The sequence below is a fragment of the Microbacterium rhizomatis genome, assembly GCF_008710745.1.
Taxonomy (GTDB): domain Bacteria; phylum Actinomycetota; class Actinomycetes; order Actinomycetales; family Microbacteriaceae; genus Microbacterium; species Microbacterium rhizomatis.
Genome location: NZ_VYSA01000001.1, coordinates 514,230 through 571,333, shown reverse-complemented (window position 1 = coordinate 571,333; position 57,104 = coordinate 514,230). Strand labels below are relative to the sequence as shown.

The window sequence follows — 57,104 nt, the reverse complement described above, 5'->3', positions numbered from 1 at the left end:
CGGCGAGCCGGTCCATTCCGGCCGGCGAGTAGTCGCCGTAGCGGTCATTGAATTCGGACCGGCCGATGTAGGTGGCGACGGTCGGCAGAAGCTCGGCGAGAGTGTCGACCCAGGCGTCGGCGATCGTGTCGACCTGCGTCGGGGTGCGGGGTGATTCGGTCATGCCCCGAGCCTAGGCATGCCTTGCGGCCGTGACAAACGTTCCCGCAGGCCTCCATCGTGTCGCAGTATTCAGACGTCGGATCACGGTGAATACCAATGTATTGTGTTGCCCCAGTCGGACGCGCAAAAACCTGGTCATTCCCGGCCGGGATCCTCTGTCGCTGACTTATCGGAGACCTCTCATGACCCAGAACACCAAGACCCTCTCAGGCTTCTACGTCGCGATCGGCGTCGTGCCCTGACCGTGATGCTCTTGTCACCCGCGGGAGTGCGTGTGGGCGAGACCCACACAGTTCAGCTGTCTGGGTCGGCGTTTCAGCCCTAGTGCCCGGCTTCGTTCCAGTCCGCGCCGCGCCCGATCTGCACGTCCAGCGGCACGGACAGGGTGGCGGCATCGGCCATCCGTGAGCGAACCACCTCTTCCGCCGCATCCCACTCCCCCGGGGCGACCTCGACGACGAGTTCGTCGTGGATCTGCAGCAGCACCCTCGACCGCATGTCGCGGGTGGTGAACTCGTCATGAATGTGGAACAGCGCGATCTTCATGATGTCGGCCGCGCTGCCCTGGATGGGTGCGTTCAGGGCAGCCCGCTCCGCGTTCTCGCGCAGCACCCGGTTCGGGCTGGTGAGATCGGGGAACGGACGCCGCCGACCGAAGATCGTCTCCGTGTAGCCGTCGATGCGGGCCTGCTCGACCGACGACCGGAGATAGTCGCGGACCGCGCCGAACCGCGCGAAGTACTCGGTCATCAGCAGCTTGGCCTCAGCCTGCTCGATGCGCAGCTGCTTGGACAAGCCGAACGCGGAGAGACCGTACACCAGGCCGTACGACATCGCCTTGACCTTCGTGCGCATGGCCGGCGTGACGTCCTGCGGGTCGACGCCGAACACGCGCGCCCCGACGAAGCGGTGCGTGTCTTCGCCGGAATTGAACGCCTCGACGAGCCCCGGGTCTTCGGACAGATGGGCCATGATGCGCATCTCGATCTGCGAGTAGTCGGCCGTGAGCAGCGTCTCGTACCCTGACCCGACCTCGAACGCCGCGCGGATGCGGCCGCTCTCGTCGGTGCGCACGGGGATGTTCTGCAGATTGGGGTCGGTGCTCGACAGCCGCCCCGTCTGGCTGCCGGTCTGCACGTACGTGGTGTGCACCCTGCCGTCGCCGCCGTTCGCCGTGCTCTGGATGGCACTGTCGAGCGACTCGATGATCTGCCGGAGCTTCGTCGCCTCTCGATGCTGCAGCAGCAGGTCGAGGAACGGATGCGGGTTGGTCTCTTGCAGATCGGCGAGCACCGCAGCATCCGTCGAATAGCCCGTCTTGGTCTTGCGGGTCTTCGGAAGGTTGAGCTCTTCGAAGAGCACCTCCTGCAGCTGCTTGGGCGACCCGAGATTGACCTCGCGACCGATCGCCGCATATGCCTCTTGTGCGAGCGCGTCGGCGCGGGCGCCGAGCACGCCGGAGAACTCGGTGAGCTTGTCGTGCGAGACGGCCACGCCGGCCAGCTCCATATCGGCGAGAGCGCGCAGAGTGGGCAGCTCGATAGCGGTGAGCACGGTGCCGACCCTGTCGGGGAGCTCGGCGCGCTGAGCCTCTGCGACGCGCAGCGAGAACCAGGAGAGCTGACCTGCCGTCGCCCCCTCGGTCTCCGGCACGAGCTGCGTCGGGTCGGCGACCGGCAGCTTCTCATCGAGGTAGCGATCGACGAGGTCGGCGAGGTTCTTGTCGGGGAAGCTCGGCCGGATCAGCCAGCCCGCCAGCACCGTGTCGAAGGCGAGCCCGCCGAGCGATACTCCGGCACGGCGCAGCGCCTTCACCTGCGACTTCGCATCGCTGAACACCTTCGGGGCGTCGGACGCCAGCCAGTCGGCGATGGCGGAGACGGCTTCGGGCGTCCACGACGACTCGACGACCGTATTCTTGGCTCCCTCGATCGCGAAGCCGATGCGTGACGGCAGTCCTCCTTCGACCTGGATCGTCACTCCGACCTCGCCCTCTGCGCCCGCGAGCCACTCCCTCAGCGCGTCGGGTGTGAGCTCGACGGGCGCGGGCATCGGAACGGCGGCCGCAGAAGAGACAGCGGCCATCTGCTGCTCGATGCCGGCGAGCTCGGCGACCCGCGGGATCAGGGTCTTGAACTCGAGCCGGGCGAAGATGTCGCGCACCGCCTGGGCATCCATCGGCTGCACTTCGAGATCTGCGACGGTGACGGGCAGCTCGACGTCGCGCAGCAGGCGGTTCAGCGAGCGGTTGCGCCGGACGCCGTCGATGTTGTCGCGCAGGTTGCCGCCGACGACCCCGGTCACCTTGTCGGCGTTCTCGAGAAGCGCGTCGAGCGACCCGAACTGGCCGAGCCACTTCACCGCCGTCTTCTCCCCCACCTTGGGTACGCCGGGGAGGTTGTCACTGGTCTCGCCGACGAGCGCGGCGATGTCGGGGTACTGCTCGGGGGGCACACCGTACCGATCGATCACGGCCTGCCTGTCGTAGCGCTTGAGCTGCGACACCCCCTGCACGTTCGGATAGAGCAGCGTGATGTCGTCGTCGACGAGCTGGATGGTGTCGCGGTCACCGGAACAGACCAGCACGGTGAAGCCGGCGGCGGCCCCCTGGGTGGCGAGAGTGGCGAGGATGTCGTCCGCTTCGACCTCTTCCTTCTGCAGCACCGTGATGCTCATGGCGGCGAGGCAGTCTTGCAGGATCGGGATCTGACCCTTGAATTCGGAGGGGCTCTCGGAGCGGTTCGCCTTGTACTCGGGGTACACGTCCGTTCGGAAGGACTTCCGTGAGGTGTCGAAGGCGACAGCCATATGCGTGGGCTTCTCGGCCTTGATGAGATTGATGAGCATCGCCAGGAATCCGTAGATGCCGTTGGTGTGCTGACCGTCCTTCGTGGAGAAGTTCTCGACCGGAAGGGCGAAGAACGCACGGTAGGCCAGCGAATGGCCGTCGACGACGAGGAGGGTAGGCTTTGCGGAGTCCGTCACCTTGTCAGCCTAGCCAGGGCATGGGACACCTCAGACGTATCCCTTGGAGTGCGATGACCCTCGTTCCCGACCCCGGCATGAATCCGATGGAATGGGCCGCCCAGCGCGGAGTGGGTGCACTCGCGGAGAAGATGGGCTTCGAGTACCAGGAATTCTCGATCGAGCGGTGCGTCGCCACGATGCCCGTCGAGGGCAACACCCAACCGGTCGGCCTCATGCACGGCGGAGCGTACGTGGTGCTGGGCGAGTCGCTCGGGTCGATGGCGGCGAACCTGCACGCCGGACCGGGCAGGCTCGCGGTCGGTGTCGACATCAACGCCACGCACACCCGCTCCGCGACGTCCGGCATCGTCACCGGCGTCTGCACCCCGATCCACCTGGGCCGCAGCATGACGGTGCACGAGATCGTCGTGACCGACGATCAAGGCAGGCGCTGCTCGACGATCCGGATCACGAACATGATCAAGGATCTGCCCGCGAGCTGAGCGGGCCGCCGGCATCCCCCGGATCAGGCCTTCTTCGGAGCCAGCTGCTCGATGATCGCCTTCGCGACATCCTGCATCGTGAGCCGGCGGTCCATCGAGGCCTTCTGGATCCAGCGGAACGCCTCGGGCTCGGTGAGCCCCATCTTCTCGTTGAGCAGGCCCTTTGCGCGGTCGACGAGCTTGCGGGTCTCGAAGCGCTCCACCATGTCGGCGACCTCGGCCTCGAGAGTGATGATCTGGTCGTAGCGCGCCAGGGCGATCTCGATCGCGGGGAGCAGGTCGTTCGGGGTGAACGGCTTGACGACATAGGCCAGGGCGCCGGCTTCGCTCGCGCGCTCGACGAGCTCTTTCTGGCTGAAGGCCGTCAACAGGACGACCGGAGCGATGTGGTTCTTGCTGAGCTTCTCTGCCGCGCTGATGCCGTCCAGCTGGGGCATCTTGACGTCCATGATCACGAGGTCGGGCCGCAGCTCGGTGGCCAGTTGCACCGCCGTCTCGCCGTCGCCCGCTTCGCCGACGACGTCGAACCCGTTGTCGCGGAGGATCTCGACGATGTCGAGGCGGATGAGCGACTCGTCCTCGGCGACGACGACGCGTCGAGGGGCGGAGGTTACGGGCTCGGCCGCGATTTCGGGATCAGTCACGATTGAATCCTACGGTATCGTCGTTCGCGAGCGTTCCTGGCCGGTGTGGCGGAATGGCAGACGCGACCGACTCAAAATCGGTTGCCCGTGAGGGCATGTGGGTTCGAGTCCCACCACCGGTACCACCGGGTGACGGGATGCCTCGGCCCGAGGCATCCCGTCACCTTCGCCGGCTCAGTCTCTGATCTGGGGTATCGCCGTCGTATTCGGGTCGGGCAGACTCTCGACCTGCTCGGGCGATCGCAGATCGATGGCGGCAGGCGCCTTCTTGTCGAGTTCGGGCGGCACCTCCAGCGGACGGCGCGAGTAGTACGTCTTGGCCTTGGGGTAGAAGACGAGCAGCGGCACGACCCCGAGAACGATCAGCCCGATCCCGAGCCAGTTCACGAGCGGATCGTTGCCGGGGATCGAGACGAAGAAGGCCCACCCCATGAAGACCGCACCCGAGGCCGGCCACAGGCCGATGAGGATGAAGTTCTTCACCGACTGGAACAGCACGCGGCGGTACGCGACCACGACCGCGACTCCGGCGAGCGTGTAGTAGAACGCGATCTGCAGGCCGATGGATGAGATCGCATTGCTCATGATGTCGCCCACGCTGCCGAGGAAGTTCGAGCCGACGAAGAGCACGAGCGAGATGCCGAGGATGACGAGTGTGGCGAACGTCGGGGTCTTCCACCGCGGGCTCACCCGTCCGAATGCCGACGGGATCGTGTGATCGCGACCCATGGCGAACAGCGTCCGGGTGACCTGGATGAGCGTCGTCTCGAGCGTCGCGATCGTCGACAGGGCGACGGCGATGATGAGGATCTTGCCACCGATACCCGGCCAGATGACATCGCCGAGCACCGAGAGGATGTTGGCGCTGTTGGCCTCGATGTCGTCGGCAGGGAGCATGATGAGCGTCGCGATCGTGAAGACCTCGAACAGCACGAACACGATGCCGACTCCGATGAGACCGGCCGCACCTGCGGACTTATGGCCGTCCGTCGTCTCTTCGTTGAGGTTCGAGCTGACATCCCACCCCCAGTAGTAGAACGCTGCGATCAGCGCGGCTGCCACGAAGATGCCCTGACCGGTGAGGTGGGAGAACCCGAGCCAGTCCCAGGAGAAGTCGGGGCCTGCATGGGTGGTGGTGGCGGCGCGGAACAGTGCGAGGCCCGCGAAGACGAAGAGGATGCCGACCTCGATGATCGACATGATCCACTGCGCCCGCGCGGTGACGTGCACGCCGAAGTAGACGCACGCGGCCATGATGACGAACCAGATGGCGCCGACTCCGGTGATGAGCGGAACGTTCTCGGCCTGAGTGGGGTCGAACAGCGACACCGTCATGGCCCCCGCGGGAAGCGCGCCTGCGACCATGAAGATCGTCGCCGAGATGACCAGCGCCCATCCCGACAGGAATCCGAGCGCGGGCGTGAGCGCGCGGGCGACCCACGAGTAGGCGGCTCCCGCATTGACGTCCGCTCGTCCGAGATACATGAACGCCCAGGCGATGCCGAGCATCGGGATGCCGCACCACAGGAGTGCGGCCGGTGCTCCCAGCCCTGCCACGGCGACGAGAGTAGCTGTCGTCGCGGCGATGGAGTAGGCAGGCGCGCTTCCCGCGACCGCCATGACGATGGAACCGGCGGCGCTCACGCCGTTGGACTGCAGAGCGTGCGGCGAGGTCTCTCCCCGGGCTTCGGGTGCCTGTGGAGAGTTGATGTGAGACATGATTCCTCCTGATCAGCGTCACCTCTGAGGATGGCGGCTGGCTGGAAACTACACCCGATGTGTATCGATCATGTGTCGCGACGCATCCTGCGTGCATTCACGTGGTTCAGGATGAAGAGCACGGTGATCAGGATCGCGGATGCGGGAACCGCATCCGCCTGGTCAGGCGCCGAAATACTTATTGCCCAGAGCCTTGCTCTTCAGAGCCTCGAATTCGCCGGAAGAGATGGCACCGGCATCCAGAAGCTCCTTCGCCTTGGCGATGTCACCGGTCGGGTCGCTGGAGGCCTTCGGCGTGTAGTCGTCGGACTCGGCGACCACGCCCCGATGCGCCCGTGAACGTTGCGCCATGCCTTTGCCCCGGGCGATCAGGTACACCAGGGCCGTGAGGAAGGGTACGAACACGAGGAACACGATCCACAGCGCCTTGAGTCCGCCGTTGAGCTTCTCGTCGCGGAACAGATCGATGATGATCAGGATCACCACGTAGATGTACGCGACGAAGTAGAAGCTCCAGAGCAGGAACCAGAAGAAATCCCAGAAGTTCATGGCTTGTCCCCTCAACGTCGAACGGTCGCGCTCAGCATAGCGAGCGCGACCGTTCGACGTATCGACAGCAGGACTATTCGCGATAGATCGGCGCCTTGCCGTGTACGGCGTCGCCGATCTTGTGAATGCGGATGTCGTTGGTGGAGCCGATGATTCCGGGAGGGGATCCGGAGATCACCACCACCTTGTCGCCGACCTTCGCGAGGTCGTTGGCGAGGAAATAGTCATCGACCTGGATGAACATGCGGTCGGTGTGCGCAACGTGCTCGACGAGGGTCGACTTCACTCCCCACGTCAGCGCCATCCGCCGCCGGATCGCCGGGTCGGGAGTGAACCCGACCATCGGGATCCTGGGACGCAGTCGCGACATGCGACGGGCGGTGTCGCCCGACTCGGTGAAGATGCAGAGGAACTTCGCCTCGACGAACTCGGCGACCTCGAGCGCGGCGAGGGTGATCGCACCGCCCTGCGTACGGGGCTTCGTGGTCAGCGGGGCGATGCGCTCGAGTCCGTGGTCTTCGGTGGAGGCGACGATGCGGGCCATGGTCTCGACGACGATGACGGGATAGTCGCCCACGCTCGTCTCGCCGGACAGCATGACCGCGTCGGCGCCGTCGAGCACGGCGTTCGCGACGTCGCTGGTCTCGGCACGGGTCGGCACGGGGCTGTTGATCATGGATTCGAGCATCTGCGTGGCCACGATGACGGGCTTGGCCATGCGGCGGCACAGCTCGACCGCGCGCTTCTGCACGATCGGGACCGCCTCCAGAGGCAGCTCGACGCCGAGATCACCGCGGGCGACCATGATGCCGTCGAACGCATCGATGATCTCTTCCAGGTTCTCCACCGCCTGCGGCTTCTCGATCTTGGCGATGACCGGGATGTGCCGGCCCTCCTCGGCCATGATCACGTGGACCCGCTGGACGTCCTTCGCGCTGCGCACGAACGACAGAGCGATCAGGTCGGCGCCGATCTGCAGGCCCCAGCGCAGGTCGGCCTCGTCCTTCTCGGACAGGGCGGGGACGTTGACGGCGACGCCCGGCAGGTTGATGCCCTTGTTGTTCGACACGGTGCCGGCGACGATGACCTTGGTCGTCACGACCGGCCCCTCGACCTCGACGACCTCGACGCGCACCTTGCCATCATCGATCAGGAGGAAGTCGCCGGGGTTGACGTCGGCGGGCAGACCCTTGAAGGTCGTGGAGACGATCTCTTTCGTGCCGGGGATGTCTTCGGTCGTGATCTTGAAGATGTCACCGATGGCGAGATCGTGCGGCCCGTCGGCGAACTTGCCGAGACGGATCTTCGGCCCCTGCAGGTCGACCAGGACCGCGACCGGACGGCCGGCGTCGTCCGCCGCCTTCCGGACGTTGGCGAAATTCGCCTCGTGCACGCTGTAGTCGCCGTGGCTGAGGTTCAGGCGGGCCACGTCGACGCCGGCGTCGATGATGGCGCGAACCATCTCGTACGACGACGTGGCGGGACCCAGGGTGGCGACGATCTTGGCGCGTCTCATCCGTTGTTACTCCGGGGGGTTGATGGTGATGGCTTCGTAGGCGAGGGGAAGACCCCGGCAAGCCTACGCGGGCTGCAGACCGATCGCGATGTCGGTCGGGTGAACAGGTACCGGCAGAGTGGTCTCGCCCATGAGGTATTCGTCGACGCGGGCCGCCGCTGCACGTCCCTCGGCGATGGCCCACACGATGAGCGACTGGCCGCGACCCGCGTCGCCCGCCACGAAGACCCCAGGCGCCGTGGCCTGGTAGGAGTCGTCGCGTGCGACATTGCCCCGTTCGGTGAACTGCGCACCGAGCTGGTCGTGCACGTGAGCTTGCTCGGGACCGGTGAAGCCCATGGCGATGAGCACGAGATCGGCGGGGATGTCGCGCTCCGTGCCGCTCTTGGGCACGCGACGGCCGCCCACGAACTCCGTCTCGGCCACTCGAAGCGCGCGGACTTCGCCCGCATCGTTGCCGAGGAACTCCACCGTGGAGGCGAGGTAGGCGCGCTCGCCGCCCTCTTCATGCGCGGAGGACACCTCGAACAGCGTCGGGGTCATGGGCCAGGGCTGACTCGCGGGGCGCTCGCCCGGAGGCTGCTTGCCGATGGCGAGGTTGGTCACGCTGAGGGCTCCCTGGCGGTGCGCGGTGCCGATGCAGTCCGCACCGGTGTCACCGCCACCGATCACGACGACGTGCTTGCCCTCGGCGCTGATCTGATGCGGCACACGGTCGCCCGCGGTCGCCTTGTTGGATTCGACGAGGTACTCCATCGCGAAATGCACGCCGGCGAGGTCACGACCGGGGATGGGCAGTTCGCGCGGCACGGTCGCACCGGTGGCGATCACGACAGCGTCGTAGCGCTTGCGCAGGTCGGCCCACGTGATGTCGACGCCGATCTCGACGCCCGCCCGGAAGCGGGTTCCCTCGTCGCGCATCTGACGCAACCGCGTCTCAAGGTGGCGCTTCTCCATCTTGAAGTCGGGGATGCCGTAGCGCAGGAGCCCGCCGATGCGGTCGTCGCGCTCGAACACCGCGACCGTATGGCCGGCCCGCGTCAGCTGCTGAGCGGCCGCGAGGCCCGCGGGGCCTGAACCGACGACAGCCACGGTCTTGCCGGTCAGGCGCCCGGGGGGCTCGGCCTCCACCCATCCGTTGGCGAACGCCTCGTCGATGATCGAGACCTCGACCTGCTTGATCGTCACGGCCGGCTGATTGATGCCGAGCACGCAGGCGCTCTCGCACGGGGCGGGGCAGAGGCGCCCGGTGAACTCCGGGAAGTTGTTGGTCGCGTGGAGCCGCTCGATCGCAGAGCGGCCCTCGCCGCGCCACGTGAGGTCGTTCCACTCCGGGATCAGGTTGCCCAGCGGGCAACCCTTGTGACAGAACGGGATGCCGCAGTCCATGCAGCGACCGGCCTGTCTGCGCAGGACCGCGGAGTCTCCGGGCTCATAGACCTCTTTCCAGTCCATGATGCGCACGGGCACGGGCCGCCGCGGGGGCAGCTCTCGCTCCGTGACCTTCATGAAGCCTTTGGGATCAGCCACCTGTCACCTCCAGGATGCGTGTCCAGACGACGTCTCCGTCCGGGTCGAGGCCTTCGGCGACAGCATCCTGTCTGGTCTGCAGCACCGCGGCGTAGTCCCTCGGGAGAACGCGGACGAAGTTGTCGATCTCGTTCTCGAAATCGGCCAGGAGGGCCGCAGCGAGTTCGGAGTCGGTCTCGGCGACGTGCAGCTTGAGCAGGTCGCGGAGGATCTCGGCGTCTCCGGAACCCAGTGGCCCGATCGACAGCTCGCCGGAGCTGAGGGCCTCCCGGTTCACGAGGGCGCGGTCGAGGCGATACACGTAAGCCGTACCGCCGGACATGCCCGCACCGAGGTTCCGGCCGGTTGCTCCGAGGATGACGGCGAGGCCTCCGGTCATGTACTCGAGGGCGTGATCTCCCACGCCCTCCACGACGGCAGTCGCGCCCGAGTTGCGTACGAAGAAGCGCTCGCCCACGACGCCCCGCAAGAACATGGTGCCCTGCGTCGCGCCGTAGCCGATGACGTTGCCCGCGATCACGTTCTGGGATGCGTCGAATGTTGCACCGCGCGGTGGCCGCACGACGATCTGCCCACCCGAGAGGCCCTTGCCGACATAGTCGTTGGAGTCGCCCTCGAGGCGGAGGGTGATCCCGGCGGGCATGAATGCACCGAAGGACTGCCCGGCCGAGCCGGTCAGGTTCACCACGATCGACCCGGACTCGAGCCCGTTCTCGCCGTGCGCCAGCGTCACCTTGTTGCCGAGCATGGTGCCGACCGCGCGCTCCGTGTTGCGGATCGGAAGGTCGATCGTGATGTGACCGCCGTGCGCGATCACGTCCTGCGCGCGTTCGATCAGCTGTACGTCGAAGTGCGTGTCGAGCTCGTGGAGCTGGCCGCGAAGATTCCGACGCGGCTCGTCCTCGGCGAACTCAGGACCCTCCAGGATCGGCGCGAGGTCGAGCCCCTGTGTCTTCCAGTGCTCCACGGCACCGTTCACGTCGAGCAGTTCATGATGCCCGATCGCCTCGTCGAGACTGCGGAACCCGAGCTCTGCGAGGTACTCGCGCACCTCTTGCGCGATGAACTCCATGAAGTTCACGACGAACTCGGGCTTGCCCGAGAACCGTGCGCGCAGCGCGGGGTTCTGCGTCGCGACGCCGACAGGGCAGGTGTCGAGGTGGCAGACCCGCATCATGATGCAGCCGGAGACGACCAGCGGCGCGGTGGCGAAGCCGAACTCCTCCGCGCCGAGCAGCGCGCCGATGATGACGTCACGCCCGGTCTTGAGCTGTCCGTCGACCTGCACGACCACCCGATCGCGCATGCCGTTGAGCATCAGGGTCTGCTGGGTTTCGGCCAGGCCCAGCTCCCACGGGGTACCGGCGTGCTTGAGCGAATTGAGCGGGCTGGCGCCCGTCCCGCCGTCATGTCCGGAGACGAGGATCACGTCGGACAGCGCCTTGGCGACACCGGCCGCGACCGCTCCGATGCCGGACTGGCTGACGAGCTTCGTGTGCACCCGTGCCTCGGGGTTGGCGCGCTTCAGGTCGAAGATGAGCTGCTTGAGGTCTTCGATCGAGTAGATGTCGTGGTGCGGCGGCGGCGAGATGAGCCCGACGCCAGCGGTCGCGTGACGCGTGCGCGCCACCCACGGATACACCTTCGTCGGCGGCAGCTGACCGCCCTCACCGGGTTTGGCGCCCTGAGCGAGCTTGATCTGGATGTCTTCGGACTTGGTGAGGTAGAGGCTCGTCACGCCGAACCGACCCGACGCGACCTGCTTGATCGCGCTCCGGCGCCGCGGGTCCAGGAGCCGGTCGACGTCTTCGCCGCCCTCCCCCGTGTTCGACTTCGCGCCGATCGAGTTCATCGCGATCGCGAGGGTCTCGTGTGCTTCCTTCGAGATGGAGCCGTAGCTCATCGCGCCGGTGGAGAAGCGCTTGACGATCGCCGACACCGGCTCGACGTCGTCGATCGGCACGGGCGGCCGAACGCCGCTCTTGAGGCCGAACAGCCCGCGCAGCGTCTTGAGCTCGTTCGCCTGATCGTCCACGAGCTTGGTGTACTCGCGGAAGATGTCGTACCGCCGCTCACGCGTGGCGTGCTGCAGCCGGAACACCGTGTCGGGATTGAACAGGTGCGGCGAGCCGTCGCGGCGCCACTGATACTCGCCACCGGTCCAGAGCCGCTCGTGGGCGCGGGCTGCGGCATCCTCCGGGTAGGCGAAGGAATGTCGCGCCGCGTTCTCGGCGGCGATGACGTCGATGCCGATGCCACCGAGCTTGCTCTCCGTGCCGGTGAAGTAGGCGGAGATGAACTCCTCGGAGAGTCCGACAGCCTCGAACACCTGAGCGCCGGCGTAGGACGACACCGTCGAGATGCCCATCTTCGACATGATCTTCAGCACACCCTTGCCGAGCGCGTAGATCAGGTTCTTGACCGCCTTCTCGGGGGTCACGCCGGTGATGTAGCCCGCGCGCACGAGGTATTCGACGGTCTCCATCGCGAGATACGGGTTGACGGCGGATGCTCCGTACCCGATGAGCGTCGCGACGTGGTGCACTTCGCGCACGTCCCCCGCCTCCACGACGAGTCCCACCTTCATGCGCGTCTCGTTGCGGATCAGGTGGTGGTGGACGGCGGCGAGCATCAGCAGCGAGGGAATCGGGGCGAGGTCCTTGTTGGAATCGCGGTCGGACAGCACGATGAGCTCTGCGCCGTCCTCGATCGCCTGGTCGACCTCCGTGCACATCTGCGCGATGCGCTTCTGCATGCCCTTGTGGCCGGCCTCGACCCGATACAGTCCCCGCACGGTCACCGAGCTGCGTCCGGGCACGGCGGTGTCGATGTGCTGGATCTTCGCGAGCTCGTCGTTGTTGATGACGGGGAAATCGAGCGTGATCGTGCGCGCGTGCTCGGGGCCCCAGGTGAGGAGGTTGCGCTCAGGCCCGAGCCCCAGCGACAGCGACGTGACCACCTCTTCGCGGATCGAGTCCAACGGCGGGTTGGTCACCTGCGCGAACTGCTGCGTGAAGTAGTCGAACAGCAGTCGCGGTCGCTCGCTCAGCACGGCGACGGGAGTGTCGCTGCCCATGGCACCGAGGGGCTCTGCTCCGTTCTGACCCATCGGGGTCAGGAGGATGCGGACCTCCTCTTCGGTGTAGCCGAATGTGCGCTGCCGCCGCGTGATCGACGCGATCGGGTGAACGATGTGCTCGCGCTCGGGCAGCTCCGACAGACGGACGCGCCCGCGGTCGAGCCATTCCTGCCACGGTTCGAGTTCGGCCAGCTGCTGCTTGATCTCATCCTCTTCGACGATCCGCTGCGCGGCGGTGTCGACGAGGAACATCCGTCCGGGGCGGAGGCGCCCGCGGCGCTTGATGCGCGAGGGCTCGAAGTCCAGCACGCCCGTCTCGCTGCCGATGACGACGAGTCCGTCGGTCGTCTCGGTCCAGCGGCCAGGACGCAGGCCGTTGCGGTCGAGCGTCGCACCGACGAGGGTGCCGTCGGTGAAGATGAGGGCCGCCGGACCGTCCCACGGCTCCATCTGCATCGAGTGGAAATCGTAGAACGCCCGCAGCTTCGGGTCGATGTCGGTCTGCTTCTCGTACGCCTCGGGAACCATCATCATGATGGCGTGCGGCAGGCTGCGGCCGGTGAGGGTCAGCAGCTCGAGAACCTCGTCGAACGAGGCGGAGTCGCTCGCGCCGTCTGTGCAGATCGGCAGCAGCGGACGGATGTCGCCGATCAGCTCCGATTCGAGCTGCGACTGCCGGGCGCGCATCCAGTTGCGGTTGCCGTTGACCGTGTTGATCTCACCGTTGTGAGCCAGCATGCGCAGCGGCTGGGCGAGAGGCCACGAAGGGAACGTGTTGGTGGAGTAGCGGGAGTGGACGACCGCGAGCTCGGACTCGAAGCGCTCGTCCTGGAGGTCCGGGTAGAAGGGCTCGAGCTGGAGCGTCGTGACCATGCCCTTGTACCCGAGCGTCCGCGACGACAGCGACACGAAATAGGCGCCCAGTTCCGTGCGGGAGCGCTTGCGCAGCCGGTAGGCGCGCCGATCCAGGGCGATGCCCGAGAGCGCGGGGGCATCCCCCACCGCGGGGCGCGACACGAACAGCTGCTCGAACGCCGGCCGCGCGTTGTACGCGAGCCTGCCGAGGTTGTCGGGCGCCGTGGGAACCGTGCGCCATCCGTGGACGATGAGGCCCTCGGATGCCGCGAGCTTCTCGATCCCGCTCTTCTGCGCGTCGCGCTCCTCCGCGTCCAGCGGAAGGAAGATCATCCCCGCTGCGTACTCGCCGACCGGAGGCAGCTCGAAGTCGACGACGGCGCGCAGGAATGCGTCGGGCATCTGCGTGAGGATTCCCGCGCCGTCGCCGGTTCCGGCATCCGACCCGATCGCCCCACGGTGCTCGAGGTTGCGCAGCGCGGTGAGCGCGAGCTCGATGATGTCGTGGCCGGGCTCGCCGCGGAGCGTGGCGACCATCGCCAGCCCACAGGCGTCCTTCTCGAACGCGGGGTTGTACATCCCCTGCCGTGCAGGGAACGCGCCGAAGCCGGGGCTGTCGGCGCTGTGACGGGGGCTCGAAGCCATACCTACCGTCCTCACATTGATGCTGAGATGGGACGACGTCGGCCCTGTATGAGTGCAACCGCCGTGCTGGCGGAGGAGCTGGGTGAGAATGTCTCGCTAGGAGAGGGTCTTCTCACCCGAGGGGCCGGTGCTTGTGGCGGTCGCCCCGCTGGTGGCGGAAGTGAGCTCTTCGGATGCGGGCGGTGGGCTCACGTCGACGAAGGCGATGCTGTCCTCGGAGTCTACCGCGCCTTTCGGATGCCACTCGCGGCCCGCCACATAGGGCGAGGCCTCGAAGCCGGGGTGCCGGCGCTTCTGGACGAAGAAGATCACGAAGCCGACGATGACGGCGGCGATCGCGGCCCACACGTTCGTGCGGAGGCCGAAGTAGATCTCACTCGGGTCGATGCGGATCGACTCCCATACGATGCGTCCCGCTCCATACCAGATGAGGTAGATCGCGAACGTGCGACCCCACTGCAAGCGGAATCTGCGGCCCGCCCAGATGATCACGGCGGCGCCGAGGAGGTTCCAGATGACCTCGTAGAGGAATGTCGGGTGAAAGAGCGTGCCCGGTGCAAGGCCCGCGGGGAAAGCGGGGTTGTTGCTGTCGATCTCGAGTCCCCACGGGAGGTCGGTCGGCAGGCCGAAAAGCTCTTGATTGAACCAGTTGCCGAAGCGTCCGAGCGCCTGGGCGATGATCAAACCTGGCGCCAAAGCGTCGGCGAATGTCCAGAATCGGATGCCCGTCCACCGGCAGCCGAGCCACGCGCCGACGGCACCGCCGATTAGGGCGCCGAAGATCGCGATTCCGCCCTCCCAGATGGCCCACACCGAGCCAGGCTGGAATGGATTCCAGGGGTTGGACCCCGCGCCGAAGTAGAAGCCAGGGTGGGTCACAACGTGAAAGATGCGCGCCCCGATGATCCCGAGAGGGACTGCGATGAGGGCGATGTCGATGACCACCCATGGCTCCGCGCCGCGGCGAGAGAGGCGCGAGTTCGTTAGCAGGACCGCCACGATGATGCCCGCAATGATGCACAGCGCGTAGAACCGAATCGGAATCCCCGCGATGAAGAACTCATTGACGGGCGGGCTGGGGATGCTGGCGACGACACCCAGGGCGGTGGAAAGCATGAGTGCGAGTCTAACCGTGGGGCCGGGCCGACTTCGTGCCCGCGGCGAGCGAACGCGCCTCGGCTGCGAGCCCGTCGAGCCCGCCGTCGCGGAGCGCTCGGACGAGGGCGGTCCCGACGATCGCGCCGTCGGCGTAGTCGAGTACACCCGTGACCTGTTCGGCGGTGGAGATGCCGATGCCGACGCACGCGTGCTCGGCACCGTGCGCGCGGAGGCGTGCGACGAGCGTGCGTGCCGCGGCATCCAGCTCGGCACGCTCACCGGTGATCCCCATGGTCGAAACGGTGTAGACGAAGCCGGTCGAGCTGTTCACCACGAGCTCGAGCCGCTCGTCGGTCGATGTCGGCGCCGCCAGGAAGATGCGGTCAAGTCCCGTCCGACGGCTCGCCGCAATCCACTCCCCCGCGGCCTCGGGCGTGATGTCGGGTGTGATCAGTCCCGCACCGCCCGCCGCGAGCAGATCGTCGGCGTAGCGGTCGACGCCGTACTGCACGACGGGGTTCCAGTAGGTCATGACGAGTACGGGGATGTCTATGCGACGCGTGATCTCGCGCACCGCCGGGAACAGGTCCCGCAAACGGAATCCGTTCGCCAGAGCAGCCTGCGTGGCCTCCTGGATCACCTTGCCGTCCATCACCGGATCCGAGTAGGGCGGCCCGAGCTCGAGGATGTCGGCGCCGCTCTCGGCGAGCAGCACCGCCGCGTCGATACTCGTCTGCAGGTCGGGGAAGCCGATCGGCAGGTAGCCGATGAACGCGCCGCGCCCCTCGGCGTGCGCGGCGTCGATCGCCGCCGCTACGCGAGAGGACGCCGCTCCCTGAGGCGTCACAGCTCGGTTCCTTCGCCCTTGGCGCCGTCAGCGGGCGCGGCACCGTCGGCCGGCACAGGTCCACCTTCGAGCGCGACGTTCGCGTCGTACAGCTCGAAGTACCGGGCTGCGGTGTCCATGTCTTTGTCGCCGCGACCCGAGAGGCAGATGGCGAGGATCGCGTCCGGCCCGAGCTCGCGCCCGATGCGCAGCGCCCCTGCCAGCGCGTGCGCCGACTCGATCGCCGGAATGATGCCCTCGGTCTGCGACAGGAGGCGCAGTGCCTGCATCGCCTCGTCGTCGGTCGCGGGGATGTACTGCGCGCGCCCGATCGACGCCAGCCAGGAATGCTCCGGTCCGACGCCCGGGTAGTCGAGCCCGGCCGAGATCGAGTGGGATTCGACGGTCTGACCGTCTTCGTCCTGCAGGACGAACGTTCGCGCGCCATGCAGGATGCCGGGGCGGCCGCGCTCGATCGACGCCGCGTGCTTCTCGGTGTCGACACCGTCTCCGGCGGCTTCGACCCCGTAGAGCTTGACGTCGGCGTCGTCGAGGAATGCGTCGAACATGCCGATCGCGTTCGACCCGCCGCCGACGCACGCGAGGACCGCGTCGGGCAGCCGCCCGATCTCGTCGAGAAGTTGCGCGCGCGCTTCTTCGCCGATGATCTTCTGGAAGTCGCGCACCATCGCGGGGAACGGGTGGGGCCCCGCAGCAGTCCCGAAGATGTAGTTGGTCGTGTCGACGCTGGCGACCCAGTCGCGGTACGCCTCGTTGATCGCGTCCTTGAGGGTGCGCGAGCCGGTCGTGACCGGGACGACCTCGGCGCCGAGCAGCCGCATGCGCGCCACGTTCAGCGCCTGACGTTCGGTGTCGACCTCACCCATGTAGATCGTGCAGTCGAAGCCGAACAGCGCTGCCGCTGTCGCTGTCGCGACGCCGTGCTGACCCGCGCCGGTCTCGGCGATGACTCTCGTCTTTCCCAGTCGCTGGGTGAGGAGGGCTTGGCCGAGGACGTTGTTGATCTTGTGCGAACCGGTGTGATTCAGGTCTTCGCGCTTGAGGAACACACGCGCACCACCGGCGTGCGCGGCGAACCGCGGCACCTCGGTGAGCGTGGAAGGTCGACCGGCGTAGGTGCGCAGCAGGCGGGCGAACTCGGCCTGGAACGCCGGATCGACGATCGCCGATTCGTACACCGCGGTGAGCTCGTCGATTGCGGCGATGAGCGATTCGGGCATGTAGCGGCCGCCGAAATCGCCGAAGAACGGCCCTGGAGCCTCGCGCAGGCTCATGATCCGGCCTCGAGGAACGCGTGAAGGGTGGAGACGGGGTCCCGGGTGACGAGCGCCTCGCCCACGAGCACGACGTCGGCGCCTGCTGCGCGGTAGTGCGCGACGTCGGCGGGAGCGAGCACGGCGGACTCGGCGATCTTGATCGCGCTCGACGGGATCCGCTCTGCGAGCGAGCCGAACAGATCGCGGTCGAGCTCGAACGTCGAGAGGTTGCGCGCATTCACTCCGATCAGCTCTGCGCCGATGTCGGTCGCGCGCTCGATCTCGTCAGCGGAGTGCGTCTCTACCAGCGCGGTCATGCCGAGCTCACGCGTGAGCGCATGCAGTTCGACGAGGTCGCGCTGTTCGAGAGCCGCGACGATGAGGAGAACGAGATCGGCACCCGCCGCGCGGGCTTCGAGCACCTGGTAGGGGGTGGCGATGAAGTCCTTGCGCAGCACCGGGAGCGAGACGGCTGCGTGGACGGCCTCGAGGTCGGCGAGGGTGCCCTTGAAGCGCCGGCCCTCGGTCAGCACCGAGATGGCGGATGCGCCCCCCTCCTCGTAGAGACGGGCTTGATGGGCGGGATCGGGAATCTCGGCGAGGTCACCGCGCGACGGACTCGCACGCTTGACCTCGGCGATGATCCGAACCCGGTCGGACGGGGCGAGGGCTGCCACAGCATCGCGCGCAGGCGGCTGCGCGAGAGCGATCCGCTCCACGACCTCGAGAGGTCGGGCGGACTCGCGGATCTCGGCATCCTCCACCGCGCCGGCCGTCAGGTCGGCGAGCACGATCAGTGCTCTTTCGCGATGTACTTGTCGCCGCCGACGCCGTAGCCCGACCGCTTCATGACCCAGCCGACGATCGCTCCGACCACCACGAGAGCGGCGGAGGCCCAGACGAGCCACGGCACGTCGAAGAAGAACGCCGTCGTGCCGATCGTGATCGCGACGAGCATGATGATCACGGCCGTCCAAGCGGCCGGGGAGTGTCCGTGGCCGGGGTCTCCGTCGGGGATGCTCATGGGTCTCCTTCGAGTGCGGGCGCGGCGTGCCGTGCGCCGATTCATTCTAGCGGGGTCGGCTCGCGCGATCGTGCTCAGGCGGTCGGGTCGCTTCCGCGCGACAGGTCGTCCCACGAGTCGATGGCATCGCGCGGACGGGATGCTGCGGCCCGGCCGCCACCTTCCGTGCGGTAGCGCCGTCCGCTCCCCCGCCATCGGGTCGCCGTGACGAGTGTCATGATGCCGGCGGCGAGGAGGACCACCCAGACGATCAGCGTCACGTACGGCCACGCGGTCGCCTGCGTCGAGGACACGAGGGCCGCCACGGCATCCGTCCCGGTGATGCCTGTCGTCGAGGTCACCGAGGTGGCGTACGCCGACACGGGTGTCGCCAAGACGGTGGTCGCAGTGAGGATGCCGAGCGCGACGGCGATCACCACGGTCAGGACGCCGAAAACCCAGCGCAGGACGAGACCGACGATCGACAGCGCGGCGCCGAGCGCGAGGGTGGCAAGGCTGAGCGGCGCGAGGACCGGGATCGCTGCGGCACCCGCGACATCGACGGTGTGGTCCGCCCCGTCGGCGAGGGTGACCACGAGCCATGTCTGCGTGGAGGAGATCACCCCGAGCGCGCCGGCGGCGATCGTTACCACCACGGCGAGAAGTCGTGCCCTGCTCAGCATGCGAGCATCACGGCCCTTCGGCCGGGCGACCGGGTCCGACGACGGCGTGCAGATCATCCGCGTCGAAGCATGTCCGGGTACCCGTGTGACAGGCGGGCCCGACCTGATCGACTTCGACGAGCACCGCGTCGCCGTCGCAGTCCAGTCGCACCTCGCGGACGAGCTGTACGTTGCCCGACGTGTCGCCCTTGCGCCAGTACTCCTGACGTGACCGCGACCAGAACGTGCCTCGACCCGTCGTCAGGGTGCGTCGCAGAGCCTCGGCATCCATCCACCCGAGCATGAGCACTTCTCGGGTGTCCCACTGCTGGACGATCGCGGCGACGAGCCCGTCGCCGTTGAACGCCACGCGGGCGATGCGCTCGTCGAGCGTCTCGGACGCTCCGAACTCTGTGCCGTCGCTCATGCCCGTACCTCGATCCCGTCCGCCATCATGGCGGCCTTGACGTCGCCCACCGTGAGCTGACCGGAGTGGAACACGCTCGCGGCGAGCACCGCGTCGGCGCCCGCGGTGATCGCCGGTCCGAAGTCCGAGGCCTTGCCCGCGCCGCCCGATGCGATCACCGGAACGCTCGAGATCTCACGCATCAGGGCGACCAGCTCGAGGTCGAAGCCCTGTTTCGTGCCGTCGGCGTCGATCGAGTTGACCAGCAGCTCACCCGCACCCCGCTCGATCGCCTCGCGCGCCCATGCCAGCGCGTCCAGAGTCGTCTCCGTGCGACCGCCGTGCGTCGTGACGACGAAGCCGGATGCCGTCGCATCGGAACGTTTGACGTCGAGCGAGAGCACGAGCACCTGCGCTCCGAAACGGTCGGCGATCTCGTCGAGCAGCGCCGGGCGTGCGATCGCGGCCGAGTTCACGCCCGTCTTGTCGGCCCCGACCGCGAGCAGTCGCGCGACGTCGTCGGCGGAACGCACCCCGCCTCCGACGGTGAGCGGGATGAAGACCTCCTCGGCGGTGCGCCGCACGACGTCGTACGTCGTGGAGCGCTCATCGACGGTGGCGGTCACGTCGAGGAAGGTCAGCTCATCGGCACCCTGCGTGAAGTACAGGTGCGCAAGCTCGACGGGGTCGCCCATGTCGCGCAGGTTCTGGAAGTTCACGCCCTTCACGACGCGGCCGGCGGCGACGTCGAGGCACGGGATGACGCGGCAGACAAGGCTCATCGCTCTACAGTCTCGCGTTGTGGATCGCGGTGACCAGGATCGCGCGGGCACCCAGCGCGTACAGCGCGTCCATCACCTGGTTCGCCGTCTTGCGCGGGCTCATGACACGGACCGCGACCCACTCGGGGTCGCGCAACGGCGAGATCGTGGGCGACTCGATGCCCGGTGCGATCGCGACCGCGGCGTCGATGAGGGCCGCCGGCAGGTCGTAGTCGATGAGCACGTAGCGGCGCGCGACCATCACTCCGCGAAGCCGCCGGAGCAGAGTCTCCGCTCCCTCCGCGTCGGACGGACCGGAGATGAGCACCGCCTCGGACTCGAGGATCACGGGTCCGAAGATGTCCAGGCCCGCCTGCCGCAGCGTCGTGCCCGTCGAGACGACGTCGGCGACGGCATCCGCCACGCCCAACCGCACGGCCGACTCGACGGCGCCGTCCAACGGCACGAGGTCGACGGCGATCCCCCGCTCGTCCAGGAATCCGTCGACGAGACCGGGGTAGGACGTCGCCACGCGCATCCCGTCGAGATCCTCGAGCGCCTGGAAGCGTCCCGGCGGACCCGCGAAGCGGAACGTCGAGCCGCCGAATCCGAGCGCTTCGATCTCGCGGGCCCCCGGCATCCGTGCGTCCAAGAGAAGGTCGCGTCCGGTGATGCCGACATCGAGCGCGCCGGAGCCCACGTACGTGGCGATGTCTTTCGGGCGCAGGTAGAAGAACTCGACCTCGTTGACGGGGTCGATGACGTGCAGGTCCTTCGGGTCGCGGCGGCCGATGTAACCGGCTTCGGCGAGCATCTCGGTGGCGGTCTCGGCGAGCGAGCCCTTGTTGGGCACGGCGATTCGCAGCATGTGAGGCTTTCGTTCGGTGGGGTGGCGGGCAGCGGGGGCGCGCTCACAGATGTCGGTAGACATCCTCGAGAGAAAGGCCCTTCGCCAGCATCAGCACCTGAAGGTGGTAGAGCAGCTGCGAGATCTCTTCCGCCGCGGCGTCCGTCGACTCGTATTCTGCAGCCATCCACACTTCGGCGGCTTCCTCGACGATCTTCTTGCCGATCGCGTGCACACCGGCGTCGAGTTCGGCGACCGTGCCCGAGCCGACTGGTCGGTCGGCCGCCTTCGCGGTCAACTCGGCGAAAAGGGCGTCGAACGTCTTCACCGTCCCAGCGTACCGGGCGGCGGCAGGGGCAGATCGACCTCGATCGCAGCTCCCGTTCAGTGCACCAGGATGCTCAGCCCGATCACGAGGGCTCCGAGGAGGGTCGTGACCGCGGCTCCGGCGATCCGCCACGGCCAGCTGCTGCCGTGCCTGGCCGCATTGGCGTAGCCGATCAGGGCCAGCAGCGCGATCCCGCTGCCGAGCGCGAGGTAGTACGCCGTCCACTCGTCCGTGACGCCGATGACGGCGGTGGCGAGGAGGGCAGCGGGGACGAGCATGGCCGCGAGCATGCCGGACGAGTGCCGGGCGCCGGCGGCGATGGCGCGAGGAAGCGACTCGCGTCGCCACGCGTCGCGACTGGCGACCACGCTCGCGTAGATGTGCGCCAGCCAGAAGACCAGCACCGTGCCGAGGACGAACAGCAGCACATCGAGATCGGATTCGTAGTCCCACCCGACCGCGATCACCGCCGTCACCAGGACGATGCCGTACACCCCGTGCTCGCCGCTGTAGGCGCTCAGGACCCAATGAGCGTGGCGGGAGCCGCCGAAGTGGCTTTCGCCATCGGCTGCCTCGTGCGGGTCGGACATCGTGTGCTCCCTCCGGTCAGCGGTGCCGGTGCCGGTCCGCCGTCGAGCGCAGCGCGCGGATCGCGGCATCCGGATCGTCGGCTCCGAACACGGCCGACCCTGCGACGAACGTGTCGGCACCGGCCGCGGCAGCCTGCTCGATCGTGGAGGGCGAGATTCCGCCATCGACCTGCAGCCACACGGCGGAGCCGCGGCGGCGGACCTCCGCTGCCAGAAGTGAGAGCTTCGGCATCATCTCCGGCATGAAGGACTGGCCGCCGAATCCCGGCTCGACGGTCATCACGAGGATCTGGTCGAACTCGTCCAGCACGTCGAAGAGCGATTCGACCGCGGTGGCGGGTTTGATCGCAACCCCCGCACGGGCGCCGATGCTCCGCAGACGCCTGGCGAGCGCGACAGGTTCGGTCGCCGCCTCGAGGTGGAAAGTCACCGACGCAGCCCCGAGCTCGGCGTATTCGGGAGCCCACCGGTCGGGGTCATCGATCATCAGGTGCACATCGAGCGGGACGGGACTCGTGTCTTGGACGCGACCGACCATCTGGGGACCGAACGTGAGGTTCGGCACGAAGTGGTTGTCCATCACGTCGACGTGCACGAAGTCGGCGCCGTCGATGCGGGCGAGCTCGGCCTGCATATTGGCGAAGTCGGCGGCGAGGATGCTGGGATTGATCCGGACGGTGTGGGTGACGTCGTGGTCGTCGCTGGGGGGCACGCGTCCATTATGGTCGAGCCGTGGACCCCATCCAGCTGCTCCTCGAGGGCGTACTCGATCACGTGCGTCCGCTCACCGACGGCGCGCCGGCCGCGTACATCCCCGAACTCGCGACGGCCGACCCCGATCATCTGGCGCTCGCCGTCGTGGGCCCGCGCGGTCGGATCTTCTCCGTGGGCGACGACCACATCGAGTTCAGCATCCAATCGATCTCGAAGCCGTTCGTGCTCGCGCTCGCCCTGCAGGAGCACGGGCTCGACGCCGTCCTGCAGCGGGTGGGGGCCGAACCCAGCGGCGAGCCCTTCAACGCCATCAGCCTCGAGGCCCGGACAGGCCGGCCCGCCAACCCCATGGTCAATGCCGGCGCGATCGCCACCTCTGCGCTCGTCTCGGGCGACGACATCGACGAGCGCACCGGCCGTATCGTCGACATGCTCTCGGCGTTCGCGGGCCGCTCACTGTGGATCGACGAGGGCGTCTATCGCTCGGAGTCGGAGACGGGCTTCCGCAACCGCGCCCTCGCGCACCTCATGCGCTCCTACGGAATCGTCGACGGATCCGTCGATACCGCGGTCGAGACCTACTTCCGTCAGTGCTCGATCCTCGTGACGGTCAAAGACCTGGCGATCATGGCCGGCACGCTGGCGTTCGGCGGCATCAATCCTGTGACGGGCAGACGCGTCGTGACCGAGGCCATCGCGCGCGACGTGCTGTCCATCATGGCGAGCTGCGGCATGTACGACTTCTCGGGTGAGTGGATGCTGCGCGTCGGCCTGCCCGCCAAGAGCGGCGTGAGCGGAGGTCTGCTCGCCGCCGCCCCGTCGCAGTTCGGCGTCGCATCCTTCAGCCCTCGCCTTGATGAGCACGGCAACAGCGTGCGCTCCACCGCGGTGATGGAGCGGCTCTCGACGAGCTTCGGCATGCACGTGTTCGAACAGCACGAGACGATCGCCGAGCCGGGCATCAGCGTCGACCGCGACGACCTCGGCGCGATCACGGTGCGTCTCGGCGGCGAGCTCGGCTTCGCGGGCGCCGAGCGGGTGCTGACGGTGCTCCGCGAAGTGTCGCGGGGCGCGTCGGACGACGTCGTCGTGACGATCGATGCGCGCGATCTCGCCCGCATGCATCCGGCTGCCCTCGCCGCCATCCGGCAGGAGATCGCGGCCGCGGGCGACGCGCTCCGACTTCTGGAGTAGCCTCCCGGTTCAGATGCGGCGCAGCAGCGAGATCGACATCGCATCCGTGCCGTGCCGGTGCGGCCAGAGCTGGGCGCGGCCGCTTGCGTCGCCGGGCTCGGGGAGATCAGGAACGGTACGAGAGATCGCCCGCACGGTCTCACGGGCGTCGAGCTCCTCGACCGATCCATCGAATTCGCGGAGGAGGTCTGCGACGATACCCGCCGTCTCGGCGAGGTGCGGCGAGCACGTCACGTAGGCGAGGACGCCGCCGGGCCGCAGGGCGCCGATCGCCGCCGCGGCCAGTTCGCGCTGCAGCTGCGTGAGGTCGGGGACGTCGGCCGGGACTTTGCGCCAGCGCGCCTCGGGACGCCGGCGGAGCGCGCCCAAGCCCGTGCAGGGCGCATCGACGAGGATGCGGTCGTACCGGCCGGCTGCTTCGCTCGCGCGCACACGGCCGTCCTCTTCCGACACGGTCACCTCGAGCGGGACACCGGCGATCGCACGCCGGACCAGCCCCGCCCGCGCGGGCGAGATCTCGTTGGCATCGAGCTGCGCACCGCCGCTGAGCGCCTCGGCGGCCAGGATCGCCGTCTTACCTCCGGGCCCTGCGCAGAGGTCGAGCCACCGCTCCCCCCGTTCGACCGGTCGCATCCTGGTGAGTGCGAGCGCGGCGAGCTGCGAGCCCTCGTCCTGCACCCGCAGGCGGCCGTTCGATCCGACGACGGTTCGCTCAGGGTCACCGCCGCCGAGCCGGAAGCCGAACGGGGAATAGGGCGTGCGCATCGCGTCGCCGGGCACGTCTGCGAGGCCCGGGAGGGCCGCCATCGTGACCGTGGGTGAGGCGTTGTCGGCGGCGAGGAGATCCTCGAGCTCCGCGGCCCTGCCCTCGGCCGCCAGGGCGCGGCGGAAGGCTCGGACGATCCAGACCGGGTGCGAGAAGACGAGGCTGAGCCGCTCGTCGTCCGAGCGCGCGGACTGCTCGACGCGCGACAGCCATTCGCCCGGCGTGTCACGCGACACTCGACGCAGCACGGCGTTGGCGAACCCGGCGGCGCCCCGGCCGCCCGCTTCGCGAGCCAATTCGACCGACTCGTTCACGGCGGCGTGCGACGCGACGCGAGTGGACAACAGCTGATGGACACCGAGCCGCAGCGCGTCCAGCACTCCGGGGTCGATGTCGGCCACCGGTCGGTCAGCCGCGATGGCGAGCACCGCGTCGTACGTGCCTTCGCGTCGAAGCGTGCCGTACGTGAGTTCGGTGGCGAGCCCCGCATCGGCGGTGCTCAGTCCCGCCCGCTCGATCGAGCGCGGGAGCAGCAGGTTGGCGTACGCGTCCGACTCGTGGACGGCGCGGATCGTGTCGTACGCGACACGGCGCGACGCCTGCGCGGCCGTCACGCTCCCGCCACCGGTGCGTCGAGCCGCAGGCCCCGGAACCAGTCGGCGGCGCGCATCAGCGCCTTGCCTGCGGGCTGCACGGTCACGAGCTCGATCGGTGTCGTGCCGGTGCCGATCAGCACGGCGCCACCGGCCGACGCGAGTTCTCCCGGCGCGAGCGCATCGCCGACAGCGGGTCGCGCCGCGATGATCTTCAGGCGGGCGCCCCCGACGGTGGTGTGAGCGCCGGGTTCCGGCGTCACGCCGGCGAAACGCGCGAGCACCCGCTCGGCCGGTTCGTGCCAGTCGAGTGCGCCGTCATCGATGGTCAGCTTGGGGGCGAGGGTGGGCTCGCCCTGCTGGGGGTGCGCCCGGGCTGTGCCGGCGGCGAGGGCATCGACGACGCCCAGAAGCAGTCTCGCGCCGGATTCGGACAACGCGGTGAGGACGTCTCCCGCGGTCGCCCCATCGGGCACGGTGAGTCGCTCCGTCTCGAAGATGTCGCCGGCGTCGAGTTCGGGCACGAGCTGGAAGACGCTCGCGCCGGTCACGCGGTCTCCGGCGATGAGCGCGCGCTGGACGGGAGCGGCACCGCGCCACCGCGGAAGGAGGGAGAAATGAAGGTTGATCCAGCCGAGTCGGGGCACCGACAGGAGAGGCTCGCGCACCAGGCCGCCGTAGGCGACGATGACGCCGAGATCGGGAGCCAGATCCACGATCGCGGACGTTGCGGCCGCGTCGAGCCGATCGGTCTTGATGGTCGGGATGCCGAGCTCGACGCCGACGATCGCTACCGGCGAAGGGGTCAGCACCCGCTTGCGACCGATGGGCGCGTCGCGACGAGTGACGATCGCGGCGAGATCGTGATCGGATGACGCCAGCCGCCGCAGTGAGGGGACGGCGGCGTCGGGCGTGCCGGCGAAGACGAGTCGCATTCGGTTCCTCACAGATCCAGGTCGGGCACGTCGACCCGGACTTTCAGTGTATTGCGGGGGCCTGCGGGTCTGCCCTTGACGGCCTTGCGTGAGCGGAGGGCCTCCGCGATGACCGACGCGCGAAGGCTCTCGGCGACGGCGCGGCCCTGGGAGTAGTCGAACCGGACGAGAGCACGTGCGAGCGCAGGGCCTCCCTCGGTCGGGACGGCGACCGGGCCGAGCACGCTGCCGCCGGTGGCGTCGGGGCCGTACGTAGGCGCCAGGCCGCCCGGCGCGGATTGCACCGCCGCCAGAGCAGCATCCACCGCGCGAGGGAGGCCCTCGACGGTCGCGACGCGGACGGTGGGCGGCATCCGCAGCGGTGCTCGTTCGGCGAGTTCGGCGCGCGCATACGCGGGCTGCGTCCACGTCGCGAGCGCTCTGGCCACGCCACCGGTCACCCCCACCAGATGAACGGGTGCTCCCGGTGCCGCCAGTGCCGCGGCGTTGGACCACCACCGCAGGCAGGACTCACCGATCCGCAGATCCTCGGCCAGCAGCATCCGATCGCCGTCCAGGAGGATGACCGCGCGATACCCGCCGATCGCGTGCGGCTCGGCGCCCCTGGTCGCCACGACCAAGGCCGGCCGCCCGTCGACCTGGGTCACGGGATGCTCGCCGTCGGCCACGATGATCCGAACGCCGGGAAACGCGCGCCCGAGCTCATCGGCGGTGCGCTCGCTGCCTGATGAGGCCATTCGCACCCGCTCGGACTCGCAATGGGGACAGCGCCACGCGGTGGCGGCCCGGCCGCACCACCCGCACTCGGGGGCAGCTCCCGCGCGGCGCGCGCGGAGGGGGCCGGCGCAGTGTCGGCACCGTGCCGGTCGCCGGCAGTCCGCGCACACCAGCACGGGCGCGTATCCCGGTCGGGAGACCTGTACGAGCACCGGACCGGAGGCGAGCGCTTCGCGTGCAGACGCGAACGCGGCCGACGGGAGACGCGCGGAGCGCGCTTCTCCTTCGCGGGTCGCGCTGAGCACCACTCGGGGCGTCTCTCTGCGGGTCGGCAGGATCTCGCGCACCCAGCCGACCGCGACGAGTCTTTCGACGTCGGTCGTGCGCGTATGGCCGGCGAACAGGAGCGCGCACCCGTCGAGCTCCTGTCGGACGAGTGCGGCGTCGCGGGCGTGCACGCCCGGGCTGAGCGGCTCGGACAGAAGCGGGTCACCGTCGTCCCAGAGGGCGATCAGCCCGAGGTCGTGCGCCGGCGCGTAGACGGACGAGCGGTTGCCGACGACGATGCACGCGACCGGGCTCAGCGTCCGCAGGAACGCGCTGTAGCGCTCGGGGCCGCTCTGACGCGCATCGACGCGCACGACGCTCGGAGACGCGCCGCGTGCGTCCAGCACGGCCTCCAGCTGCGCCTGATCCCGGTAGTCGGGGACGACGAGCACGGAGCTCCGGCCGGCGGCGAGTTCGCGCAGGGCCGCGGCCGCGAGAAGCTCGGCCCACGCGCCGACCTCGGTGTCGGGAGCGATGCGGGAGGGGCGAGGCGGCGCATCCACGGCGATCCGCTCTCGGCCATCGAGAGCCCCGGCGAGGCCGTTGAACCCGCCGAGAGAGCGATCGGCCCACTCGAGAGCGTGCGCTGTGACAGAAGGGGGCTCGGGCGGGGCCGCGCCCAGCCAAGCCTTCTCCGCCCGCACCATCCGCTTCGGAATGGCCAGACGCAGGATGTCGCCGGCAGACCCGGCCGCCCGGTCGGCGGCTCGCCTCGCGAGGGCGTACAGGCCAGGGGTGAGCACGACGACCGGCGAGACCACCGCGTCCAGCTCGGACAGGGGGCGGGGTGACTCCTGCGCCTCCGCGAGTTCTACGAGGTAGCCGTCGACCATGCGACCGGCAGAGCGCAACGGCACGCGCACCCGCACCCCGGGCCTGGCGTCGGGGAGGAGGTGGTCGGGGATGGCGTAGTCGAACAGGCGATCCAGCTGCGGCAGCGGCGAATCGATGAGCACGCGCGCGACGCGGAGCTCGGTCATCTCAATCCCCGGACGAGCACCGATGCGGGGAGACCCCCCGCGCCGGCGTCACAGCTTGGCGGCGGCGCGCAGATCGTCGACGCGGTCGGTGCGCTCCCACGTGAACTCGGGCAGCTCGCGGCCGAAGTGCCCGTACGCCGCCGTCTGGGCGTAGATCGGGCGGAGCAGGTCGAGCCCGTCGATGATCGCCTTCGGTCGAAGATCGAACACGTCGAGGATGGCTTTGGTGATCACATCATCCGCGACGTGCCCCGTGCCGAACGTCTCGACGTAGAGCCCGACGGGCTGAGCACGCCCGATGGCGTAGGCGATCTGGACCTCGAGACGGTCGGCGAGCCCCGCCGCCACGGCGTTCTTGGCCACCCAGCGCATCGCATACGCTGCGGAGCGGTCGACCTTCGACGGGTCTTTGCCGCTGAACGCGCCCCCGCCGTGCCGCGATGCGCCGCCGTAGGTGTCGATGATGATCTTGCGGCCCGTCAGCCCCGCATCGCCCTTCGGTCCCCCGGTCACGAACGGGCCGGCTGGGTTGATGATCGAGTGCGAATGACCGATGTCGAGCCCCGTCTCGGCCAGGATCGGCTTGATGACCTCGGCGTCCACCGCTGCGCGGAGGGCGGTCAGCGAGATGTCGGGATCGTGCTGGGTCGACAGCACCACGGTCTCTACCGTGCGCGGAATCGTTCCGTCGTAGCCGATCGTCACCTGCGTCTTTCCGTCCGGACGAAGGAACGGCAGTGCGCCGCTGCGACGAGCCTCGGTCAGACGCTCCGCGATGCGGTGCGCGGTCCAGATCGCGATCGGCATGAGCTGCGGGGTCTCGTTCGTCGCGTAGCCGAACATGATGCCCTGGTCGCCGGCCCCCTGCGAATCGAGAGGATCGACGGACCCGCCCTCGCGGTGCTCGAGCGCGGTGTCGACCCCGGTCGCGATATCGCCGGACTGCTCGCCGATCGACACGCTGACCCCGCAGGAGTCGCCGTCGAAGCCCGTGTCGCTCGAGGTGTACCCGATGCGGTTGACGACGCCCCGCACGATGCCCGGGATGTCGACGTAACCCGACGTGCGCACCTCACCGGCGACGTGCACGAGTCCGGTCGTGACGAGGGTCTCGACGGCGACGCGACTGTTGCGGTCTTCTGCCAGAAGTGCATCGAGGATGCTGTCGGAGATCTGGTCGCAGATCTTGTCGGGGTGTCCCTCGGTGACGGACTCGGACGTGAACAGGCGAAGATCGGCCATCGATTACTCCAGAGTGTGGGGGGTCAGACAAGTATCGCGGTGACATCCGACAGGATGCCACCGCGACGTAATTTCCAGTGACGTGGGCGCCTACGCCTGCTCGTTGTGGCGGAGACGCAGCTTGTCCTCGTGGATCTCGTGCATCGCGATCGTGAGCGGCTTGTCTTCGACGGTCGAATCGACCAGCGGACCCACATTGTCGAACAGGTTGCCCTCGTGCAGATCGGAGTAGTAGTCGTTGATCTGGCGTGCGCGCTTGGACGCGTAGATCACGAGCTGGTACTTCGAGTCGACCTTCTCGAGCAGGCTGTCGATGGGGGGCTCGATGATGCCCTGATTCTTTCCGGCCATGGCGGAACCTCCAGGTTGTGCGACGGTTGTCGCTGCGAATACGGCGGCCCGTACCAGCGCGCGACGATCGGCACGCGAGGGCCTGCATACATTGTACGCGTGTCCGTGCGATGACGCGGTCAGCGGCCGCGCAGCTGCCTGCGCGAGCTGATCACGCCGGTGTCGAACCCCGCGAGGTGCAGCCCGCCGTGGAAGCGGGCGTGCTCGATCTTGACGCACCGGTCCATGACCACGCGCAGACCCGCGCCCTCGGCGATCGCCGCTGCCTCTTCGTTCCATGAGCCCAGCTGCAGCCAGAGCGCCTTCGCCCCGACGTCGACGGCTTCCTGCGCGACGCCGGGGAGATCCTCGTGACGACGGAAGACGTCCACGATGTCGGGAACCACCGGAAGATCCGCGAGCGACGCGTACACCGGCCGGCCGAGGATCTCGCTCGCCCGCGGGTTGACGAAGTAGACGTCGTAGTCGGAGCTGCCGAGGAGGTAGGTCGCGACGAAGTAGCTCGCGCGCGCCCGGTTGTCCGATGCTCCGACGATCGCGATCGAACGAGCCCCGCGAAGGATGCCGAACCGCTCCTGCGGACCGGGCGCCTGCCAGGTCCGAGCCTCGGCCGTGGTCGCAGCAGCGGTCGCCGGGGTGGCCTGCGCTGCGGAAGGAAGGGCGCAGAAGGCAGCATCCACGGTGTTCTGCGTGTCGGTCATCGCTCCACTCCTGTCGCGCGGGTGAGCGCCTGATCGAGGTCCCAGAGGATGTCTTCCGGATCCTCGAGCCCCACCGAGATGCGGATCAGGTCCGCAGGCACCCGCGCAGCGTCGAGCTGGGCGGAGGTGAGTTGCTGGTGGGTGGTGGACGCGGGATGGATGACGAGGGTGCGCGCGTCGCCGATGTTCGCGAGGTGCGACGCGAGCTGCAACCCATCGATGACGGCCTCGCCGGTGCGGCGAGCGGCCTGAAGACGCTCCTCCTCGGTCGCGAACTCCCCCGTGGGGCGGACGCCGAACGCGAAGACCGCGCCAGGTCCGAGCGGAAGGTAGTGCTCGGCGCGTTCGCGGTGGGGATGACCGGGCAGGCCCGCCCACGTGACGAACGACACGCGAGGGTCGGCATCCAGCCATTCCGCCACGATGCGGGCGTTGGCGACGTGGGCGTCCATGCGCTGCGGCAGCGTCTCGACGCCCTGCAGGAGCAGGAACGCGGACTGGGGGCTGAGCGCCGGTCCGATGTCGCGAAGCTGCTCGGTGCGCAGCTTCGTGAGGAAGCCGTACTCACCGAAGTTGTCCCACCATCGGATGCCCCCGTACGAGGGAACCGGCTCCGTCATCGCCGGGAACTTGCCGTTGCCCCAGTCGAAGGTCCCCTTCTCGATGACGACGCCGCCCAGCGTGGTGCCGTGCCCGCCGAGGAACTTCGTGACCGAGTGGATGACGATGTCGGCGCCGTGCTCGAGCGGGCGGGCGAGATACGGCGTGGCGAGCGTCGAGTCGACGACGAGCGGGATAGAGGCCGCGTGCGCGACGTCCGCCAGCCCGGCGATGTCGGCGATCTCACCCGAAGGGTTGCCGATCGTCTCGACGTAGAGCACTTTCGTCTCCGGCCGGATGGCCGCCGCGTAGTCGGCCGGATCGCTGGAGGCCACGAACGTGGTGTCGACGCCGAAACGGCGGAGTGTGACATCGAGCTGTGTGACCGTTCCGCCGTAGAGCTGCGCCGACGCGACCACGTGGTCGCCTGCCCCCACGAGGGCGGCGAACGTGATGAACTCGGCGCTCATCCCCGACGCTGTCGCGACCGCGCCGATTCCGCCTTCCAGCGACGCCAGCCGCTCCTCGAGAGCGGCGACCGTCGGATTGCCGATGCGGGAGTAGATGTTGCCGTACTTCTGCAGGGCGAACAGGTTCGCGGCATCCATCGCGTTGTCGAAGACGAACGACGACGTCTGGTAGATCGGGACGGCGCGCGCCCCTGTGGCGGCGTCGGGGGTTCCTCCCGCGTGGAGGGCGCGGGTGCGGAAGCCGAAGCGGTGGTCCTGGGTCATCTCTGCCTTCGTTCGACGGTGTCCACGGCGGTCATGCGGATGCGAGGACGGAGGTGATGTCCGCGACGGACCACGGGTTCTGCAGCGAGGTCGTGTCTCCGAGCGCCTCGGGCTCGAGGCCCTCGCGGCGGGCTCGTTCAGCCTCCCACAGCTGGGCGAGCAGGCGGCGCAGGATCTTGCCCGAGCGCGTCTTCGGGAGCTCCGCGACGATGTAGACGTGCGCGGGTTTGGCGATCGGCCCGATTTCGCGGGCGACCTGCGCGCGCAGCTCATGGCGGGAGATCGAGGCACCCGGCGAGGCGACGACGAACGCCGCGACGCTCTGGCCGGTCACCGGATCGGGCACGCCCGTCGTCCCGGCCTCCGACACCGACGCGTGAGCGACGAGCGCGGATTCGATCTCGATCGTGGAGAGGCGGTGTCCCGACACGTTGACCACGTCATCGAGGCGCCCGAGGAGCCAGACGTACCCGTCGGCGTCGACGGTCGCGCCGTCGCCGGCGAGATAGAAGCCGCCGTGGTCGCCATGCCCCGCGTAGGCGGACCAGTACGCGTCGCGGTACCTTCGCGGATCTCCCCACACGGTGCGGGCCATGCCGGGCCACGGACGACGTACGACGAGACTGCCGGAGACGCCCGGTGCGACAGGTCGCCCGTCGGCGTCGACCACGGCGGCATCGATGCCCGGGAGAGGCAGGGTCGCCGAGCCCGGCTTCAGGGTGGTGACCCCCGGCAAGGGCGCGATCATCGCCGCACCCGTCTCGGACTGCCACCACGTGTCGACGACGGGCGTCTGACCCCGACCGAACGTGCGCCGGAACCAGACCCATGCCTCGGGGTTGATCGCTTCGCCGACCGTGCCCAACAGCCGGAGGGTCGACAGATCGTGCTCCTCGGGCAGATCCTCGCCGAACCAGGCCATGAACGAGCGGATCAACGTCGGTGCGGTGTAGTAGACGGTGACGCCGTAGCGCTCGATGATCTCGAGGTGACGCTCGCGGTGCGGAGTGTCGGGAGTGCCTTCGTAGAGCACCTGGGTCAGGCCGTTCGACAGAGGGCCGTACAGCTCGTACGTGTGCGCGGTGACCCAGGCGAGGTCGGCCGTGCACCAGTGCACGTCGTCTGGTTTTGCATCGAAGTGCGCCCAGTGCGCCCACGACGCGTGGGTCAGGTAGCCGCCGGAGGTGTGCACCAGGCCCTTGGGGCGGCCGGTGGTTCCGGACGTGTAGATGATGAACAGCGGATGCTCGCTGTCGAAGGCCTCCGGGACGTGCCGGTCGGACGCGGTGCCCACGAGATCGTGCCACCACACGTCGCGGCCGTCCGTCCATGGCACGCCCTGACCCGTGCGACGGATGACGAGCACGTGCTCGACGTGCCCGAGCCCGTCGACCGCCTCGTCGGCCGCCGACTTCACCTCGACCGCTGACCCGCGACGGAACTGGCCATCGGTCGTCACCAGGAGCCTCGCCCCCGTGTCCTGGAGGCGGAAGCGCAGAGCTTCGGCGGAGAAGCCGCCGAAGACGAGCGAGTGCACAGCGCCGATCCGCGCGCACGCCAGCGCGATCACGACCGTCTCCACCAGCACGGGGAGGTACACCACGACACGATCGCCGGCAGTGATTCCCAGCGCGATCAGTGCGTTCGCGGCCTGGGACACGCGCCGCTGGAGGTCTGCATACGTGACGGTCTCGCGGTCGCCCCGCTCCCCCTCGAAGTGCAGCGCGACCTTCGCGCCCGCGCCCGCCGCGACGTGGCGGTCGACGCAGTTGTACGAGACGTTCAGCCGCCCACCGTCGAACCAGCGCGCGGCCGGCACGGACAGTTCGCCGTCGACGCCACGGACGGGCGGCCGCCAGTCGAGGGCCGTCTCCCACGGGCGATCCCAGTCCAGTCGCCGGGCCGCCGCCTCCCAGAATCCGATCGGATCTCGCGCAGCATCCTCGCGAACGCTCGCTGACACGTTCGCATTCGCGGTGAACTCGGCCGAAGGCGGGTAGACCCGGGTCTCGGAGAGCCGGAGCTCGCCCGGCTGAGACGCGGCGACGGGGGTCGTCGCGGCGCTCATGCCCATCGCTTGAGCACGCGCCGCGTCGCCAGGCTCAGCAGGCCGTCGGTCAGCGTGCCGAGGAGCGCGAGCACGATGATCGCGAGGAGGATCTGGTCGACGCGTCCGGTGCTCTGCGCGAAGGTCAGCAGGTACCCCAGTCCCATGGAGGCGGCGATGAGCTCGGCGGCGACGAGGAAGAGCCACGACTGCGCCAGCGCGAGCCGGAGCCCGGCGATCACCGAAGGGACGACGGCCGGCAACTGAACGGTCCGCAGGAGTGCCCACCCGCGCAGCCCGAACGAGCGGGCCATCTCCACCAGGTGCGGATCGACGTGACGGAGCGCGGACGAGACCGTGGTGAACACCGGGAAGAACGCCCCGATCGCGATGAGCGTGATCTTCGACTCCTCGCCGATCTGCAGCCACAGGATCAGGAGCGGCACCAGTGCGAGCGAAGGGATGGCGCGGAACGCCGCGAGCGTCGGGGTCAGCAGCACGTCGCCCGCCCTGGTCAGCCCGACGATCGCGGCCACGGCAAGACCGATCGCCGAGCCGATGGCGAAGCCGATGAGCACGCGCTGCAGCGAGATCGCGATGTGCAGTCCCAGCTGCCCGCTCTCGGTGAGGGCGACGGCTGCATCGAGCACCGAAGCGGGTGACGGCAGCCGGTACGGCGGGACGACACCGCTGGCCGTCACCGCCTGCCACGCGGTGAGGATCGCGAGCGGCAGCAGCATCCCACCGATGATCCTGACCGACCTGCGGCTCCAGAACGCGCCGGACCACATCGACGGTGCTGCGCGTTCGTGGGCCGGCCCGAGCGGAGAGTCGCCGATCAGGCGCGCGCCTGCGCTCACTTGCCGGCCGTGGCCTTCTCGGCGAATCGCGCGTCGACGATCGTGTCGAGCGCGGCGTCGACAGCATCCTCCCCGCCCTGCACCGAACCGGAGTCGACGAGTACGGGTGCGATGACCTTGAGCACGGCGAGCTGGGCGTCGCCCGGGATGCCGCTGACCTCGAGGTTGGAGCGCTGCTCGATCACGGTCGTGGCGACGGCGACGTCGATGTCGGCCACCTTCGCCAGCAGGGCCGCGGTCTCGGTGGGGTGGGCTACCGCCCACGTGCGGGCTTCCTCGTACGCATCGACCACGACCTGCGCCACATCGGCGTGGTCGGTGAGGAACTGCTCACTCGCGTTCAGGAAGCCGTACGAGTTGAAGTCGACGTTGCGATACAGGAGCTTGTCGCCCGATCCGGACTCGGCGGCGGCCATGATCGGGTCAAGGCCCGCCCACGCATCCACCGAGCCGGCGTCGAGGGCCGCGCGGCCGTCCGCATGCTGCAGGTTCTGCAGCTGGATGTCGTTCAGGGTAAGACCTTCGGTGGCCAGCGCCTGGATGAGGAAGAAGTAGGGGTCGGTGCCGACGGTGGCCGCGACGGACTTGCCGGCGAGGTCGGCCACGGAGGTGATGGCGCTGCCGGACGGAACGACGATCGCCGACCACTCCGGCTGCGAGAAGATGTCGATCACGTGGATCGGCGACCCGTTGGAACGGGCGAGCAGCGCGGCAGAGCCGGCGGTCGAGCCCACGTCGATCGACCCGGAGCGCAGCAGCTCGTTCGCCTTGTTCGACCCGGCGGACTGCACCCACTCGACAGAGACGCTGTCGCCGAGCGCCTTCTCGATGAGGCCCTGATCCTTGACGATCAGGCTGAGCGGGTTGTAGGTCGCGAAGTCGATCGACAGCGTGCTCGTCGACCATTCCGAACCGGCGGAGGCGTTCGCCTCGGCAGCGGCGGAGTTCTCTCCCGCTACGCAGCCGGTCGCAAGGAGCATCATCACCCCGGCCAGGGCGATCGCGGGGAGAGTGCGGCGGGTGAGCTTGTTCATCGGATTTCCTCGGCGTTCGGGTGGGCGGATGTCGGGGGGCGGTGGGTGTCGACGCCGAGACCTTCGAGCAGTTCGGCGCGGAGCGTGGCCAGCGACGGGTGGCTGCGGTCGCGCGGCCGCAGGCCCGGCACCTCCACCGTGCGGGCGATGGAGGTCGTGCCCGCGGGCGTCGCGGGGCTGAGCGAGCGGAGCAGGAGCACGCGGTCGGCGAGGTAGAGGGCTTCCTCGACGTCATGGGTGACCAGCAACACGGTGGTGGGTTCTGCGGCGTGGATGTCCAGCAGCAGATCCTGCATGCGGAGGCGGGTCAGCGCATCCAGCGCGCCGAAGGGCTCGTCGAGGAGGAGTACTTCGGGACCGCGCGCGAGCGCCCGGGCCAGCGAGGCGCGCTGCGCCATGCCACCGGAGACCTCGCGGGGTCGCTGGTTCGCGGCGTGCTCCAGGCCGACCAGAGCGAGCAGTTCGGCGACGCGCTCGCGCCCGCGGCGCGAACCGGTCCCGCGCGGAAGACCGAGCGCCACATTCTGAGCGAGCGTGCGCCACGGCAGCAGGCGCGGTTCCTGGAAGGCGACGGCGGTGCGGTCGTCGGTGTCGCTGACGCGCTCATCGCTGACGCGGATCGTCCCCCCGGTGGGCTCATCCAGACCGCCCACGAGCCGCAGCAGGGTCGATTTGCCGCATCCGGATGGGCCTACGAGGGCGAGGATCTCGCCGGGAGCGACGTGGATGTCGATGCCGCGGAGAACCTCGCGGTCGCCTGCGGCGGTCGAGAAGGTGCGGGACACACCCTCGAGGCGAACGCCGCGGAGCGACGTGCCGTCCGTCGGCGGCGCGGACAGGGTGACGGACATTCCTCCATCGTCTCGGGGCGTCACCGACACGACGAATCAGTCGTAATCTTCGGACACCGAGCGCAGGTACCCTGCTTTCGACGGCGGAGCGCTCAGGGGCGAGCGGAGGCGACGACCTCTCGCGCGGCAGACGCGACATCATCGTTCACGACGCGGAAGTCGAACTCGTTCTGCGCCGCCAGCTCGACCTTCGCCGTGCGGAGTCTGCGCGCACGCTCCTCGTCGCTCTCTGTGCCGCGGCCGACCAGTCTTTGTACCAGTTCGTCCCAGCTGGGCGGGAGCAGGAACACCAGCGTCGCGGAGGGCTCGGCGGCGCGCACCTGGCGTGCACCCTGCAGGTCGATCTCCAGCAGCACCGTACGGCCGTCGGCAAGAGCCTGCTCGATCGGGCGGCGAGGCGTGCCGTAGCGGAACCGATTGTGGACCGTGGCGTGCTCGAGGAGCTCGTCCGCCGCGATCATGCGGTCGAACTCGGCATCGTCGACGAAGTAGTAGTGCTCGCCCTCGACCTCACCGGGCCGTGGCGCCCTGGTCGTAGCCGACACCGACAGCAGGATCTCGGGATAGTCGTCCTTGATCCGTGCGGCGACGGTGCCCTTTCCGACCGCGGTGGGCCCGGCCAGCACGACGAGATTGCTGCGGGCGTCACGCGGTCGGCCTTCGGGCAGGCGTTCATCCAGAAACGCCGCCAGCACGCGGCGCTGGCGCGCACCGAGGCCCCCGAGTCGCTTGACGGGCGAGATCTGCAGGCTCTCGAGGATGCGGTCGCGTTTGCCGACGCCGATCGCGGGGACGCTCGTCAGGAACTCCGTCACCCGCATCGCCCCCGCGGGCGAGGCGGGGTCGGCGAACGCTCGCCGCAGGAGCTCCTGCGGCGAGATGACGCGCGTCGTCACGTCGCGCTTGAGCGCCGCGCGCTCTCGTCGGGCAGCGATCGCCTTGCGCGAAGCGGCCAGTCGGTCGACATCGGGAGGGGTGCGGGAATCAGCCATGGCTCTTCTCACCGTACAAGGCCGACCGCTCCCGGATGCGCTCCGACAGCCGGTCCGGTCCGGCGGACAGGATGCTGCGGCTCTCGCTCGCCAGCACACCCGAGGCGACGTACCCGAACAGGCGCCGGAGGTCGCCCGGCTGAGCGCCCTGCGCTCCGAAGCCGGGTGCCAGGATCGGGGTGCCCGCGAGCACGACGTCGGTCAGGCCGAACGCCGCCCTGTCGACAGTCGCACCGATCACGACGCCGATCGATCCGAGCGCGCCGGGGAGGCCGACATTGTTCCCGCCGACGTCGCGCGCGATCCGCTCGGCCACCCGCTCCCCCTCGTTCGCCGACGGATCGACCGTCATCGCGCTCTGGACCGAGAGCGCATCGGGGTTGCTCGTGGCGGCCAGAACGAACGCGCCCTTGTCGAGGCGCAGCGCGGTCATGAGGGTCTTCTGCAGGGAGTCGGGACCGAGGTACGGGCTCAACGTCACCGCATCCGCCTCGAGCGGAGACCCGGGCGTGAGCCACGCCGTGGCGTAGCCCTCCATCGTCGTGCCGATGTCGCCCCGCTTCGCGTCGGCGATCACCAGGAGCCCGGCCTCACGTGCGGCGCGCATGACGTCTTCCAGTGCGGCGAAGCCCGCCGAGCCGAATCGTTCGAAGAACGCGACCTGTGGTTTGACCACTCCGACGGTGCCGAACGCTGCCTCGACCACCCGCAGGCCGAAGTCGCGGGTGCCCTGGGCCGTGACATCCATTCCCCAGGCCGACAGGAGGGACTCGTGCGGATCGATGCCGACGCACAGCGGGCCGTGGTCGGCCATCGCTGCGCTCAGGCGCTGTCCGAACGTCGTCACAGGCGCTCCGCCCGATCCTGCGCGTATTCCTGCAGGCTCCGCACCCGGAACCCGTCCTTGAGCACACCGAGTGCGCTGACGGCCGCACCGAGCACGGCCATCGTGGTGAACAGCGCCTTGTCGCCGGCGACGGCGGCCGCACGGATCTCGTAGCCGTCGGCGCGCGCCATGCCGCCACTGGGCGTATTGACGACGATGTCGATCTCGCCCGCGTTGATGAGGTCGACGATGTTGGTCTCGCCGCTCTCCTGCGTGGCCGAGAACTTGTTGACGACTCTGACCGTGATGCCGTTGCGGGCCAGGATCTCAGCCGTCCCCTCCGTGGCCACGAGGTCGTAGCCGAGCTCCTGCAGCCGATGGGCGGGGAGGATGACGGCACGCTTGTCGCTGTCGGCGACCGAGATGAACACCGTGCCCGAGAGCGGCATCCCGCCGTACGCGGCCTCCTGGCTCTTGGCGAATGCGGTCGGGAAATCGCGGTCGATGCCCATCACCTCACCGGTCGAACGCATCTCGGGGCCGAGGACCGAGTCCACGATCTGTCCGTCCTTCGTGCGGAAGCGCTTGAACGGCAGCACAGCCTCCTTCACCGCGACCGGCGAGTCCAGCGGCACGCGCGACCCGTCCGACTCGGGGAGCAGTCCTTCGGCGATCAGCTCGGCGATCGAGGCGCCCACCATGATCCGGCTGGCGGCCTTGGCGAGCGGAATGCCGAGGGCCTTCGAGACGAACGGGACCGTGCGGCTCGCGCGCGGATTCGCCTCGATCACGTACAGCACGCCGGCGCTGATCGCGAACTGCACGTTCAGCAGGCCGCGCACGCCCACGCCCTCGGCGATAGCGAGGGTCGCCTCGCGCACGCGATCGATGTCGGTCCGACCGAGCGAGACGGGCGGGAGCGTGCAGCTGGAGTCACCGGAGTGGATGCCGGCCTCCTCGAGGTGCTCCATCACTCCCCCGATGTACAGCTGCTCGCCGTCGTACAGCGCGTCGACGTCGATCTCGATCGCATCGTCGAGGAACCGGTCCACCAGGAGCGGCATGCCCGGCCCGACGATGACCTCTCCCGCCGTACGGACGAAGTAGTCGCGCAGGCTCTCGGTGTCGTACACGATCTCCATGCCGCGGCCACCGAGCACGAAGCTCGGGCGCACGAGGACCGGGAATCCGATGTCGTCGGCGACCGCGACGGCGCCCTCCACATCCGTGGCGGTGCCGTGCCGCGGCGCGATGAGCTGAGCGGCGTCGAGGATGTCGCTGAAGAGCTGGCGCTCCTCGGCCAGGTCGATCGCCTCCGGGCTCGTGCCGAGGATCCGGTAGCCGGCATCCTGGATGCCCTTTGCGAGGCCGAGCGGCGTCTGGCCGCCGAGCTGGCAGATCACACCGAGGATCTCGCCGGACGCGGCCTCGGCGTGCAGCACCTCGAGAACGTCCTCGAGCGTGAGCGGCTCGAAGTACAGCCGATCGCTCGTGTCGTAGTCGGTCGAGACCGTCTCGGGGTTGCAGTTGACCATCACCGTCTCATACCCCGCGGCAGACAGCGCGAAGGACGCGTGGACGCAGGAGTAGTCGAACTCGACGCCCTGGCCGATGCGGTTCGGACCCGACCCGATGATGACGACCTTGGTCCGGTCGGAGGGCGTGACCTCGGTCTCGAAGTCGTAGCTCGAGTAGTGGTAGGGCGTGAGCGCCGGGAACTCGCCCGCGCAGGTGTCCACGGTCTTGTACACCGGTCGCAGGCCGAAGGCGAGGCGGATGCCGCGGGCCTCCGCCTCGCTGATCCCCCGAAGCTGCGCCACCTGCACGTCGCTGAAGCCGTGCTCCTTCGCGAGCCGCAGGATGTCGGCATCCAATTCCCCCGCCGTCCTGACGGCTTCTGCGACCTCGTTGATCAGGACGATCTGGTCGAGGTACCAGGGGTCGATCTTGGTGGCTTCGAAGGCCTGCTCGATCGTGGCTCCGAGCCGCAGTGCCTGCTGCACGACCACGATCCGGCCGTCGGTCGGCGTCTGGGCGATCTCGAGCAGCTCGTCGACCGACCGAGGCTCTGGGCCCCAATGGAAGCTCGACCCGCGCTCCTCGAGCGAGCGGAGCGCCTTCTGCAGCGCCGTGGCGTAGTTGCGTCCGATGGCCATCGCCTCGCCCACCGATTTCATCGTGGTGGTGAGTGTCGTGTCGGCGGCGGGGAACTTCTCGAAGTTGAAGCGCGGGACCTTGACCACGACATAGTCGAGGGTCGGCTCGAAGCTGGCCGGAGTGACCTTGGTGATGTCGTTCGGGATCTCGTCGAGCCGGTAGCCGATTGCGAGCTTGGCGGCGATCTTGGCGATCGGGAACCCGGTCGCCTTGGAAGCGAGGGCCGACGAGCGCGAGACGCGGGGGTTCATCTCGATGACGATGATGCGCCCCGTCGCGGGGTCGACGGCGAACTGGATGTTGCAGCCACCGGTGTCGACTCCCACGGCACGGATGATGTCGATGCCGATATCGCGCAGCTTCTGGTATTCGCGGTCGGTCAGGGTCAGCGCGGGCGCGACGGTGATCGAGTCGCCCGTGTGCACCCCGACCGGGTCGACGTTCTCGATCGAGCAGACCACGACGGTGTTGTCGGCCGTGTCGCGCATGAGCTCGAGCTCGTACTCCTTCCACCCGAGGATGGATTCCTCGAGCAGCACCTCGTGCGTCGGCGAATCGTGGAGGCCGGCACCGGCGATCCGGCGAAGGTCGTTCTCGTCATATGCGAAGCCCGATCCGAGGCCCCCCATCGTGAACGACGGGCGGACCACGAGCGGGTAGCCGAGCTCCGCCGCCCCGGCCAGCACCTCGTCCATCGTGTGGCAGATGCGGCTGTCGGCGACGTCCGCGCCCGAATCCAGCACGAGCTGCTTGAAGATCTGGCGGTCCTCGCCCTTGTTGATCGCCTCGAAGTTCGCGCCGATCAGCTCGACGTCGTACTTCTCGAGGATGCCGTGGTTGTGCAGCTGGATCGCCGCGTTCAGGGCGGTCTGACCGCCGAGGGTCGGCAGGATCGCGTCGGGCCTCTCTTTCGCGATGATGGTCTCGATGACCTGCCAGGTGATCGGCTCGATGTACGTCGCATCGGCGAAATCGGGGTCGGTCATGATGGTCGCCGGATTCGAGTTGACCAGGATCACGCGCACGCCCTCCTCGCGGAGCACCCGGCACGCCTGGGTGCCGGAGTAGTCGAACTCGCACGCCTGACCGATGACGATCGGGCCGGAGCCGATGACCAGGACGCTCTTGATGTCGTCGCGCTTGGGCACTAGTTCTTGTCCTTGCTCTGCTGCGGGATGACCTGATGTTCGACGACCATGTCGCGGAAGCGGTCGAAGAGGTAGTTGGCGTCGTGGGGGCCTGCGGCGGCCTCGGGGTGGTACTGCACCGAGAAGGCCGGGATGTCGAGCGCGCGGAGGCCCTCGACGACGTTGTCGTTCAGGTCGACGTGGCTCACCTCCACCCGCCCGTAGCCGTTCGGACTCTCGAAGGAACCCTCGAGGGGCGCCTCGACTGCGAAGCCGTGGTTGTGCGCGGTGATCTCGACGCGCCCCGTCGTCCTGTCGAGCACCGGCTGGTTGATGCCGCGGTGCCCGAACGGGAGCTTGTAGGTGCCGAGCCCCAGCGCGCGGCCCAGCAGCTGGTTGCCGAAGCAGATCCCGAAGAAGGGGAGCCCGTCGTCGAGGACTGCGCGCAGCAGCGCGACGTGGTCGCCGGATGCTGCGGGGTCGCCAGGTCCGTTCGAGTAGAAGACGGCGACCGGATCGATCTGCCGGAGCTGCTCGATCGTGATGTCCTGCGGCAGCACGTGCACATCGAACCCGCGCGCGGCGAGGTTGTCGATCGTGGACTGCTTGACGCCGAGGTCGAGCACGGCGAGATTGCCGATGCGCTCGCCGACGGCCGGCGTGACCTCGACCGATGCGACCGAGACCTCGGCCGAGAGGTTCAAGCCCGACATCCGGGGCGCTTCGCGCACGATGCGCAGCTGCTCGTCGTCGGCGAGGGCGGCGGATTCGCCCGAGAAGATCCCCCCGCGCATGCTGCCGGCCGAACGGATGTGGCGGGTGACGGAGCGCGTGTCGATACCGCTGATGCCGACGACTCCGTCGCCGACGAGGGCGTCGTCGAGAGACTCGTCGGCCCGCCAGTTCGAGACGACCCGGGAGGGATCGCGGACGATGTATCCGGCCACCCAGATCCGGCGCGACTCGGGATCTTCGCCGTTCATTCCGGTGTTGCCGATGTGCGGGGCCGTCTGGAGCACGATCTGGCCTGCGTACGACGGGTCGGTGAGAGTCTCCTGGTATCCGGTCATCCCGGTGGCGAAGACGACTTCGCCGAGGGTCGTGCCCCGCGCGCCGTACGCGCGGCCTCGGTGACGGGTTCCGTCCTCGAGGACGAGTACGGCGGGATCGGTCTGGAACGAGGATGTCATGCGTCTGTTCCTGTCGGAGTGGTGGTCAAGGGGCGCAGCGCGTCGATGACGGCGCGGGCCGAAGAGTTCTGCGGGCGGAGGTAGGAGTCGACGATCGTCGTGCCGCCGGTCTGCGCGTCGTCGATGTTCCAGGCGATGCGCACGAGGCCGTCGCGCTCGACGACCCGGTCGATGGCGACCGTCGACTGCGAGGCTCCGACGATGCGGTCCGGCGTGAGGAAGATGCGCGGCTGACCGGTCAGGTCCAGGGCCAGGCCGGCATCCGTCACCACGATGTCGACGCGTGAGCGGAAGCCCAGGCGCCGGATGGCGAGCCGTTCGAGCGGGGCTTCGTGCGCGGTCGTCGCCACGTAGAGCCCGGGGAACGAGGCCAGAACCACCGCACCCGCCGGCGCGTCACCCACCGGCACGATCCATCGGCGTGCACGGCCGGCGCGACGGACCCACGCCCAGGCGAGGAGCCCCAGTACCGCCACGGCGATCGCGATCACGACGATCAGGCTGATCTCACGACTCATGCGCGCACCTCCGTCAGGTCCTGGAGGGCACCCTCGGCGACGGTGGCGCGCCCGCGATGGAGCGTCCATCGGACCTCGCCGGGGAGCTCCCAGCCGAGGTACGGCGAATTCGCGCTGCGACCGCGCAGATCGTCCTTCGTGAAGGTACGCACGGGCGCGGGGTCATACAGCGTGAGGGATGCGGGCTCCCCGGCCGCCAGCGCCGTGCCGTGGCCCTCGAGTCGGCCGATGCGGGCGGGCGTGCGCGACATGACCCGAGCGACGTCGCTCCAGGTGAGCAGGCCCGTGTCGACCATTGCGGAATGGACGACGCGCAATGCGCTCTCGAGGCCCACCATGCCGTTCGCCGCGGCCTGCCACTCGCTCGACTTCGCCTCTGCCGGATGAGGCGCGTGATCTGTCGCGACGATGTCGATCGTGCCGTCTGCCAGGCCCTCGCGAACCGCCTGCACGTCTTCGTCTCGGCGGAGCGGGGGGTTGACCTTGTAGCGGGCGTCGTAGCCCCGGGCCAGTTCGTCCGTGAGCAGGAGGTGGTGCGGCGTGACCTCGGCGGTGACGTTCACGCCTCGCTTCTTGGCCCACCGGATGATGTCGACCGAGCCGGCCGTCGACAGATGGCAGACGTGCAGACGCGACCCGACGTGCTGCGCGAGCAGGACGTCGCGGGCGATGATCGACTCCTCCGCCACGGCAGGCCAGCCCGCGAGGCCGAGTTCGGCAGAGACGCGCCCTTCGTTCAGCTGCGCGCCCTCGGTGAGCCGGGGGTCCTGCGCGTGCTGGGCGATGACTCCGTCGAACGCCTTCACATACTCCAGCGCCCGCCGCATGATCAGGGGGTCCCACACGCAGAATCCGTCGTCGCTGAACACGCGCACCCGAGCCCGCGACGAGGCCATCGCCCCGAGCTCTGCGAGCCGCTCGCCCTTCTGCCCGACCGTCACCGCGCCGATGGGCTGGACGGTGACGTAGCCGGCGGCCTCGCCGAGAGCGAGCTCCTGCTCGACGACACCTGCCGTGTCGGCGACGGGTGAGGTGTTCGGCATGGCGAAGACCGTCGTGTACCCGCCCGCCGCCGCGGCCCGCGATCCGGTGAGGATCGTCTCGGACGCCTCGTAGCCCGGCTCGCGCAGATGCGTGTGCAGGTCGACGAGGCCGGGCAGCGCGATCAGGCCCTCAGCGTCGATGATCGTCGCGCCCGCCCGGGTCAGCCCGTTCCCGACCTCTGCGATGACTCCGTCTTCGACGAGGATGTCGGCGGTCGAACCGCCTTCGAGGCTCGCCCCCCGGATCACCAGGGTCTGGGTCGTTGCGTCGCTCACGACTCGTCCTCACTCTCTTCGCCGGCCCGCTCGCCCGCCAGCAGCAGGTACAGCACCGCCATCCGCACGGACACGCCATTGGCCACCTGATCGAGCACCGTCGAACGAGGCGAGTCCGCAGCCTCCGACGAGATCTCCAGCCCGCGGTTCATCGGTCCGGGGTGCATCACAATGCTATCCGGACCCAGGGCGGCCAGCCGTCCGGCGTCCAGGCCCCAACGCCGGGAATACTCCCGTTCAGTCGGGAAATACGCGGCGTTCATGCGTTCGAGCTGGATTCGGAGCACCATGAGCGCGTCAGGGTCGTGGGCGATCGCGTCGTCGAGGTCGTAGAGGATCCGGGCCGGCCACGCCGACACGTCCTGCGGCACGAGCGTGGGCGGTGCGACGAGGGTGACCTCCGCGCCGAGCGTGTCCAGCAGCCACACGTTCGATCGGGCGACGCGAGAGTGCAGCACGTCTCCCACGATCGTCACGCGCAGACCCGAGAGATCCCTCCCCCGGCTGTCCGCGCCGAATCGGCGCTTGCGCATCGTGAAGGCATCCAGGAGCGCCTGAGTCGGATGCTCGTGCGTGCCGTCGCCCGCATTCACGACGCCCGCCGTGATCCATCCGCTCGTGGCAAGGGTTCGCGGGGCGCCGGAGGCGCCGTGGCGGATGACGACGGCATCCGCCCCCATGGCCTGCAGGGTCTGCGCGGTGTCCTGCAGACTCTCGCCCTTGGAGACGCTCGATCCCTTGGCGGAGAAGTTGATGACGTCGGCGCTCAGGCGCTTGGCCGCGGCCTCGAACGAGATGCGCGTGCGCGTCGAGTCCTCGAAGAAGAGGTTCACGACGGTCTTGCCGCGGAGCGTGGGGAGCTTCTTGACCTCGCGCTGTTGTGTGTCGGCCATGTCTTCGGCGACGTCGAGGATGCTCAGGGCCTCGTCGCGCGTGAGTGTCTTGGTGTCGAGCAGGTGCCTCATGATTCGATCGTCACTTCTTCGACGCCGTCCACCTCGGCGAGGCGTACATTGACGCGCTCGTCGCGCGAGCTCGGCAGGTTCTTGCCGACGAAATCCGGGCGGATGGGGAGCTCGCGGTGTCCGCGGTCGACGAGGGTCGCCAGGCGGACGACGGAAGGGCGACCGATGTCCTGCAGGGCGTCGAGGGCGGCTCGGATGCTGCGGCCCGAGAAGAGCACGTCGTCCACGAGGACGACGACCTTGCCGTCGATCCCTCCGGGCGGGATCTGCGTGGGCCGCGGCGTTCGGGTGGGATTGCGGTGCAGGTCGTCGCGGTACATCGTCACATCCAGCGCGCCGACCGGCACCTGGGTGCCCGAGAAGTCGGCGAGCAGAACGCCGATCCGTTCGGCGAGGGTGACGCCGCGAGTGGGGATCCCCAGGAGCACCAGGCCATCGGGTCCGCGGTTGGACTCGAGGATCTCGTGCGAGATCCGAGTCAGAGCCCGGGCGATGTCGGCACTGTATAGAACGATGCGGGGCCGCTCGGTGCGCGTGCTCATCCGCCGCTCCCTTCTCCGCCTCTCTGGACGGTGTTAAAGGTTGCTGTGTGGAACTGCATCCACCCTACCGGACGCCCGCGGTCAGCCGAGGCAGGTGATCGCGCCGAGACAGGGCCGCAGAACGCTCGGTCTCGACGAGATCCCCTGTCTCGCCGCAGCCGAGACGGGGGCCAGGGGGGTCAGAGAGGGGCGGGGGCTGTGGATTCGGCGTAGTGAGGGTCTTCCACGCGGCTCGCGCGGATCGGGTGTCCCTGGCTCGTGAGGCATTTGCCGCTCGCCAAGTCCCACTTCCAGTCGTGCAGGGAGCACGTCAGGACGCCGTCCTCGATCTTGCCCGTCTTCGTCAGGTCGGCGCGCAGGTGGGGGCAGCGGCGCTGCACGGTCCAGTCGCCGAGCTGAGCATCCTCGGTCTGGTCCGTCTGCTCCGCGTACCAGTTCTCGACGTACTCGATGCGGTCGCGCGACAGGCACTTGAGGAACGTGGTGAGGAACTCGTTGAACTTGCCGCTGCGCCCCACCTGGAACTGCATCGACAGGAAGATCGAGTTCGACCAGTCGATCTCATGGTCGCGGATGTTCGTCGAGACGAGATCGGCGGGGATCGTGTACCAGTAGATGCACTCCTCCCCCGCGAACTCGCGCACCTTCGCCTTGGGGAAGTCGACGACCATGTCGAGGTCGCCGATGCGGAAGCGCACGTTGCCTCCCACACCGTTTCGGATCGTCCGCCCTCGGCGCAGCAGCGGCTCCCACCAGTCCTTGATCGCCGCGAGCATCTCGTCGGGGGGCAGGACGTCGGCACGGGATGCCTCTTCCGCGGCGACCTCGTCCTGACGCGAGTCCCGCTGCTCGGCGAGGTAGTCCCACTTCTGGTCGAAGAACCGGTCGATCTCGGCCTCGGTGTAGAGGGTCTGCGTGACCTCGAGCTCGCCGTGGTTCAGCTCCACGACAGTGCCGGGCACGAACTCGTAGCCCTTCTGCTCGGGCCGCAGCTCTTTCATGTGCGTGAGGAACTGACGCTGATCAGTGAAGATCGAATCCTCGTCCTGACCGATGCCGTTGTAGCGGAAGAGGTCGTCGCGCAAGAACATCGGCGGGCCCGCCATGGGGAAGACGTGTTCGGCGTCGACCTTCTCGATGTAATACATCGCGCGCTTGTTCTGCGCTTCGCGCTTGAGTTTGGCGAAGTTGCGCTTCGCATCCTGCGGCAGGTCGTACACCATGGGCCACCAGATCGCTCCGGAGACCTGGGTGAAGTACGCGTCCGGCTTGCTGAAACCGAGCAGCTTGTCGAGATCGAGCGGATGCGAGTCGTTCTGGTTCAGGATGCTGGCAGTGCCGTCGTCGACGCTCAACGACGAGTCCCCGATCGGCCCGTCGCTCGGTGCACGGAGCGGTGTCACCATGAGCGTGAGATCGCCGAAGTGCAGGGGCACGCCCGCCTGGGTGAAGACGATGTTGTCGTAGCCGAGCCGGCGAAGGTCCTGTTCGAGATCGTCGGTGGGATAGTCCGGGAGCAGCACCGTGATGTCTTTCGGCACGTAGCGCTCCATGAGCGCGGGGTCGAAGTGATCGCGGTGGCGATGCGAGACGTAGAGGAAGTCCGCTTTGCCGAATCTCTCCCAGTCGAGCCCCCGATTATCGGGGAACGGGAACCATGATCCGAAGAACGTCGGCCCGATGACGGGGTCGCAGAGGATGCTGCCGCCCGCCGTCTCGATGAACATCCCGGCATGGCCGAGCCCCGTGATCCGCATGCGTGCTCCTTCCTCCGAGAGTCTACGGGAGGGGCCTGGCGGCGCCTCGAGGCGGGCCGTGCAAAAGGCTCTCCGCGCCTGGGATACGCTCCGGATATGTGCTCGCGCATCCTCTGGAACGACAATCCCATCGCCAAGACCGTCAGCCGCTGCATGGACTGGTCGGTCGACGATGAGCCCGAGCTGTGGTTCGTGCCTCGCGGCACCGACCGCGTGGGCGGGACGGATGCGGAGAGCCTCCGCTGGACGTCGGCGCACGCCACGCTGGTGACGAGCATGTGGGGCCTGGGGACGGTCGACGGCATGAACGAGCGCGGCCTCGCCGCACACGCGCTGTACCTCGATCCCGAGGACGTCTCGTTTCCCGCGCCGGACGGTCGCCCATCCGTCTCGAACGCCATGTGGGTGCAGTACCTGCTCGACACGTTCGAGACCGTCGCCGAAGCGGTCGACGCGATCGACCGCGTGCGGATCACGTCGCCGGACTTCCGCGGCCAGCAGCTGGGCATCCATATCGCCCTCGAGGACGCGACGGGCGATTCGGCGATCATCGAACCGCTCGACGGCAGGCTCGTCGTGCATCACGGGCGGGAGTTCACCGTCATGACGAACTCCCCCACCCTGGACCGTCAGCTCGAGAACCTGTCGAGGTACCGCCCGTTCGGAGGCGAGCTGCCTCCGCCGGGCGACATCACCTCGGCCGACAGGTTCGTGCGGTCGGCGTACTTCCTGCACTACCTGCCCGAACCTCGGAACGAGGTCGAGGCCGTCGCAGGTGTCTTCCAGCTCATCGCCAACGTCTCGGTGCCCTATGGCGCCCCGTATTCCGACGGCGGCGTGTATCCGACGTGGTGGCGCGCCGGTGCCGACCTGACGAACCGGGTCTACTACTTCGGGTCCACGCGCAGTCCGAACATCTTCTGGATCGTGCTGGACGATCTCGCCGAGGTTACCGAGGTGCGCCGGATCGACCCGCGCGAGCCGTCACTCGTCGGTGACCAGACCGCGAACCTGGCGCCCGCGAGCCTCTCCTACTGAAGAGCGCGGCTCAGCGAGAGGGGTTCAGGAGGACCGGGCGACTCGTCCCAGGACGCCGTGGATGAACGACCCCGAGTCGTCGGTCGAGAACTCCTTGGCCAGCTCGACGGCTTCGTCGATCGCCACTCCGGCCGGCACCTCGTCGTTGTAGAGCAGCTCCCACACCCCGATGCGAAGCACGGCGCGGTCGACGGCCGGCATGCGGGCGAGCGTCCAGTCCTTCGCGAACGTGGTGATCTGCTCGTCGATCGCCTCACGATTGTCGATCACGCCGTCGACGATCTCGCGCGCGTACAGCCATGACGCCTCACGGGCCGGTTCACTGGAGGCGCGCTGTGCCTCGGCGGCGAGGGTGGTGGCGATGTCGTCGCCGCGGACGTCGGCTTGGAAAAGGATGTCGAGCGCGCGCTTGCGGGCCTTCGAACGAGCGCTCACCTAGTTGACGCGACCGAGGTAGTCACCGGTGCGGGTGTCGACCTTGACCCGGGTGCCGGTCTCGAGGAAGAGCGGAACCTGGATCTCGTACCCGGTCTCGACGGTCGCCGGTTTGGTGCCCGCCGATGAGCGGTCGCCCTGCAGGCCCGGCTCGGTGTAGGTGATCTCGAGGACGACGGATGCCGGGAGCTCGACGTAGAGCGGATTTCCGTTGTTGAGGGCGATCTGCACCTGCTGGTTCTCGAGCAGGAAGTTCGCCGCTTCGCCCACTGTCGCGGCAGGGACCGTGAGCTGGTCGTAATCTGCGACATCCATGAAGACGTAGCCCTCGCCGTCGTTGTACAGATAGGTGAAGTCGCGCCGGTCGACGTTCTCGATCTCGATCTTCGCGCCGGCGTTGTACGTGCGGTCCACGGTCTTGCCCGAGACGACGTTCTTGAGCTTGGTGCGCACGAACGCCCCGCCCTTGCCCGGCTTGACGTGCTGGAACTCGATGACGTTCCAGAGCTGTCCGTCGATGCTGAGCACGACGCCGTTCTTGATGTCTGCGGTGGAGGCCATGGGTGGGAAGTCCGATCGTGTGAGGAAAGTCGGCGGGCACGATGAAGCGGCCCGACGTTCGATTCTACGGGATGCCCGCTGTCGTCGCGGGAAGTCAGCCCTCGGCCTGCCCGGTGAGGATTGCGATCAGCCGATCCGTCGCGGTCGCATAACCTGCAACGCCCTCACCGATCACGTGCACGACGGCGACGTCGGCGACGTACGAGAAGTGCCGGAACGACTCCCTGGCACGCACGTCCGAGATGTGGATCTCGGCAACGGGGAGCGCCACGCCCGACAGCGCGTCGCGCAGGGCGACCGACGTGTGCGTCAGACCGCCCGGGTTGATCACGATGCCCGCGCAATCCTCGCGAGCGGCGTGGATCGCGTCGATCAGGACGCCTTCGTGATTGCTCTGGACGGCGCGAACCTCGAAGCCGTGGGCGGATGCGGCATCCGCGGTGATGCGCTCGACATCGGCGAGGGTCTGCGTGCCGTACACCTCCGGCTCGCGGGTGCCCAGGAGATTCAGGTTCGGGCCGTTGACGAGCAGCAGGCGGCGGGGCGCGCTCATGCTCCGACCTCCTGGTATGCCGCGAACAGGAGCGACTCGTCGGGTGCCTGAAGGACGGTGGGGCGCGCGAGGTCGTCCAGAACGATGAATCGCAGCATCCCTCCCCTGCTCTTCTTATCGCGCTGCATCGTGGCCAGCAGCTGCGGCCATGCGCCGGCGCGGTAAGAGGTGGGCAGGCCCAGGAGTTCCAGGATGCTGCGGTGCCGTTGCGCCACCTCGTCGGGCAGCCGCCCGGCGAGTCTCGACAGCTCGGCGGCGAAGAGCATGCCGACGGAGATCGCGGCGCCGTGGCGCCACCGGTAGCGTTCGGCGTGTTCGATCGCATGGCCGAGGGTGTGACCGTAGTTGAGGACTTCGCGCAGCCCCGCTTCGCGCAGATCCTCGCCCACGACGCGGGCCTTCATCTCGATCGCGAGCTCGATGCACCGGCGGAAGGCGTCTGTCGCCGGATCCGTTGCAGCTGCGGGGTCGGCTTCGATCAGGTCGAGGATCTCGGGGTACCAGATGAACCCGGCCTTGACCACCTCGGCGAAGCCGGCGACCCGTTCGTTGGGCGACAGGGTGTCGAGAGTATCGAGGTCGCAGATCACGGCCCGGGGCGGCCAGAACGCACCGACCAGGTTCTTGCCCTCCGCGGTGTTGATCCCGGTCTTGCCGCCGACGGCCGCGTCCACCATGCCGAGCACGGTGGTGGGCACCTGCACGAGCTGCACGCCGCGCAGCCACGTGGCCGCGACGAAACCCGCCAGATCCGTCACCGCTCCCCCACCGAAGCCGACGACGGCGTCGGTGCGGGTGAAGTCGGCCTGGCCCATGACCTGCCAGCAGAAGGCGGCGACCTCGACGCGCTTTCCCTGCTCAGCATCGGGGATCTCGGCCAGCAGCACCTCGCGCGCGCCGTCACCCATGAGAAGCCCGCGCAACTCGGATGCCTGTGCGGCGAGCGTCGGCGGATGCACGACCAGCACCTTCCGCACGCTCGATGCGAGCGCGTCGCCGACAAGGGGAAGGATCCCGCGGCCGACGGTGATGTCGTACGGCGCATCCCCTGCCACAGAGATGATCGTGTTCTGGCTCATTCGCTGCCTTCTGAGACGGTGCCGGGCGCTGCGTGCGGGACGGTGTCCTGGGCACGGGCCCACTCGGCGATCGCGGCGGCGATCGCCGAGATATGCCCGGTCGAGGAATCGAAGGTCACATCGGCGACCTCCTCGTAGAGGGGATGGCGCTCCGCGTAGATGCGCCGCCACTGGGCGATCGGGTCGCCGTCGTTCAGGAGCGGGCGGTTCTGGCCGCCGATGCGCGCGCGCACGATGTCGGGCGACACCGTGAGGAGCACGACGTGATGCGCGGCCAGATCTGCACGGGTCGCCGCATCCAGCACAGCTCCGCCACCGAGCGCCACGACTCCGCCGGTCGCGAGTGCGGCGACGACCGCCTCGCGCTCGACCGCGCGGAAGAATGCCTCGCCGTGCGACTCGAAAAGCGCGGGGATGGGGCCGTGCGCGCGGACGACCACGGTGTCGGTGTCGGTGAACTCCCGATCGAGTTCCCGCGCGACCTTCTTCGCAATGCTGCTCTTACCCGCTCCCATCGGCCCGACGAAGACGAGCGCGGCCCTGTCAGGCGAGGTCATCGGACAGCAGCGCGGCCTCGGAGGCCGACGTGGTGCGCAGCGTCTCGGGAATCGACGCGAGATAGGACGTGAGGTTGCGCCGCGTCTCGCCGATGCTGTCGCCACCGAACTTCTCGAGCACCGACTCGGCGAGAACGATCGCGACCATCGCCTCGGCCACGACTCCGGCCGCAGGCACGGCACACACGTCCGAACGCTGATGGTGCGCCGTGGCGGTGTCTCCGGTCGCGACGTCGACCGTCCGGAGCGAATGGGGCACGGTGGCGATCGGCTTCATCCCGGCCCGCACACGCAGCACCGTTCCGGTCGACATGCCGCCCTCGGTGCCGCCCGCGCGGTCGCTGCCGCGGGTGATCCCGTCGCCCGTGGCGAACAGCTCGTCATGGGCGGCCGAACCGCGGCGCCGAGTGGTCTCGAAGCCGTCGCCGACCTCGACGCCCTTGATGGCCTGGATGCTCATGATGGCCTGAGCGAGCTTGCCGTCCAGGCGGCGGTCCCAGTGGACGTGCGACCCGAGCCCGGGCGGCAGGCCGTACGCGAGCACCTCGACGATGCCGCCGAGGGTGTCGCCGTCGCGGCGGGCGGCGTCGACCTCGGCGACCATGCGGGCGGAGGTCTCGGGGTCGAAGCACCGCAACGGATCGGCATCCAGGGTGTCGACGTCGTCGGGAGTGGGGAGCTCGGCGTCATCGGGGACGCGCACGGGACCGATCGAGAGCGTGTGGCTCACGAGGCGGATGCCGAGCTCGGCGAGGAACGAGCGCGCCAGGGTGCCGAGTGCGACGCGGGCGGCCGTCTCGCGAGCGCTCGCGCGCTCGAGGATCGGGCGTGACTCGTCGAACGCGTACTTCTGCATGCCCACCAGGTCGGCGTGGCCGGGCCGCGGGCGGGTGAGAGCGGCGCCGCGCCCGCGGGACTTCTCGGTCAGCTCGACCGGCTCGGGACTCATCACCTCGACCCACTTGGGCCACTCTGTGTTGCCGATGCGCAGAGCGATCGGGCTACCCATCGACAGGCCGTGGCGGACGCCGCCGGAGATCGCGAGTTCATCCTCCTCGAACTTCATGCGCGACCCGCGCCCATAGCCGAGCTTGCGGCGGGCGAGGTCGGCTCGGATGTCGTCGAGCGAGATGGGGACGCCGGAGGGCAGGCCCTCCATGATGGCGACGAGTTCGGGACCGTGCGATTCGCCGGCCGTGAGCACGCGGAGCATTCGTCTAGTCTCCCATGCGCGGAGTGGAGGCCACTCGCGCGGCGGCTTCAGTCGGCGACGAGCGTGGCGCGCATCGCCTCGAGCACGAGCGGTTCGTTCGGAAGCGGCCGGTCCGCGTCGCCGGACACGAAGATCCGCACCTGGAGCACGGCCTGGTGCAGCAGCATCCCGAGCCCGGAGTGGGCGGGCAACCCGCGCGCCGCCCACGCCCGGGCGAGCGGCGTGGGCCATGTGCCGTAGACGGCGTCGAACAGGCCCCCGCCGGATTCGGCGAGAAGATCGACGGACCCGTCGGGGATCACCGCGTCCCCGGGAATCGTGGCGAGCGTGAGCGTCACCGGCTCGAGCCGCGAATCGGGGAACGGGATGGCGTGCACATCGACTCCGATGCGTCCCCCGAGCGCGACCAGCCCGACCGTTGCCTCAGGCCGGCGCGCCACGACCTCGACGCGGCGGGCGCCGAGCTCGGCCAGTGCCACGAGCGCCGAGGTCGCCGTCGCGCCCGCGCCGATGATCCGCGCCCGTTCGACAGCACCGGTGCCGTGGTCCTGGAGCATGCGGATGAGGCCGCCGACGTCGGTGTTGAATCCGTGCGGCCCGTCGGGGGTGAGCAGCAGTGTGTTGACCGCGCCGGTGAGATGTGCGCGCCGATCGCGGTCGACGGATACGGCGAACGCCGCCGACTTGAGAGGAAAGGTCACCGAGAGCCCGCGCCAGCTGTCGTCGAGCGAGCCCAGCACGGCATCGAAGTCGGGTACGGTGACCTGCCGTCGCCCGTAGTCCCAGTCCAGCCCCAGAACCGCGTACGCGGCGGTATGCAGCTGTGGCGATCGACTGTGCGCGATCGGGTCGCCCCACACCGCAAGGCGCGTCGGGCCGGTCAGCACCCCGAGTCCGGGTGATCGGTGCACCAGGTCTGCCACTGCGCGACCGCCTTCTCGTGATCGGCCACGTTGGTCGTGAACACCGTTTCACCGGTATCGAGGTTCACCGTCACGAAGTACAGCCACGGGCCGTCGGCGGGGTGCATCGCCGCGTCGATCGCGGTGTCGCCCGGATTCGCGATCGGTCCGACCGGCAGACCGGGGTGCACGTACGTATTCCACGCGTTGTCGTCGGTCAGAGCGGCCTCGGACGAGCTCACCGTGCCGTCGTGCATCTCGCCGTAGCCGTACTGGGCGGTGGAGTCCATCTGCAGCAGCCCGAAGGTCTCCTGGTTCGAGGGGTCGAGGCGGTTCTCGATCACCCGCGACACTTTGTAGAAGTCCTGGGTGAATCGGGCCTCGCGCTGGATGATCGAGGCGATCGTCAGGATCCGCTGCCGGTCCTCGACCGGCACACTCGCCGCGTCGAGCGACTGCACGGTGCGGTCGACGAGGGTCTGGATGATCTGCGTGGCGGTGGCGTCCGGGGCGAACGAGTACGTCGCCGGGAAGAGCCACCCCTCCAGGCTGTCGGCGCTCACTCCATAGCTCGCGGGCGTCGCGACGGCGGCCTGGAAGTCGGCGAGCGGGATGCCGGTGCCCTCGGCGAGGATCGGGAGCGACTGCTGAACGGTGAGTCCCTCACGCAGCTGGGCCGACCTCTCTACCTTGTTCGCGGGGTCGAGGAGGGCCGCCAGCGCAGCTTCCGAGGTCATCTGCTTCTGCAGTTTGAAGACCCCGGGAACGAAAGGCGGGTTCTGCGCGGTGGCGATCAGGTAGTCGTAGAACGCCGTAGGCGTCTTGGTCACTCCCGCGTCGAACAGGCTCTGCGAGATCGGGCTGCCGGTGTCGCCTTCGGCGATCGTGACGAGCGCCTCTCCGTTGGCTTCGCCCGCCGCGTAGTCCTTCGGCTCGGTCCAGCCCATCACCTCGCGGATCTTGCCTTCGTAGGTGTTCCAGACCCACAGCCCTCCTCCGGCGATGCCGCCGAGGATGACCAGCACGACGCCGAGTGCGATCCAGCCCCCGATGCGGCGCTTCCGCTTGTTGCGCGGCGGCGGTGGCGAGCCCACATCGTGCGTGGTGCGTGTGCCGGTGAAGAGGTCTTCGAGGTCGGCGGTGGGCACCGGCGCCGTCGCGACCGCCGTGCGCGAGGGCATGCGCGGGGCGACGGGGGCCCCGGCCGCCGCGGGACCCGGGTCTTCTGCCGCGGGGCTCGCTGCGGGTACGCTGCGCGCGACGGGCGCAGCCGGCGCGGGGGGTTCCTGCGCGGCTTCGCGGGCTGCCCGTCGCGACAGCGGCGGGCTCGCGGGGGCGGGCGCCGCATCCCCGGACCGCTGTGCAGCGGTGGTGCTCTTCGCTACCTCGGCGCTGTCGCCGCGGCCGCTCTCGCGCTGCCGCGGATCGGGCAGCTTGCCGAAGAGATCCGCAAACGGATCGTCGAACGGCGACGAAGATTCGGGCATGTTCAGGCGGGCTCCTGGGCCGGGGGAACGGACGTTCCGGGCGGTCGGCCGCTGTTCTTCTCGACATCGATGGCCTGCTGGAGCAGGACGACGGCGGCGACCTGATCAACAATGCTACGAGATTTTCGCTGTGTCCTGCCGGAATCGCGCAGAGCCGCGTGCGCCGAGACGGTGCTGAGGCGCTCATCGACGAGGCGCACGGGCACATCGGATGCTCTCGCCAGCGCCGCGGCGAACTCCCGCGAATCGGTGGTCGAAGCGGTGTCCGACCCGCTGAGGCTGAGCGGGAGACCCACCAGGATCTCCATCGCCGAGTGCTCGTCCGACAGTGCCAGGACGCGTGCGATCGAGTCGTCGTTGCGCGCTACGGTCTCCACGGGCACGGCCAGCATCCCGTCCGGATCGCACCGCGCAACGCCCACACGGGCGCGGCCGACGTCGACTCCGAGACGGACACCGCGGCGGAAGCCGCTCAAGAGGCCGAGCGCTCCAGTGTGCTCCGCACGGCGGCGAGTCCGGCGGGAAGGACGGAAACGTCCGGTCCGCCGCCCTGCGCGACGTCGTCGCGGCCTCCTCCTCCGCCACCGAGCGCAGCCGCGGCCGCCTTTGCGAGCACCCCCGCCTTCGCGCCGGCCGTGCGGGCGGCCTCGTTCGTCGCGACGATCACCACGGGGCGGCCGCCCACGTCGGCACCGAGTGCCACGACGGCGGGCGCCGAGCCGAGGCGTTCGCGTACCTGCAGAGCGAGCGTGCGCACGTCGTCGCCCGAGCCGGCGACGCCGATCGAGGCGGTGACGAGCCGGTGGGGTCCGACCGCGACGGCGGTCTCGGCGAGCGCGGGCGCACGATCGGCGAGTGCGCGTGCCTCGAACGCGGCGATCTTCTTCTCTGCCGCCCGCAGGCTCGCTGCGAGGTCGGCGATACGTGCCGGCAACTGGTCGCGCGGGATCTTCAGCGATGACGTGAGCTGCGAGACGATGGCCCGCTCGGCGGCGAGCTCGCGGAATGCGTCCTGGCCGACCAGGGCTTCCACGCGTCGGTTGGATGCTCCGACCGACGATTCACCGACGAGGTTGATGATTCCGATCTCGGCGCTCGAACTCACATGCGTGCCTCCGCACAGTTCGCGCGACCACGGGCCGCCGATATCGACCATGCGCACTTCGCTGCCGTACTTCTCGCCGAAGAGCGCCATCGCGCCCAGCGACGTCGCCTCATCCAGAGACATCACCCGGGTCGTCACCTCGAGATTGTCGCGGACGGCGTTGTTGGC

53 protein-coding genes and 1 tRNA gene (2 of these 54 cut by a window edge) are annotated in these 57,104 nt (G+C 68.7%); 4 read left to right on the top strand and 50 right to left on the bottom strand.

Annotated elements, in window-relative coordinates; translation table 11 throughout:
• Window positions 1–163, bottom strand: the 5' end (the start) of a protein-coding gene (locus F6B43_RS02725; protein WP_150447372.1) for a DUF885 domain-containing protein. It extends 1,514 nt beyond the left edge of the window; 163 of the gene's 1,677 nt are visible here — the first part of the coding sequence; the start codon lies at window positions 161–163; its stop codon lies off the left edge, out of view.
• 320 nt (window positions 164–483) lie between these two features.
• Window positions 484–3,147, bottom strand: coding sequence for a DNA polymerase I (gene polA / locus F6B43_RS02720; protein WP_150447371.1), 2,664 nt, complete (start codon window positions 3,145–3,147; stop codon window positions 484–486).
• 53 nt (window positions 3,148–3,200) lie between these two features.
• Between polA and F6B43_RS02715 the strand changes: the two genes are divergently transcribed.
• On the top strand, window positions 3,201–3,632 hold the full coding sequence (locus F6B43_RS02715) for a hotdog fold thioesterase (RefSeq protein WP_150447370.1): 432 nt from the start codon (window positions 3,201–3,203) through the stop codon (window positions 3,630–3,632).
• 23 nt (window positions 3,633–3,655) lie between these two features.
• Here the strand turns inward: F6B43_RS02715 and F6B43_RS02710 are convergent, their stop codons facing one another.
• Window positions 3,656–4,276 carry an ANTAR domain-containing response regulator gene (locus F6B43_RS02710; RefSeq protein WP_246159758.1) on the bottom strand — a complete coding sequence of 207 codons (621 nt, stop codon included), beginning with the start codon at window positions 4,274–4,276 and terminating at the stop codon, window positions 3,656–3,658.
• 39 nt (window positions 4,277–4,315) lie between these two features.
• On the opposite strand from F6B43_RS02710, the gene F6B43_RS02705 reads away from it, so the two are divergent.
• Window positions 4,316–4,401 (top strand) — tRNA-Leu (locus F6B43_RS02705).
• Window positions 4,402–4,450: 49 nt separating this feature from the next.
• On the opposite strand, the gene F6B43_RS02700 is transcribed toward F6B43_RS02705, so the two are convergent.
• The 17 genes from F6B43_RS02700 to rpe form a co-directional block, all read right to left on the bottom strand.
• A complete protein-coding gene (locus F6B43_RS02700; RefSeq protein WP_150447369.1) occupies window positions 4,451–5,995 on the bottom strand; it encodes an APC family permease in 1,545 nt (514 codons plus the stop codon).
• Between the two features lie 162 nt (window positions 5,996–6,157).
• Complete coding sequence (locus F6B43_RS02695) at window positions 6,158–6,544, bottom strand: SHOCT domain-containing protein (RefSeq protein ID WP_150447368.1); 387 nt, start codon at window positions 6,542–6,544, stop codon at window positions 6,158–6,160.
• A gap of 73 nt (window positions 6,545–6,617) precedes the next feature.
• Entirely contained in the window at window positions 6,618–8,060 is a 1,443-nt protein-coding gene (pyk, locus tag F6B43_RS02690) for a pyruvate kinase (RefSeq protein WP_150447367.1), read from the bottom strand.
• Between the two features lie 63 nt (window positions 8,061–8,123).
• A complete protein-coding gene (locus F6B43_RS02685; protein ID WP_150447366.1) occupies window positions 8,124–9,590 on the bottom strand; it encodes a glutamate synthase subunit beta in 1,467 nt (488 codons plus the stop codon).
• Window positions 9,583–14,169 (bottom strand): glutamate synthase large subunit, encoded by a 4,587-nt coding sequence (gltB, locus tag F6B43_RS02680; protein WP_150447365.1) that lies wholly within the window; start codon window positions 14,167–14,169, stop codon window positions 9,583–9,585. Before gltB ends, F6B43_RS02685 begins: the two co-directional genes overlap by 8 nt.
• A gap of 96 nt (window positions 14,170–14,265) precedes the next feature.
• Window positions 14,266–15,285 (bottom strand): prolipoprotein diacylglyceryl transferase, encoded by a 1,020-nt coding sequence (gene lgt / locus F6B43_RS02675; protein ID WP_150447364.1) that lies wholly within the window; start codon window positions 15,283–15,285, stop codon window positions 14,266–14,268.
• Between the two features lie 10 nt (window positions 15,286–15,295).
• Window positions 15,296–16,114: a tryptophan synthase subunit alpha gene (gene trpA, locus F6B43_RS02670; RefSeq protein WP_150447363.1), complete on the bottom strand. Its 819-nt coding sequence runs from the start codon at window positions 16,112–16,114 to the stop codon at window positions 15,296–15,298.
• Complete coding sequence (gene trpB, locus F6B43_RS02665; protein ID WP_150447362.1) at window positions 16,111–17,388, bottom strand: tryptophan synthase subunit beta; 1,278 nt, start codon at window positions 17,386–17,388, stop codon at window positions 16,111–16,113. Before trpB ends, trpA begins: the two co-directional genes overlap by 4 nt.
• Window positions 17,385–18,161 carry an indole-3-glycerol phosphate synthase TrpC gene (trpC, locus tag F6B43_RS02660; protein WP_150447361.1) on the bottom strand — a complete coding sequence of 259 codons (777 nt, stop codon included), beginning with the start codon at window positions 18,159–18,161 and terminating at the stop codon, window positions 17,385–17,387. The genes trpB and trpC overlap by 4 nt, the downstream gene beginning before the upstream one ends.
• 2 nt (window positions 18,162–18,163) lie before the next feature.
• On the bottom strand, window positions 18,164–18,394 hold the full coding sequence (locus F6B43_RS02655; protein WP_150447360.1) for a DUF6704 family protein: 231 nt from the start codon (window positions 18,392–18,394) through the stop codon (window positions 18,164–18,166).
• A 74-nt stretch (window positions 18,395–18,468) separates the two neighbouring features.
• Window positions 18,469–19,056, bottom strand: a complete 588-nt coding sequence (locus F6B43_RS02650; protein WP_150447359.1) for a Trp biosynthesis-associated membrane protein — start codon at window positions 19,054–19,056, stop codon at window positions 18,469–18,471.
• A 7-nt stretch (window positions 19,057–19,063) separates the two neighbouring features.
• A complete protein-coding gene (gene hisI, locus F6B43_RS02645) occupies window positions 19,064–19,462 on the bottom strand; it encodes a phosphoribosyl-AMP cyclohydrolase (RefSeq protein ID WP_150447358.1) in 399 nt (132 codons plus the stop codon).
• Window positions 19,459–20,223 carry an imidazole glycerol phosphate synthase subunit HisF gene (gene hisF, locus F6B43_RS02640; RefSeq protein WP_150447357.1) on the bottom strand — a complete coding sequence of 255 codons (765 nt, stop codon included), beginning with the start codon at window positions 20,221–20,223 and terminating at the stop codon, window positions 19,459–19,461. The genes hisI and hisF overlap by 4 nt, the downstream gene beginning before the upstream one ends.
• A 4-nt stretch (window positions 20,224–20,227) precedes the next feature.
• Entirely contained in the window at window positions 20,228–21,070 is an 843-nt protein-coding gene (hisG, locus tag F6B43_RS02635) for an ATP phosphoribosyltransferase (protein ID WP_150447356.1), read from the bottom strand.
• A 43-nt stretch (window positions 21,071–21,113) separates the two neighbouring features.
• Entirely contained in the window at window positions 21,114–21,377 is a 264-nt protein-coding gene (locus F6B43_RS02630) for a phosphoribosyl-ATP diphosphatase (protein WP_150447355.1), read from the bottom strand.
• 56 nt (window positions 21,378–21,433) lie between these two features.
• Window positions 21,434–21,967: a hypothetical protein gene (locus tag F6B43_RS02625; protein ID WP_150447354.1), complete on the bottom strand. Its 534-nt coding sequence runs from the start codon at window positions 21,965–21,967 to the stop codon at window positions 21,434–21,436.
• Between the two features lie 16 nt (window positions 21,968–21,983).
• Window positions 21,984–22,679 (bottom strand): ribulose-phosphate 3-epimerase, encoded by a 696-nt coding sequence (gene rpe / locus F6B43_RS02620; protein ID WP_281349490.1) that lies wholly within the window; start codon window positions 22,677–22,679, stop codon window positions 21,984–21,986.
• A gap of 20 nt (window positions 22,680–22,699) precedes the next feature.
• Here rpe and glsA point away from each other — a divergent pair, with 20 nt between their 5' ends.
• Window positions 22,700–23,875 (top strand): glutaminase A, encoded by a 1,176-nt coding sequence (gene glsA / locus F6B43_RS02615; RefSeq protein ID WP_150447353.1) that lies wholly within the window; start codon window positions 22,700–22,702, stop codon window positions 23,873–23,875.
• A gap of 9 nt (window positions 23,876–23,884) precedes the next feature.
• On the opposite strand, the gene F6B43_RS02610 is transcribed toward glsA, so the two are convergent.
• The 20 genes from F6B43_RS02610 to F6B43_RS02515 form a co-directional block, all read right to left on the bottom strand.
• A complete protein-coding gene (locus F6B43_RS02610; RefSeq protein WP_150447352.1) occupies window positions 23,885–25,255 on the bottom strand; it encodes an RsmB/NOP family class I SAM-dependent RNA methyltransferase in 1,371 nt (456 codons plus the stop codon).
• Complete coding sequence (fmt, locus tag F6B43_RS02605; RefSeq protein ID WP_150447351.1) at window positions 25,252–26,169, bottom strand: methionyl-tRNA formyltransferase; 918 nt, start codon at window positions 26,167–26,169, stop codon at window positions 25,252–25,254. Before fmt ends, F6B43_RS02610 begins: the two co-directional genes overlap by 4 nt.
• An 8-nt stretch (window positions 26,170–26,177) precedes the next feature.
• Entirely contained in the window at window positions 26,178–28,193 is a 2,016-nt protein-coding gene (locus F6B43_RS02600) for a primosomal protein N' family DNA-binding protein (RefSeq protein WP_150447350.1), read from the bottom strand.
• A 48-nt stretch (window positions 28,194–28,241) separates the two neighbouring features.
• The gene (metK, locus tag F6B43_RS02595) at window positions 28,242–29,435 is read right to left on the bottom strand and encodes a methionine adenosyltransferase (RefSeq protein ID WP_150447349.1); all 1,194 of its coding nucleotides are present in this window, start codon (window positions 29,433–29,435) and stop codon (window positions 28,242–28,244) included.
• A gap of 90 nt (window positions 29,436–29,525) precedes the next feature.
• Window positions 29,526–29,786, bottom strand: a complete 261-nt coding sequence (gene rpoZ / locus F6B43_RS02590; protein ID WP_150447348.1) for a DNA-directed RNA polymerase subunit omega — start codon at window positions 29,784–29,786, stop codon at window positions 29,526–29,528.
• A gap of 119 nt (window positions 29,787–29,905) precedes the next feature.
• Window positions 29,906–30,487, bottom strand: coding sequence for a CoA-binding protein (locus F6B43_RS02585; protein ID WP_150447347.1), 582 nt, complete (start codon window positions 30,485–30,487; stop codon window positions 29,906–29,908).
• Window positions 30,484–31,821 (bottom strand): O-acetylhomoserine aminocarboxypropyltransferase/cysteine synthase family protein, encoded by a 1,338-nt coding sequence (locus tag F6B43_RS02580; RefSeq protein WP_150447346.1) that lies wholly within the window; start codon window positions 31,819–31,821, stop codon window positions 30,484–30,486. Before F6B43_RS02580 ends, F6B43_RS02585 begins: the two co-directional genes overlap by 4 nt.
• 31 nt (window positions 31,822–31,852) lie before the next feature.
• Window positions 31,853–33,889, bottom strand: a complete 2,037-nt coding sequence (acs, locus tag F6B43_RS02575; protein WP_150447345.1) for an acetate--CoA ligase — start codon at window positions 33,887–33,889, stop codon at window positions 31,853–31,855.
• Window positions 33,886–34,659, bottom strand: a complete 774-nt coding sequence (locus F6B43_RS02570; protein ID WP_150448378.1) for an ABC transporter permease — start codon at window positions 34,657–34,659, stop codon at window positions 33,886–33,888. The genes acs and F6B43_RS02570 overlap by 4 nt, the downstream gene beginning before the upstream one ends.
• A gap of 65 nt (window positions 34,660–34,724) precedes the next feature.
• Entirely contained in the window at window positions 34,725–35,762 is a 1,038-nt protein-coding gene (locus F6B43_RS02565) for an aliphatic sulfonate ABC transporter substrate-binding protein (protein WP_150447344.1), read from the bottom strand.
• Window positions 35,759–36,613, bottom strand: coding sequence for an ABC transporter ATP-binding protein (locus F6B43_RS02560; protein ID WP_150447343.1), 855 nt, complete (start codon window positions 36,611–36,613; stop codon window positions 35,759–35,761). The genes F6B43_RS02565 and F6B43_RS02560 overlap by 4 nt, the downstream gene beginning before the upstream one ends.
• Before the next feature lie 92 nt (window positions 36,614–36,705).
• On the bottom strand, window positions 36,706–37,605 hold the full coding sequence (gmk, locus tag F6B43_RS02555; protein WP_150447342.1) for a guanylate kinase: 900 nt from the start codon (window positions 37,603–37,605) through the stop codon (window positions 36,706–36,708).
• Entirely contained in the window at window positions 37,598–38,452 is an 855-nt protein-coding gene (gene pyrF / locus F6B43_RS02550; protein ID WP_150447341.1) for an orotidine-5'-phosphate decarboxylase, read from the bottom strand. The genes gmk and pyrF overlap by 8 nt, the downstream gene beginning before the upstream one ends.
• Window positions 38,449–41,736, bottom strand: coding sequence for a carbamoyl-phosphate synthase large subunit (gene carB / locus F6B43_RS02545; protein ID WP_150447340.1), 3,288 nt, complete (start codon window positions 41,734–41,736; stop codon window positions 38,449–38,451). Before carB ends, pyrF begins: the two co-directional genes overlap by 4 nt.
• Window positions 41,736–42,905, bottom strand: coding sequence for a glutamine-hydrolyzing carbamoyl-phosphate synthase small subunit (carA, locus tag F6B43_RS02540; RefSeq protein ID WP_150447339.1), 1,170 nt, complete (start codon window positions 42,903–42,905; stop codon window positions 41,736–41,738). The genes carB and carA overlap by 1 nt, the downstream gene beginning before the upstream one ends.
• Window positions 42,902–43,423: a PH-like domain-containing protein gene (locus F6B43_RS02535; RefSeq protein ID WP_150447338.1), complete on the bottom strand. Its 522-nt coding sequence runs from the start codon at window positions 43,421–43,423 to the stop codon at window positions 42,902–42,904. Before F6B43_RS02535 ends, carA begins: the two co-directional genes overlap by 4 nt.
• Window positions 43,420–44,742: a dihydroorotase gene (locus F6B43_RS02530; protein WP_150447337.1), complete on the bottom strand. Its 1,323-nt coding sequence runs from the start codon at window positions 44,740–44,742 to the stop codon at window positions 43,420–43,422. The genes F6B43_RS02535 and F6B43_RS02530 overlap by 4 nt, the downstream gene beginning before the upstream one ends.
• Window positions 44,739–45,707 carry an aspartate carbamoyltransferase catalytic subunit gene (locus tag F6B43_RS02525; protein ID WP_150447336.1) on the bottom strand — a complete coding sequence of 323 codons (969 nt, stop codon included), beginning with the start codon at window positions 45,705–45,707 and terminating at the stop codon, window positions 44,739–44,741. Before F6B43_RS02525 ends, F6B43_RS02530 begins: the two co-directional genes overlap by 4 nt.
• Window positions 45,704–46,249, bottom strand: coding sequence for a bifunctional pyr operon transcriptional regulator/uracil phosphoribosyltransferase PyrR (gene pyrR / locus F6B43_RS02520; protein WP_150447335.1), 546 nt, complete (start codon window positions 46,247–46,249; stop codon window positions 45,704–45,706). Before pyrR ends, F6B43_RS02525 begins: the two co-directional genes overlap by 4 nt.
• A gap of 179 nt (window positions 46,250–46,428) precedes the next feature.
• The gene (locus F6B43_RS02515; RefSeq protein ID WP_150447334.1) at window positions 46,429–48,006 is read right to left on the bottom strand and encodes a Rieske 2Fe-2S domain-containing protein; all 1,578 of its coding nucleotides are present in this window, start codon (window positions 48,004–48,006) and stop codon (window positions 46,429–46,431) included.
• A 96-nt stretch (window positions 48,007–48,102) separates the two neighbouring features.
• Between F6B43_RS02515 and F6B43_RS02510 the strand changes: the two genes are divergently transcribed.
• Window positions 48,103–49,044: a linear amide C-N hydrolase gene (locus tag F6B43_RS02510; protein WP_170285538.1), complete on the top strand. Its 942-nt coding sequence runs from the start codon at window positions 48,103–48,105 to the stop codon at window positions 49,042–49,044.
• A 24-nt stretch (window positions 49,045–49,068) separates the two neighbouring features.
• Here the strand turns inward: F6B43_RS02510 and nusB are convergent, their stop codons facing one another.
• The 10 genes from nusB to alaS form a co-directional block, all read right to left on the bottom strand.
• The gene (gene nusB, locus F6B43_RS02505; RefSeq protein ID WP_150447332.1) at window positions 49,069–49,479 is read right to left on the bottom strand and encodes a transcription antitermination factor NusB; all 411 of its coding nucleotides are present in this window, start codon (window positions 49,477–49,479) and stop codon (window positions 49,069–49,071) included.
• On the bottom strand, window positions 49,480–50,040 hold the full coding sequence (efp, locus tag F6B43_RS02500) for an elongation factor P (RefSeq protein ID WP_150447331.1): 561 nt from the start codon (window positions 50,038–50,040) through the stop codon (window positions 49,480–49,482).
• A gap of 94 nt (window positions 50,041–50,134) precedes the next feature.
• Window positions 50,135–50,593, bottom strand: coding sequence for a type II 3-dehydroquinate dehydratase (gene aroQ / locus F6B43_RS02495; RefSeq protein WP_150447330.1), 459 nt, complete (start codon window positions 50,591–50,593; stop codon window positions 50,135–50,137).
• A complete protein-coding gene (gene aroB, locus F6B43_RS02490; protein WP_150447329.1) occupies window positions 50,590–51,672 on the bottom strand; it encodes a 3-dehydroquinate synthase in 1,083 nt (360 codons plus the stop codon). Before aroB ends, aroQ begins: the two co-directional genes overlap by 4 nt.
• Window positions 51,669–52,229: a shikimate kinase gene (locus F6B43_RS02485; protein ID WP_150447328.1), complete on the bottom strand. Its 561-nt coding sequence runs from the start codon at window positions 52,227–52,229 to the stop codon at window positions 51,669–51,671. Before F6B43_RS02485 ends, aroB begins: the two co-directional genes overlap by 4 nt.
• Window positions 52,216–53,442, bottom strand: a complete 1,227-nt coding sequence (gene aroC / locus F6B43_RS02480) for a chorismate synthase (RefSeq protein WP_150447327.1) — start codon at window positions 53,440–53,442, stop codon at window positions 52,216–52,218. The genes F6B43_RS02485 and aroC overlap by 14 nt, the downstream gene beginning before the upstream one ends.
• 47 nt (window positions 53,443–53,489) lie before the next feature.
• Window positions 53,490–54,365, bottom strand: coding sequence for a shikimate dehydrogenase family protein (locus tag F6B43_RS02475; protein WP_343030070.1), 876 nt, complete (start codon window positions 54,363–54,365; stop codon window positions 53,490–53,492).
• Entirely contained in the window at window positions 54,323–55,831 is a 1,509-nt protein-coding gene (gene mltG, locus F6B43_RS02470) for an endolytic transglycosylase MltG (protein WP_150447326.1), read from the bottom strand. Before mltG ends, F6B43_RS02475 begins: the two co-directional genes overlap by 43 nt.
• 2 nt (window positions 55,832–55,833) lie before the next feature.
• Entirely contained in the window at window positions 55,834–56,307 is a 474-nt protein-coding gene (ruvX, locus tag F6B43_RS02465; protein ID WP_150447325.1) for a Holliday junction resolvase RuvX, read from the bottom strand.
• A protein-coding gene (alaS, locus tag F6B43_RS02460) for an alanine--tRNA ligase (RefSeq protein WP_150447324.1) crosses the window boundary here: on the bottom strand, window positions 56,304–57,104 show its final stretch. It continues 1,866 nt past the right edge of the window; the window shows 801 of its 2,667 coding nt (coding positions 1,867–2,667); the start codon falls outside the window, past its right edge — the gene reads right to left on this strand; the stop codon is at window positions 56,304–56,306. Before alaS ends, ruvX begins: the two co-directional genes overlap by 4 nt.

What these genes read in the sequence shown, in the direction of transcription:
- F6B43_RS02715 (WP_150447370.1), top strand. Translation starts at nt 3,201, where the DNA reads ATGACCCTCGTTCCCGACCCCGGCATGAATCCGATGGAATGGGCCGCC.
- F6B43_RS02700 (WP_150447369.1), bottom strand. Translation starts at nt 5,995, where the DNA reads ATGTCTCACATCAACTCTCCACAGGCACCCGAAGCCCGGGGAGAGACC.
- F6B43_RS02695 (WP_150447368.1), bottom strand. Translation starts at nt 6,544, where the DNA reads ATGAACTTCTGGGATTTCTTCTGGTTCCTGCTCTGGAGCTTCTACTTC.
- pyk (WP_150447367.1), bottom strand. Translation starts at nt 8,060, where the DNA reads ATGAGACGCGCCAAGATCGTCGCCACCCTGGGTCCCGCCACGTCGTCG.
- gltB (WP_150447365.1), bottom strand. Translation starts at nt 14,169, where the DNA reads ATGGCTTCGAGCCCCCGTCACAGCGCCGACAGCCCCGGCTTCGGCGCG.
- lgt (WP_150447364.1), bottom strand. Translation starts at nt 15,285, where the DNA reads ATGCTTTCCACCGCCCTGGGTGTCGTCGCCAGCATCCCCAGCCCGCCC.
- trpB (WP_150447362.1), bottom strand. Translation starts at nt 17,388, where the DNA reads ATGAGCCTGCGCGAGGCTCCAGGGCCGTTCTTCGGCGATTTCGGCGGC.
- F6B43_RS02655 (WP_150447360.1), bottom strand. Translation starts at nt 18,394, where the DNA reads ATGAGCATCCCCGACGGAGACCCCGGCCACGGACACTCCCCGGCCGCT.
- F6B43_RS02650 (WP_150447359.1), bottom strand. Translation starts at nt 19,056, where the DNA reads ATGCTGAGCAGGGCACGACTTCTCGCCGTGGTGGTAACGATCGCCGCC.
- hisI (WP_150447358.1), bottom strand. Translation starts at nt 19,462, where the DNA reads ATGAGCGACGGCACAGAGTTCGGAGCGTCCGAGACGCTCGACGAGCGC.
- hisF (WP_150447357.1), bottom strand. Translation starts at nt 20,223, where the DNA reads ATGAGCCTTGTCTGCCGCGTCATCCCGTGCCTCGACGTCGCCGCCGGC.
- hisG (WP_150447356.1), bottom strand. Translation starts at nt 21,070, where the DNA reads ATGCTGCGAATCGCCGTGCCCAACAAGGGCTCGCTCGCCGAGACCGCC.
- F6B43_RS02625 (WP_150447354.1), bottom strand. Translation starts at nt 21,967, where the DNA reads ATGTCCGACCCGCACGAGGCAGCCGATGGCGAAAGCCACTTCGGCGGC.
- fmt (WP_150447351.1), bottom strand. Translation starts at nt 26,169, where the DNA reads ATGCGACTCGTCTTCGCCGGCACGCCCGACGCCGCCGTCCCCTCACTG.
- F6B43_RS02600 (WP_150447350.1), bottom strand. Translation starts at nt 28,193, where the DNA reads ATGACCGAGCTCCGCGTCGCGCGCGTGCTCATCGATTCGCCGCTGCCG.
- metK (WP_150447349.1), bottom strand. Translation starts at nt 29,435, where the DNA reads ATGGCCGATCTTCGCCTGTTCACGTCCGAGTCCGTCACCGAGGGACAC.
- rpoZ (WP_150447348.1), bottom strand. Translation starts at nt 29,786, where the DNA reads ATGGCCGGAAAGAATCAGGGCATCATCGAGCCCCCCATCGACAGCCTG.
- F6B43_RS02585 (WP_150447347.1), bottom strand. Translation starts at nt 30,487, where the DNA reads ATGACCGACACGCAGAACACCGTGGATGCTGCCTTCTGCGCCCTTCCT.
- F6B43_RS02580 (WP_150447346.1), bottom strand. Translation starts at nt 31,821, where the DNA reads ATGACCCAGGACCACCGCTTCGGCTTCCGCACCCGCGCCCTCCACGCG.
- acs (WP_150447345.1), bottom strand. Translation starts at nt 33,889, where the DNA reads ATGAGCGCCGCGACGACCCCCGTCGCCGCGTCTCAGCCGGGCGAGCTC.
- F6B43_RS02570 (WP_150448378.1), bottom strand. Translation starts at nt 34,659, where the DNA reads ATGTGGTCCGGCGCGTTCTGGAGCCGCAGGTCGGTCAGGATCATCGGT.
- F6B43_RS02565 (WP_150447344.1), bottom strand. Translation starts at nt 35,762, where the DNA reads ATGAACAAGCTCACCCGCCGCACTCTCCCCGCGATCGCCCTGGCCGGG.
- F6B43_RS02560 (WP_150447343.1), bottom strand. Translation starts at nt 36,613, where the DNA reads ATGTCCGTCACCCTGTCCGCGCCGCCGACGGACGGCACGTCGCTCCGC.
- gmk (WP_150447342.1), bottom strand. Translation starts at nt 37,605, where the DNA reads ATGGCTGATTCCCGCACCCCTCCCGATGTCGACCGACTGGCCGCTTCG.
- carA (WP_150447339.1), bottom strand. Translation starts at nt 42,905, where the DNA reads ATGACATCCTCGTTCCAGACCGATCCCGCCGTACTCGTCCTCGAGGAC.
- F6B43_RS02535 (WP_150447338.1), bottom strand. Translation starts at nt 43,423, where the DNA reads ATGAGTCGTGAGATCAGCCTGATCGTCGTGATCGCGATCGCCGTGGCG.
- F6B43_RS02525 (WP_150447336.1), bottom strand. Translation starts at nt 45,707, where the DNA reads ATGAGGCACCTGCTCGACACCAAGACACTCACGCGCGACGAGGCCCTG.
- pyrR (WP_150447335.1), bottom strand. Translation starts at nt 46,249, where the DNA reads ATGAGCACGCGCACCGAGCGGCCCCGCATCGTTCTATACAGTGCCGAC.
- F6B43_RS02515 (WP_150447334.1), bottom strand. Translation starts at nt 48,006, where the DNA reads ATGCGGATCACGGGGCTCGGCCATGCCGGGATGTTCATCGAGACGGCG.
- F6B43_RS02510 (WP_170285538.1), top strand. Translation starts at nt 48,103, where the DNA reads ATGTGCTCGCGCATCCTCTGGAACGACAATCCCATCGCCAAGACCGTC.
- efp (WP_150447331.1), bottom strand. Translation starts at nt 50,040, where the DNA reads ATGGCCTCCACCGCAGACATCAAGAACGGCGTCGTGCTCAGCATCGAC.
- aroQ (WP_150447330.1), bottom strand. Translation starts at nt 50,593, where the DNA reads ATGAGCGCGCCCCGCCGCCTGCTGCTCGTCAACGGCCCGAACCTGAAT.
- aroB (WP_150447329.1), bottom strand. Translation starts at nt 51,672, where the DNA reads ATGAGCCAGAACACGATCATCTCTGTGGCAGGGGATGCGCCGTACGAC.
- F6B43_RS02485 (WP_150447328.1), bottom strand. Translation starts at nt 52,229, where the DNA reads ATGACCTCGCCTGACAGGGCCGCGCTCGTCTTCGTCGGGCCGATGGGA.
- aroC (WP_150447327.1), bottom strand. Translation starts at nt 53,442, where the DNA reads ATGCTCCGCGTGCTCACGGCCGGCGAATCGCACGGTCCCGAACTCGTC.
- mltG (WP_150447326.1), bottom strand. Translation starts at nt 55,831, where the DNA reads ATGCCCGAATCTTCGTCGCCGTTCGACGATCCGTTTGCGGATCTCTTC.